This is a genomic window from Micromonospora sp. SYSU B005 (assembly GCF_055362685.1).
Genome location: NZ_JAXCFU010000023.1, coordinates 1 through 46383, shown reverse-complemented (window position 1 = coordinate 46383; position 46383 = coordinate 1). Strand labels below are relative to the sequence as shown.

At 72.0% G+C, this 46383-nt stretch carries 39 protein-coding genes, 2 tRNA genes, 1 other RNA gene and 3 pseudogenes; 19 read left to right on the top strand and 26 right to left on the bottom strand.

Features of this window, described 5'->3' with window-relative positions:
• Window positions 1-87: 87 nt before the first annotated feature.
• From SM452_RS28995 to ffs, 9 genes are all read right to left on the bottom strand, one after another.
• Window positions 88-1191 (bottom strand): ABC transporter ATP-binding protein, encoded by a 1104-nt coding sequence (locus tag SM452_RS28995; RefSeq protein ID WP_463841097.1) that lies wholly within the window; start codon window positions 1189-1191, stop codon window positions 88-90.
• On the bottom strand, window positions 1188-2303 hold the full coding sequence (locus SM452_RS28990; RefSeq protein WP_262013453.1) for an ABC transporter ATP-binding protein: 1116 nt from the start codon (window positions 2301-2303) through the stop codon (window positions 1188-1190). Before SM452_RS28990 ends, SM452_RS28995 begins: the two co-directional genes overlap by 4 nt.
• A gap of 11 nt (window positions 2304-2314) precedes the next feature.
• Entirely contained in the window at window positions 2315-3283 is a 969-nt protein-coding gene (locus SM452_RS28985) for an ABC transporter permease (protein ID WP_252448187.1), read from the bottom strand.
• Window positions 3280-4284, bottom strand: a complete 1005-nt coding sequence (locus SM452_RS28980; protein ID WP_194803309.1) for an ABC transporter permease — start codon at window positions 4282-4284, stop codon at window positions 3280-3282. Before SM452_RS28980 ends, SM452_RS28985 begins: the two co-directional genes overlap by 4 nt.
• Before the next feature lie 78 nt (window positions 4285-4362).
• Window positions 4363-6024 carry an ABC transporter substrate-binding protein gene (locus SM452_RS28975; RefSeq protein WP_262013454.1) on the bottom strand — a complete coding sequence of 554 codons (1662 nt, stop codon included), beginning with the start codon at window positions 6022-6024 and terminating at the stop codon, window positions 4363-4365.
• A gap of 322 nt (window positions 6025-6346) precedes the next feature.
• The gene (recR, locus tag SM452_RS28970; RefSeq protein ID WP_013289050.1) at window positions 6347-6940 is read right to left on the bottom strand and encodes a recombination mediator RecR; all 594 of its coding nucleotides are present in this window, start codon (window positions 6938-6940) and stop codon (window positions 6347-6349) included.
• 8 nt (window positions 6941-6948) lie between these two features.
• Window positions 6949-7257: a YbaB/EbfC family nucleoid-associated protein gene (locus SM452_RS28965; protein WP_228533033.1), complete on the bottom strand. Its 309-nt coding sequence runs from the start codon at window positions 7255-7257 to the stop codon at window positions 6949-6951.
• Between the two features lie 108 nt (window positions 7258-7365).
• Window positions 7366-10164 (bottom strand): DNA polymerase III subunit gamma and tau, encoded by a 2799-nt coding sequence (locus SM452_RS28960; RefSeq protein WP_463841096.1) that lies wholly within the window; start codon window positions 10162-10164, stop codon window positions 7366-7368.
• Window positions 10165-10272: 108 nt separating this feature from the next.
• An RNA gene (ffs, locus tag SM452_RS28955) (signal recognition particle sRNA small type) lies at window positions 10273-10362 on the bottom strand.
• A gap of 81 nt (window positions 10363-10443) precedes the next feature.
• On the opposite strand from ffs, the gene SM452_RS28950 reads away from it, so the two are divergent.
• From SM452_RS28950 to SM452_RS28940, 3 genes and pseudogenes are all read left to right on the top strand, one after another.
• Window positions 10444-10528 (top strand) — tRNA-Ser (locus SM452_RS28950).
• 313 nt (window positions 10529-10841) lie between these two features.
• A pseudogene (locus SM452_RS28945) lies at window positions 10842-11230 on the top strand (type II toxin-antitoxin system RelE/ParE family toxin).
• Window positions 11230-11535, top strand: coding sequence for a helix-turn-helix domain-containing protein (locus tag SM452_RS28940; protein ID WP_463841095.1), 306 nt, complete (start codon window positions 11230-11232; stop codon window positions 11533-11535). The pseudogene SM452_RS28945 and the gene SM452_RS28940 overlap by 1 nt, the downstream one beginning before the upstream one ends.
• A gap of 65 nt (window positions 11536-11600) precedes the next feature.
• On the opposite strand, the gene SM452_RS28935 is transcribed toward SM452_RS28940, so the two are convergent.
• Together SM452_RS28935 and SM452_RS28930 are read right to left on the bottom strand one after the other, a co-directional pair.
• Window positions 11601-12821, bottom strand: coding sequence for an RNA polymerase sigma factor (locus SM452_RS28935; protein WP_463841094.1), 1221 nt, complete (start codon window positions 12819-12821; stop codon window positions 11601-11603).
• Window positions 12818-13150 carry a YciI family protein gene (locus SM452_RS28930; RefSeq protein WP_463841093.1) on the bottom strand — a complete coding sequence of 111 codons (333 nt, stop codon included), beginning with the start codon at window positions 13148-13150 and terminating at the stop codon, window positions 12818-12820. The genes SM452_RS28935 and SM452_RS28930 overlap by 4 nt, the downstream gene beginning before the upstream one ends.
• A gap of 1244 nt (window positions 13151-14394) precedes the next feature.
• On the opposite strand from SM452_RS28930, the gene SM452_RS28925 reads away from it, so the two are divergent.
• Genes SM452_RS28925 through SM452_RS28910 form a run of 4 tightly spaced genes read left to right on the top strand, consistent with a single transcriptional unit; the run spans window position 14395 to window position 16397 of the window.
• A complete protein-coding gene (locus SM452_RS28925; RefSeq protein ID WP_463841092.1) occupies window positions 14395-14679 on the top strand; it encodes a hypothetical protein in 285 nt (94 codons plus the stop codon).
• Window positions 14680-14700: 21 nt separating this feature from the next.
• Window positions 14701-15213, top strand: a complete 513-nt coding sequence (locus SM452_RS28920) for an NUDIX hydrolase (protein ID WP_355510908.1) — start codon at window positions 14701-14703, stop codon at window positions 15211-15213.
• A 51-nt stretch (window positions 15214-15264) separates the two neighbouring features.
• The gene (locus SM452_RS28915) at window positions 15265-15879 is read left to right on the top strand and encodes a hypothetical protein (protein ID WP_402814713.1); all 615 of its coding nucleotides are present in this window, start codon (window positions 15265-15267) and stop codon (window positions 15877-15879) included.
• Window positions 15876-16397 carry a hypothetical protein gene (locus SM452_RS28910; RefSeq protein ID WP_463841091.1) on the top strand — a complete coding sequence of 174 codons (522 nt, stop codon included), beginning with the start codon at window positions 15876-15878 and terminating at the stop codon, window positions 16395-16397. Before SM452_RS28915 ends, SM452_RS28910 begins: the two co-directional genes overlap by 4 nt.
• Window positions 16398-16480: 83 nt before the next feature.
• Here the strand turns inward: SM452_RS28910 and SM452_RS28905 are convergent, their stop codons facing one another.
• Entirely contained in the window at window positions 16481-17128 is a 648-nt protein-coding gene (locus SM452_RS28905; RefSeq protein WP_463841090.1) for a response regulator, read from the bottom strand.
• Window positions 17129-17381: 253 nt separating this feature from the next.
• Between SM452_RS28905 and SM452_RS28900 the strand changes: the two genes are divergently transcribed.
• The gene (locus SM452_RS28900) at window positions 17382-17534 is read left to right on the top strand and encodes a hypothetical protein (protein ID WP_463841089.1); all 153 of its coding nucleotides are present in this window, start codon (window positions 17382-17384) and stop codon (window positions 17532-17534) included.
• A gap of 131 nt (window positions 17535-17665) precedes the next feature.
• On the opposite strand, the gene SM452_RS28895 is transcribed toward SM452_RS28900, so the two are convergent.
• Window positions 17666-17752 (bottom strand) — tRNA-Ser (locus SM452_RS28895).
• A 75-nt stretch (window positions 17753-17827) separates the two neighbouring features.
• On the opposite strand from SM452_RS28895, the gene deoD reads away from it, so the two are divergent.
• The 3 genes from deoD (at window position 17828) to SM452_RS28880 (ending at window position 19750) form a co-directional block, all read left to right on the top strand.
• A complete protein-coding gene (gene deoD / locus SM452_RS28890; protein WP_047891806.1) occupies window positions 17828-18535 on the top strand; it encodes a purine-nucleoside phosphorylase in 708 nt (235 codons plus the stop codon).
• Window positions 18536-18647: 112 nt separating this feature from the next.
• Window positions 18648-19286 carry a TetR/AcrR family transcriptional regulator gene (locus SM452_RS28885; protein WP_262013462.1) on the top strand — a complete coding sequence of 213 codons (639 nt, stop codon included), beginning with the start codon at window positions 18648-18650 and terminating at the stop codon, window positions 19284-19286.
• Window positions 19283-19750, top strand: coding sequence for an acyl-CoA thioesterase (locus tag SM452_RS28880; protein ID WP_402814720.1), 468 nt, complete (start codon window positions 19283-19285; stop codon window positions 19748-19750). The genes SM452_RS28885 and SM452_RS28880 overlap by 4 nt, the downstream gene beginning before the upstream one ends.
• Window positions 19751-19761: 11 nt before the next feature.
• On the opposite strand, the gene SM452_RS28875 is transcribed toward SM452_RS28880, so the two are convergent.
• From SM452_RS28875 to SM452_RS28860, 4 genes are all read right to left on the bottom strand, one after another.
• Complete coding sequence (locus SM452_RS28875) at window positions 19762-20247, bottom strand: nucleoside deaminase (RefSeq protein ID WP_355510982.1); 486 nt, start codon at window positions 20245-20247, stop codon at window positions 19762-19764.
• Window positions 20248-20377: 130 nt separating this feature from the next.
• Complete coding sequence (locus tag SM452_RS28870; RefSeq protein ID WP_463841088.1) at window positions 20378-20902, bottom strand: tRNA adenosine deaminase-associated protein; 525 nt, start codon at window positions 20900-20902, stop codon at window positions 20378-20380.
• A 122-nt stretch (window positions 20903-21024) separates the two neighbouring features.
• Window positions 21025-21195: a hypothetical protein gene (locus tag SM452_RS28865; protein ID WP_018786529.1), complete on the bottom strand. Its 171-nt coding sequence runs from the start codon at window positions 21193-21195 to the stop codon at window positions 21025-21027.
• A gap of 72 nt (window positions 21196-21267) precedes the next feature.
• The gene (locus SM452_RS28860; protein ID WP_262013486.1) at window positions 21268-21564 is read right to left on the bottom strand and encodes a hypothetical protein; all 297 of its coding nucleotides are present in this window, start codon (window positions 21562-21564) and stop codon (window positions 21268-21270) included.
• 172 nt (window positions 21565-21736) lie between these two features.
• Here SM452_RS28860 and SM452_RS28855 point away from each other — a divergent pair, with 172 nt between their 5' ends.
• Entirely contained in the window at window positions 21737-22468 is a 732-nt protein-coding gene (locus SM452_RS28855; protein ID WP_355510890.1) for a M23 family metallopeptidase, read from the top strand.
• A 71-nt stretch (window positions 22469-22539) separates the two neighbouring features.
• Window positions 22540-23610: a PHP domain-containing protein gene (locus SM452_RS28850; RefSeq protein ID WP_262013466.1), complete on the top strand. Its 1071-nt coding sequence runs from the start codon at window positions 22540-22542 to the stop codon at window positions 23608-23610.
• On the opposite strand, the pseudogene SM452_RS28845 reads toward SM452_RS28850, so the two are convergent.
• Window positions 23493-24589: pseudogene (locus SM452_RS28845) on the bottom strand (DMT family transporter); the annotation flags it as partial. The gene SM452_RS28850 and the pseudogene SM452_RS28845 sit on opposite strands and share 118 nt — an antisense overlap.
• Window positions 24590-24662: 73 nt before the next feature.
• Between SM452_RS28845 and SM452_RS28840 the strand changes: the two are divergent.
• Window positions 24663-26333: a DUF885 domain-containing protein gene (locus SM452_RS28840; RefSeq protein WP_355510884.1), complete on the top strand. Its 1671-nt coding sequence runs from the start codon at window positions 24663-24665 to the stop codon at window positions 26331-26333.
• A gap of 46 nt (window positions 26334-26379) precedes the next feature.
• On the opposite strand, the gene SM452_RS28835 is transcribed toward SM452_RS28840, so the two are convergent.
• The 3 genes from SM452_RS28835 to pgfA all read right to left on the bottom strand — a co-directional run bounded on the left by SM452_RS28835 (window position 26380) and on the right by pgfA (window position 30178).
• Window positions 26380-27927 (bottom strand): DUF6114 domain-containing protein, encoded by a 1548-nt coding sequence (locus SM452_RS28835; protein ID WP_463841087.1) that lies wholly within the window; start codon window positions 27925-27927, stop codon window positions 26380-26382.
• A gap of 77 nt (window positions 27928-28004) precedes the next feature.
• The gene (locus tag SM452_RS28830; protein WP_194803292.1) at window positions 28005-28628 is read right to left on the bottom strand and encodes a DUF6230 family protein; all 624 of its coding nucleotides are present in this window, start codon (window positions 28626-28628) and stop codon (window positions 28005-28007) included.
• Between the two features lie 392 nt (window positions 28629-29020).
• A complete protein-coding gene (gene pgfA / locus SM452_RS28825; protein WP_120572659.1) occupies window positions 29021-30178 on the bottom strand; it encodes a cell envelope lipid trafficking protein PgfA in 1158 nt (385 codons plus the stop codon).
• A 113-nt stretch (window positions 30179-30291) separates the two neighbouring features.
• Between pgfA and SM452_RS28820 the strand changes: the two genes are divergently transcribed.
• Window positions 30292-31515, top strand: coding sequence for an acyltransferase family protein (locus SM452_RS28820; RefSeq protein WP_463841086.1), 1224 nt, complete (start codon window positions 30292-30294; stop codon window positions 31513-31515).
• 152 nt (window positions 31516-31667) lie between these two features.
• Window positions 31668-32846 (top strand): glycosyltransferase family 4 protein, encoded by a 1179-nt coding sequence (locus tag SM452_RS28815; RefSeq protein ID WP_262013487.1) that lies wholly within the window; start codon window positions 31668-31670, stop codon window positions 32844-32846.
• Here SM452_RS28815 and SM452_RS28810 read toward each other — a convergent pair.
• Genes SM452_RS28810 through SM452_RS28800 form a run of 3 tightly spaced genes read right to left on the bottom strand, consistent with a single transcriptional unit; the run spans window position 32831 to window position 36647 of the window.
• Window positions 32831-33025: a hypothetical protein gene (locus tag SM452_RS28810; protein WP_091425994.1), complete on the bottom strand. Its 195-nt coding sequence runs from the start codon at window positions 33023-33025 to the stop codon at window positions 32831-32833. The genes SM452_RS28815 and SM452_RS28810 overlap by 16 nt on opposite strands.
• Before the next feature lie 35 nt (window positions 33026-33060).
• On the bottom strand, window positions 33061-34770 hold the full coding sequence (locus SM452_RS28805) for an MmpA family trehalose lipid delivery protein (protein ID WP_463841085.1): 1710 nt from the start codon (window positions 34768-34770) through the stop codon (window positions 33061-33063).
• Entirely contained in the window at window positions 34770-36647 is a 1878-nt protein-coding gene (locus SM452_RS28800) for a hypothetical protein (RefSeq protein ID WP_463841098.1), read from the bottom strand. Before SM452_RS28800 ends, SM452_RS28805 begins: the two co-directional genes overlap by 1 nt.
• A gap of 169 nt (window positions 36648-36816) precedes the next feature.
• Here SM452_RS28800 and SM452_RS28795 point away from each other — a divergent pair, with 169 nt between their 5' ends.
• Both SM452_RS28795 and SM452_RS28790 read left to right on the top strand, forming a co-directional pair.
• The gene (locus SM452_RS28795) at window positions 36817-41340 is read left to right on the top strand and encodes an alpha-(1->3)-arabinofuranosyltransferase domain-containing protein (protein ID WP_463841084.1); all 4524 of its coding nucleotides are present in this window, start codon (window positions 36817-36819) and stop codon (window positions 41338-41340) included.
• Window positions 41316-42587, top strand: a pseudogene (locus tag SM452_RS28790) (polysaccharide biosynthesis protein); the annotation flags it as partial. The gene SM452_RS28795 and the pseudogene SM452_RS28790, both read left to right, overlap by 25 nt.
• Here SM452_RS28790 and nudC read toward each other — a convergent pair.
• Window positions 42490-43434, bottom strand: coding sequence for an NAD(+) diphosphatase (gene nudC / locus SM452_RS28785; RefSeq protein WP_463841083.1), 945 nt, complete (start codon window positions 43432-43434; stop codon window positions 42490-42492). The pseudogene SM452_RS28790 and the gene nudC overlap by 98 nt on opposite strands.
• A 186-nt stretch (window positions 43435-43620) precedes the next feature.
• Here nudC and SM452_RS28780 point away from each other — a divergent pair, with 186 nt between their 5' ends.
• Window positions 43621-45444 carry a VanW family protein gene (locus tag SM452_RS28780; protein ID WP_355510975.1) on the top strand — a complete coding sequence of 608 codons (1824 nt, stop codon included), beginning with the start codon at window positions 43621-43623 and terminating at the stop codon, window positions 45442-45444.
• Between the two features lie 58 nt (window positions 45445-45502).
• Here the strand turns inward: SM452_RS28780 and SM452_RS28775 are convergent, their stop codons facing one another.
• Window positions 45503-46129 carry an NADPH-dependent F420 reductase gene (locus SM452_RS28775; RefSeq protein WP_318336070.1) on the bottom strand — a complete coding sequence of 209 codons (627 nt, stop codon included), beginning with the start codon at window positions 46127-46129 and terminating at the stop codon, window positions 45503-45505.
• Window positions 46130-46383: the final 254 nt, after the last annotated feature.

The window sequence follows — 46383 nt, the reverse complement described above, 5'->3', positions numbered from 1 at the left end:
GGGGGGGGGCAGCCTCACCCCCCCCGGGGGCTCACCGCCCCTGAGGCGCGACCCCCCCGGGGGGGGGGGGCCCCGCGCTTCGTCATGTCAGACGTACGAGCCGGGCTCGCTGGGCGCGGAGACCACGCCCGGCTCCTCACCCTCGCCCTCCGGGCGGGTGATCTTCGCGGTCACCTCGTGCGGGCGCAGCTCGCCGGCGGCGATCTGCTCGGCCCAGTGGCAGGCCACCCGGCTGGCACCGATCTGGCGCAGTTCCGGCCGCTCGTCGGCGCAGCGGGTCGGCTGCGCCCACGGGCATCGGGTGTGGAACCGGCAGCCCGACGGCGGGTTGGCCGGCGACGGCAGGTCACCGGCGAGCAGGATGCGCTCGCGGCGGTCCTCCACGTCCGGGTCCGGCACCGGCACCGCCGACATCAGCGCCCGGGTGTACGGGTGCAGCGGCTCGGTGTAGAGCCGGTCGCTCGGCGCCTCCTCCACCAGCGCGCCCAGGTACATCACACCGACGATGTCGGAGATGTGCCGCACCACGGCCAGGTCGTGCGCGATGACCAGGTAGGTCAGGCCGAGGCTGTCCTGGAGTTCGTCGAGCAGGTTCACCACCTGCGCCTGGATCGACACGTCCAGCGCGGAGACCGGCTCGTCGGCGACGATCAGCTCCGGGCCGAGCACCAGGGCGCGCGCGATACCGATGCGCTGGCGCTGGCCGCCGGAGAACTCGTGCGGGTAGCGGGACAGCGCCCACTTGGGCAGGCCGACCGCGTCGAGCGTCTCGCCGATGATCCGCCGCCGGTCGTCCCGGTTGGCGCCGATGCCGTGGGTCTGGAGGCCCTCGGTCAGGATCGACTCGACGTTCTGCCGGGGGTCCAGGCTGGACATCGGGTCCTGGAAGATCATCTGCATCCGGCGGCGCATCGCGCGCAGCTTGCCGGCCGGCAGCGTGGTCAGCTCGACGCCGTCGAACTTCGCCTCGCCGCTGGTCGGCGGGTTGAGCTGGAGCAGCGCCCGGCCCAGCGTGGACTTGCCGCAGCCCGACTCGCCCACCAGCCCGTACGTCTTGCCGCGCGGAATGCTCAGGTCGACCCCGTCGACCGCCTTGACGTGCCCGACGGTCCGGTCGAAGATCACGCCCCGGCGGATCGGGAAGTGCACCTTCAGGTCGCGGACCTCGACGAGGATGTCGTTGTCGCTCATGGGGTCTCCTCCTCGCGCGGAGCCGGTCCGAAGCCGGGCACGGCGGGCGGGTCGGCCGGCTCGGCCTGGGCCGGCACCGCACCCGGTTCGGTGGTCGTCGGCGCGGTCGCGCGGGCGTCCGCCTCCGGGGTCAGGCCGGGGATCGGCACCGGGTTGACGCAGCGGTAGCTGCGCGCGTCGTGGGTGAGCACCAGCTCCGGCGGTTCGCCCACGCACTCGTCGACGCGGCGCGCACAGCGCGGGGCGAACGCGCAGCCGTCCGGCCAGGGCAGGACGTCGCGCACCGAGCCGGGGATGGGGTTCAGCCGTTCGCCACGGCCGGCGTCCAGGCGCGGCACCGAGGCGAGCAACCCCTCGGTGTACGGGTGCCGGGGCTGGCGGAACAGCGGACGGCGGGTGGCCGTCTCCACCACCCGGCCGGCGTAGAGCACGTTGATGGTGTCGCACATGCCGGCCACCACACCGAGGTCGTGCGTGATCATGACCAGGGCGGTGCCGGAGTCCCGGACCAGGCCCTTGAGAAGTTCCAGGATCTGCGCCTGGATGGTGACGTCGAGCGCGGTGGTCGGCTCGTCGGCGATCAGCAGCCGGGGCTGGCAGGCGACCGCCATGGCGATCAGCGCCCGCTGCCGCATGCCGCCGGAGAGCTGGTGCGGGTACTCCTTGAGGCGCCGCCGCGGGTCCGGGATGCCCACCCGGTCGAGCAGGTCGGCCGCCTCCCTGGTGGCCGCCTCGCCCTTCATGCCCCGGTGCCGGGCGAGCACCTCGGTCACCTGGAGCCCGATCGGGATGACCGGGTTCAGCGAGGAGAGCGGGTCCTGGAAGATCATCGCGACGTCCCGCCCGCGGATGTCGCGGCGCGACCGGTCGTCGAGCTGGAGCAGGTCGGTGCCGTCGAAGACCGCCTTGCCGCCCACGCGCAGGCCCGGCTGCTTGGGCAGCAGGCCCATGATGGCCAGCGACGTGACGCTCTTGCCGCAGCCGGACTCGCCGACCAGGCCGACCACCTCGCCGGCGTCGACCGAGAAGGACACCCCGTCCACCGCGTGCACGGTGCGCTGCCCACGACGGGCGAACGTGACGGAGAGGTCGTCCACTTCGAGCAGTGCCATGGCTGACTGACCTACTTCCGCAGCTTCGGATCGAGAGCCTCGCGCATCGCCTCACCGAGCAGGGTGAACCCGAGCGCGGTGATGATGATGCCGAGCGCCGGATAGATCGCCAGGCCCGGCCGGATGCCCAGGTACGGCTGCGCGTCGGCGAGCATGACGCCCCACTCCGGGATGGCCGAGTCGGGGTTGCCGAGACCGAGGAAGGACAGCGCGGCCGCCTCGATGATCGCGGTCGCCAGCGTCAGCGTGGCCTGCACGATGACCGGAGCGATCGAGTTCGGCACCACGTGGGTAAGGGCGATCTTGGAGCGCTTCACGCCGAGCGACGTCGCGGCCAGCACGTAGTCGCTGTTTGCCTGCGCGATCATCGAGCCGCGCAGCAGCCGGGCGAAGATCGGCACGGACACCACACCGACGGCGATCATCACGGTGGTGAGGCTGGCGCCGAGCAGTGCCGCGATGCTCACCGCGAGCAGCAGGCTCGGCATGGCCAGCAGCATGTCGATGAAGCGCATCAGGGTGGTGTCGATCCAGCGGCCCCAGCGCCCGCCGAGACCGGCCGCGGCACCGGCGACGCCGCCGATCAGCGCGCCGACCGCGAGGCCGATCAGGGTGGAGACGACGCCGACGAGCAGCGTCTGCCGGGCCCCGACGATGAGCCGGCTGAACTCGTCCCGGCCCTGGTGGTCGAAGCCGAGCCAGTGGTCGGCGGAGACGCCCGGGATGATGCCCTGGCCGGACTTGACCAGTCCTTCGCGGATGCCGATGGAGTCCGTCGGGCTGTACGGGACGAGGAACGGCCCGATGACCGCGACCAGGACGAAGACCGCCAGGATGACCACGCCGATGACGGCGGCCGGGTTGCGGCGCAGCCGGCGGAACGCCTCCTTCCAGAGGCTCACCCCCTGCTCGTCGTCGCGGGCGGCCAGTTCGGCGAGCCGGTCGATCTTCTCGCGCTTCTTGCCAGTGGTGATGGTCATCGCACCCTCACCCTCGGGTCGATCACGCTGTAGGAGAGGTCGACCAGGAGATTCACCAGCACGTACACCACCGCAATGATCATGATGAAGCCCATCAGCACCGGGTAGTCGCGCTGACTGATCGACTCGGCGACGAACGCGCCGATGCCGCTGAACGCGAACACGGTCTCGGTGAGCACCGCGCCGGAGAGCAGGAGACCGGTCTGGAGACCGATCGAGGTGGCCACCGGAAGCATGGCGTTGCGCAGCACGTGCCGGCGGCGGACGGTCCGCTCGGTCAGGCCCTTGGCCTCGGCGGTGCGGACGAAGTCCTCGTTCAGCACCTCCAGCACGCTGGCCCGGGTGATCCGGACGATGATCGCGAGCGGGATGCTGGCGAGCGCGATACCAGGCAGCACGAGGTGCCAGAGCGCGTCGGCGGCGGCGTCCCACTCGCGGGTCATGAGCCCGTCGAGGACGAAGAAGTTGGTGACCCGGGTCGCCCCGATGGTCGGGTCCTGCCGGCCGCTGGAGGGGAACCAGCCCAGGTTCTCCGCGAAGATCGCCTTGAGCACGTACGCCAGGAAGAAGACCGGGATGCAGATGCCGATGAGCGATCCGCCGACCGAGGCGTGGTCGAGGAACCGGCCCCGGCGGCGGGCGGCCAGGTAGCCGAGCGGGATGCCGATGCCGACCGCGAGGATCATCGCCATGATCGTCAGCTCGACGGTGCCGGGGAACCGTTCCACGAACTCCGTGGTGACGGCCCGCTTCGTACCGGTCGAGGTGCCCAGGTCGAGCCGGATCATCCGCCGCAGGAAGCGGGCGTACTGGACCAGGATCGGCTCGTCGAGGCCGAGGTTGCGCCGGATGGCGGCGCGCGTCTCGGGCGTGCCCCGTTCACCGAGGATCGCGGTCTCGGGCCCGCCGGGAAGTCGGTGGAGCCAGATGAACAGCAGGACGGAGAGCCCGAACAGCGTGGGTATCAGCTGTAGCAGGCGTCTGATGATGAACCGGAACACGGGCGCCTCGGAAGGTGTGCGGAGGGGTGCGGGCGGGCGCTGTGGTCACAGCGCCCGCCCGCGTACGGTGCCTTCAGATCACTTGAACTCTGCGGTCGCGTACCGCTCGTCGGTGAGCGGGCTCGCCTTGATCCCGGTCACGTCCTTGCCGAACACGATCGCCGGCGGGGAGTGCGAGATCGGCACACCCGGCAGGAAGTCCATGATCGACTTGTTCAGTGCCTTGTACTTCTCCGTACGGGCCGCCGCGTCGGCGGTGGTGTCGGCGTCCTTGAACTGCGCGAAGAGCTGGGGGTTGTTGAAGCCCCACTCGTCCTTCGGGCGGTCGAAGAAGGTGCCGATGAAGTTGTACGCGTCGCCGTAGTCACCGGTCCAGCCGAGGAAGTGCAGGTCGTGCTTGTTGCCGGAGGTGGTGGCGTTGAGGTAGTCCGGGCTCCACTTCAGCGGGATGGCCTGGACGTTGATGCCGACCGCCTTGAGGTCCGCCGAGAGCAGCTCGAAGATGTCCTTCGGGTTCGGCATGTACGGCCGGGTGACCTCGGTCGGGTAGTGGAACTTCAGCGTCAGGTTCGACGCGCCGGCCTCGGCCAGCAGGGCCTTCGCCTTGGCGGGGTCGTAGTCGTACTTGGTGACGTCGCCGTTCCAGCCCTCGACGGTGTCCGGGAAGAAGTTCATCGCGACCTTGGCGCCCGGGGGCAGCTTCGAGTCGACCAGGGCCTGCCGGTTCAGCGCGTGCGCGATGGCCTGCCGGACCTTCAGGTCGGCCAGCTTCGGGTTCCCCTTCTGGTTGATCGCCAGGTAGAGGATGTTGAAGGCGGGCCGGGTGAGGACGTTGAAGCCCTCCTTCTTCAGCGGCTCGACGTCGGCCGGGCCGACCAGGTCGTAGCCCTGGATGTCACCCGAGCGGAGCGCCTGCTTGCGGGCGTTCTCGTCCGAGATCGTCTTGAAGATGATGGTCTTCAGCTTGGCCTTGTCGCCGTAGTAGTCGTCGTTGCGCTCGATGGTGAGCGACTTGTTCGCGATGTCCCACGCCTTGAACTTGAACGGGCCGGTGCCGGTCGGGTGCTCCATCGCGTACGCCGGGTACTTGATGTCCTCGGCGGTGCCGGTGACGTTGCTGGCGTCGTACTGCTCCATCGCCTTCGGGCTCTGGATCGAGAACGACGGCAGCATGAGCGCGGCCGGGATCTTGCTGGACACCCGGGTGAACGCCAGGTCCACAGTGGTGGCGTCCTTGGCGGTGCAGGACTTGAAGAGGCTCGGCGGCAGGTCCGGGTTCTCGTTCTTGGCGAACCCGCCCATGACGTCCTGCCAGTACGCGGTCACGTCCGGGCTCTGCATGAGGCCCTTGGCGTTGTACCAGCGGTTGAAGTTGACGCAGACGGCCTCGGCGTTGAAGTCGGTGCCGTCGTGGAACTTGACACCCGAGCGGAGCTTGAAGGTCCAGGTCGTGCCCGCCGCATCCGGCGTCCAGGACTCGGCGAGGCCCGGCGTCACCTTGGTGCCGCCCTCCTCCGGACGGACCAGGGTCTCGAAGACCTGGCGCGCCACGCGCAGCGACTCACCGTCGCTGGCGAAGCTGGGGTCGAGCACCTTCGGGTCTCCGGCGACGCCGAAGACGAGGGTGTCCTTCTTGCTATCTCCGGAGCCACTCTCACGGTCGCTCTCGGCGCAGCCTGCAACCGCGAGGGCCGCGACCGCGACGGCCGCGATTGCGACCTTCGGCCTGGATGCACGCATGGTGCTTCACCTCGTCCTTGGGGGTACGGACAACGTGGTGACAGGGTCACCGATGTGCGCAGACCTTAGCCCTCGGGTGGACGGCGCGGAAACCGGCGGGGGGCGGGTTGGTATCGAATCGTGTCTGTTCCGCAACGAGGCATACGAATCGAAGGATAATCACTTACGCTGCCGATGTTTCGTCGGCCAGAAGGCCGAATTTATTACGTCGATCCGGTCCCGGACGCACGTTCCTGTCAGATCGACGGACATGCCCGTCCGGCCCGGAGACACGTCCGGCGGGCACCCCGCAGGGCACCCGCCGGAGGCGGCACGACTTGATTCAGACGGCCCGTCGGCCCTCGAAGGCCCGGCCCAGCGTGATCTCGTCGGCGTACTCCAGGTCGCCGCCGACCGGCAGTCCACTCGCGAGCCGGGTCACCGCGATCCCCATCGGCTTGACCATCAGCGCCAGGTAGGTGGCTGTCGCCTCGCCCTCGGTGTTCGGGTCGGTGGCGAGGATCAGCTCGCGGACCTCGCCGCCGCCGAGGCGGGTCATCAGCTCACGGATCCGCAGGTTGTCCGGGCCGATGCCCTCCAGCGGATTGATCGCGCCGCCGAGCACGTGGTAGCGCCCGCGGAACTCGCCGGTCCGCTCGATCGCCACCACGTCCTTCGGCTCCTCGACCACACAGAGCACCTCGTCGGTGCGCCGTGGGTCGCGGCAGATCCGGCACTGCTCCGACTCGGCCACGTTGTAGCAGGTCGTGCAGAACCGGACCAGGTCCTTGACCTTGCGCAGCGCGCCGGCCAGCCGGTTCACGTCGGCCGGATCCGCCGACAGCACGTGGAACGCGATCCGCTGGGCGCTCTTCGGGCCCACGCCCGGCAGCCGGCCCAGCTCGTCGATCAGATCCTGGATGGCACCCTCGTACATCTGCCGGCTCAGAACCCGGGCAGGCTGAGGCCGCCCATGCCGCCCGCGACCGGGCCCATCTTCTTCTCGGTCAGCTCGCGGGCCGCCTCGGCGGCGTTGTGCACTGCGGCGACCACCAGGTCCTCAAGCGTCTCGACGTCCTCCGGGTCGACCGCCTTCGGGTCGATCTTGATCGCCTTCAGCTCACCGGTACCGGCGACCGTAGCGGTGACCAGGCCCCCGCCGGCGGTGCCGGTCAGCTCCGCCTCGGCCAGCTCGGCCTGGGCCTTGGCGATCTGCTGCTGCATCTTCTGCGCCTGCTTCAGCATCTGCTGCATGTTCGGCTGTCCACCTGGGCGCACGGACCGCTCCTTCTTCCACTCGTCTGCTCGGCCGCGCCCAGCCTAGTCGGGCCACGGCACCGCTGAATCGCGGTCGGCGCACGCTCAGCGCGCGTCCACCTCGTCGATCTTCTCCGCCCCGAACGTCTCGCGCAGCAGCTGCACCGCCTGCTCCTCACTCGACTGCCGGGCGGTCCGCTCGTCGATCACTTCGTCGAGCGGCTCGTCGCCCGGATCGAACCCCTCGTAGGCGGGCGCCGCCGCGGGCGCGCCCCCGCCCCGCACCGGGCCGTCGAAGTCCGGGTCGTAGGGCGGCTCGCCCGCCCACTCGGCATCGGCCGTCTTCCGCGCCGGCTGCGCCGCGCGCGGCCCCTTGCCGGCACCACCGCCCGCGGCAGCAGCCGCCGCGGCCGCACGCGCCGCCGCGATCGCGCTGTTCTTCGGCCCCGCCGGCCTCGCCCCAGCGGCAGGCGCCGCCGCAGGTGCCGCAGGCTTGGGTACGACGACAGGGGCGGTAGCGGTCGCCGTGCCCCCGCCCGGACGGGCCGCCGCCGGCCAGTCCTCCGCATCCCCGGTGCCCGCCGCCGAGGCGGTACCGGCGGCCACGCCACCGGGCCGAACGGGCTCCGGCCAGTCCTCCTCGCCGGCCGGCCCAGCCGCAGCGACCGGCGTGGTCGAGGATCGGGCCGTGCTGTCGGACTTCGTCGATTCCGGGCGCCCGGCAGCACCGGAGTCCGGACGGCCCGGTCCCGGGTCGGGTGCGGTCGAGTGGGAGAAGTCTGCTGCGCTGCCGGAAGCGGGGCGCACCTGAGCGGTGCCAGCCGCTCCGGGGTCCGGGCGACCGGGAGCGGCGTCGGACGCGGCACCTGTCGGGGCGGGGGCCGAGCGGGCCGGAGCGCTGTCGGGCGCGTTGCGGCCCGGTGCGGCGTCGGCCTGCGCGCGGCTCGCACCGGACGGGCGGGACGGGCCGCCGAGTGAGGCCGCACCGCGCTCACCGGCCACCTCGCAGCGGATCTGCCACCGACCGCCCAGCTCCTCGTAGAGCGCGTCGGTCAGCACGGCGGCGTGGTCGGCCATCATCTTCGCCAGCACCGTCGACTTCACGGTCAGCACCAGGGTGTCGCCGTCCAGGTCGCGTACCACCGCGTCCCGCATCAGCGCGGCGATCCGCTTGTTGCTCCGGTTGACCTTGCCGACCACCTCGGGCCAGACCCGGCGCACCGCTACTGCGTCGAGCGCGCCGGGATTCGCCGCGCCCGGGCGGGGCGGCTCGGGCGTGGCCGGGTCGCGCATCACCGCGGACGGCGGTACCGGGCGTCGGGCGGTGGCCGGACCGGACGTCGTCGAGCCGGAGGCGGCCGGTGCAGGGAACCCGGCGTCCGTGTCGGTGTGCACCCCGGCAGCCGCGGCCGCTTCGGTCGCCACCGGGGCGGGACGCGGGCCGGACTCGGCAGACGCCGGACCGGACTCGGCAACCGCACCGGCCGCGGGACGGGAATCCGTGGCCGCACCGTTCGGGGCCGGACGGGCACCGGGTGCGGCGTTCCGGGCACCCGCCGCAGCGGCTGCGGCGGCACGTGCGGCGGCCGCACCGGTCGGGGCACCGGCAGCCGCCGGCGTGCCGGCGGAATCCGGGTGGACCGCGGCGGCAGCCGCGCCCGGGGCGGGAGCTGCCGGGCGTACCCCAGGGGTCTGGGTGGGATGCGCGGAGTCGGCGGCGGCCGGCGGCAGCTCGGCGCCCCCGAGCGTCAGCCGGCGCTCCATCCGCTCCAGGCGCTGGAGCAGGCCGGCCGAGGAGTCGTCCGCGCCGGGCAGCAGCATGCGCGCGCAGATCAGCTCCAGCAGCAGCCGGGGCGCGGTGGTGCCGCGCATCTCGACCAGGCCGTTGTGCACGATGTCGGCGCAGCGGGACAGCGTGGCCGGGCCGAGGCGCTGCGCCTGGGCGGCCATCCGCTCGATCTGGTCGGCCGGGCCGTCGATGAGGCCCCTGGCGGCGGCATCGGGCACCTGCTGCAGGACGATCAGGTCGCGGAGGCGTTCCAGCAGGTCGGAGGCGAAGCGGCGCGAGTCGTGCCCGGCCTCGGCGACCCGGTCGACTGTGGCGTACGCGGCGGCGCCGTCACCGGCGGCGAGCGCGTCGCACATCTCGTCGATCAGCGCGGCGTCGGTGACCCCGAGCAGCGCGGCGGCCCGGGCGTAGTCGACGCCCTCCGGGCCGGCGCCCGCGATGAGCTGGTCGAGCACGGAGAGGCTGTCGCGCATGCTGCCCCCGCCGGCGCGCACCACCAGCGGGAAGACCGCCGGCTCGACAGTGACGCCCTCCGCCTCGCAGAGCTGTTCGAGGTAGGGGCGGACCACCTTCGGCGGGAACAGCCGGAACGGGTAGTGGTGGGTCCGCGACTTGATCGTGCCGAGGACCTTCTCCGGTTCGGTGGTGGCGAAGATGAACTTGACGTACTCCGGGGGCTCCTCGACCAGCTTGAGCAGGGCGTTGAAGCCGGCCGACGAGACCATGTGCGCCTCGTCGATGATGTAGATCTTGAAGCGGCTGCGGGCCGGGGCGAAGAACGCCTTCTCGCGCAGCTCACGGGCGTCGTCGACACCACCGTGGCTGGCCGCGTCGATCTCGATGACGTCGATCGAGCCGCCGCCGTCGGGCGCCAGCCCGCGACACGAGTCACACTGCCCGCACGGCTCGGGGGTGGGGCCCTGCTCGCAGTTGAGGGAGCGGGCCAGGATCCGGGCGCTGGAGGTCTTGCCGCAGCCCCGCGGACCGGAGAAGAGGTAGGCGTGGTTGAGCCGCCCGCTGCGCAGCGCCTGCGACAGCGGCTCGGTGACCTGCTCCTGGCCGATCATCTCGGCGAACGTCCGCGGCCGGTACTTGCGGTAAAGGGCCAGTGCCACCCGTCCCGCCTCCTCTCGAGGAGAGCCATTCTGCGCCGGTCGGCCCCGGGTGACCACCCACCACCCCGTGACCCGACCCGCAGGGACGTTACCCGGCCCGGGAGACAGAAAGGCCTCCCGTGCACCCGGCAGAGCTCGCTTATCCTTGCTGCCTTCCGGCCCTGGGGAGGTTCACGAGGTACCGCCGCACGGGAGGTGACGCCAAGCCTACCCGAAGGGTTGTGGATCTTCCGGGAGGGTGGGGTGGCCCGCCGTCGGGAGACCTGTATCCTGGCTCGCGGAGGATTCGCCTAGAGGCCTAGGGCGCACGCTTGGAAAGCGTGTTGGGTTCACACCCTCACGAGTTCGAATCTCGTATCCTCCGCTCGCTTGAGCAGGAAAAACGACAGGGCCGGCCCCCACGGGACCGGCCCTGAGTCGTCTCTACGCTCACCCTCGTCTCACTTGCCATGGTCCGGCCCGCCTGGTTGCTCGCGGCCGGCTGCTCGGCCAGATCGCTGGCGGCTGTCATGAATCGCAGAGATCAGCTCTCCCCGTCACTCGCGCGCAGACACAGGATGGTCTTGTCGTACTCCTGACGCTACGTAGTGCCGGATCTGTGCACGTTCTAGCACTGTGATGCCAAGAGTCCGATTTTTATTCCCAGAACCACAATCGTTATAACGCAGGAGTATTACGTGGTCTACAGTGGGGAAGCGAGCGGATGGGAAGTCAGCCTCACTGAGGAGGTCGAGGAGTGGTTCCTTCGCCTCAGTAAGGATGACCCGGATTCCGCAGGCCAGGTGGCCGCCGCCATTGACCTGCTCGCCGAGGAAGGCCCGGCCCTCGGGCGGCCCCTCGTTGACCATGTGAAGGGCTCCGACTACAAGAACATGAAGGAGCTCCGGCCGGGCTCGGCGGGGGATACGGAGATCAGGATCCTGTTCGCCTTCGACCCCCAGCGGGAGGCCATCCTCCTGGTCGCGGGTGACAAGGCCGGCAACTGGAGGGCTGGTACGAGACCAGCATCCTCGAAGCGGACCAGAAGTTCACCGAGCACCTGCGAGAGCTGAAGGGACAACGCTGATGGCACGTAGCTGGCGGGACGTTCGCTCCCGCGCCGACCTGAACGAGACCACCGTCGAGCAGCAAAAGGAGCGGATGCGCGGCGAGGTCCGCGCCGCGCGCCTGCGCGAGATGCGCGAGCGCCGGGGCCTGACCCAGCAGCAGGTCGCTGACCGCATGAAGGTGTCGCAGCCTCGCGTCGCGGCGATCGAGAACGGCGAGTTGCCGAAGGCCGAGGTCGGCACTGTTGTGCGTTACATCAGGGCCCTCGGCGGCAACGTGGAGATCGTCGCTGACTTCGAGGGCGAGCGGGTCACCCTCAGCTGAGTGGGCAAGAGATAGACACGAAGGGGCACCGCTTGCGGCGCCCCTTCGGCGCTCCATGGCACTCCTCACCCGGTGCCCAACTGGTCCCGCCGCCGCTTCAAGTACGCCGTCTCCGCGCTGTTCCCCGCCAGCTCGATCGCCCGGTCGTACGCCTCCCGCGCCTCCCCACCACGCCCCATCCGCCGCAACAACTCGGCTCGCGTGGCGTGGTACGCGTGATAGCCGTCCAGCGTCAACCCGTCCACCTCCGCAAGCGCGACCTGCGGCCCGTCCAGCTCGGCGACCGCCACGGCCCGGTTGAGCCGCACGATCGGCGACGGATCGACGCGTACCAGATGGTCGTAGAGCGCGGCGACCTGCGCCCAGTCGGTGTCCCGCGCGTCGCGGGCGTCGGTGTGGACGGCGTTGATCGCGGCGAGGATCTGGTAGCGGCCCGGCGGCCGGCCGGCGGCGATGCACGCGCGGACCAGGGCGTGCCCCTCCGCGATGAGTTCGCGGTCCCAGGCGCTGCGGTCCTGCTCGGCCAGGACGACGAGTTCGCCCGTCGCGGACACCCGGGCGGGCCGGCGGGCCTCGGTGAGCAGCATCAGCGCCAGGAGTCCGGTGGCCTCGTCGTCGTCGGGCAGCAGCGTACGGACCAGCCGGGTGAGCCGGATCGCCTCGGCGGTCAGGTCGGCACGCACCGCCTCCTTGGCCGGGTCGGAGGCGAGGTAGCCCTCGTTGAAGATCAGGTACAGGACGGCGAGCACGCCGCTGACCCGGGACGGCAGGTCGTCGCGGGCCGGCACCCGGTACGGGATCCCGGCCGCCTTGATCTTCGTCTTGGCCCTGGTGATCCGCCTGCTCATGGCGGCTTCCTGGACGAGATACGCCCGGGCGATCTCCGGCACGGTGAGCCCGCCGACCAGGCGCAGCGTCAGCGCCACCCGCGCCTCCATGGCCAGCGCCGGGTGGCAGCAGGTGAAGATCAGGCGGAGCCGGTCGTCGTCGATGACACCGAGCGGTTCGGGCACGTCGGCCAGCATCAGCGCCTCCCGGTGCTTGTCGTCCCGCCGGCTCTCGCGCCGGATCCGGTCGACAGCCCGGCGGTACGCGGTGGTGGTGAGCCACGCGCCGGGGTTCGGCGGTACGCCGTCGGCCGACCATCGTTCGACTGCTGCGGCGAACGCCTCGGCGGTCATCTCCTCGGCCACGTCGAGATCGCCGATGCGCCGGGCGAGCGTGGCGACGACCCGGGCCCACTCCTCGCGGTGGACCCGGGTGAGCGCCTCGCCGACGTCTGTCACGCGCCCAGGAACGGCCGCAGCTCGACCCGCCTGTTGCACCGCTGCGACGCCTGCGCGGCGAGCGGCAGCGCCACGTCGAAGTCCGGTGCCTCGATGATCCAGAACCCGCCGACGTACTCCTTCGTCTCCACGTAGGGTCCGTCGGTGAGCAGCGGACTTCCGCCCCGCGCGTCCACGACGGTGGCCGTCTCCGGTGCCGCGAGCCCACCGGCGAAGACCCAGTGGCCGCCGGCGCGCAACTGCTCGTTGAACTCACCGATCGCTGCCATCTCCGCCTCGGTGGCCGAGCCGGTCGTGTCGTCGAGTACGGAGATCAGGTACTGCGCCATCGGCTCCTCTTTCGCTCTCGCCGGCCGCCGGCCGGGCCGCTGTCACCCCGGCTACGAACGCCGCCACCCCGATCCGACAGCCTCCGACGAGGTCGATCAGGCGATTCTCGTACGTGGCACTCCAACCTTTTGGTCCTAGTCATGACCGGTTATGCGTTGCATGTATAACCGAAAGTCACTGAGCGGGTTGAATAAGTGAGTGATCGCGGCATCGAGGCCGAGCAGGTGTGCGCGTTGCGGCGCCAACCTGGCTGCCGACAACGACTCGGGACGGTGCGCTCCCTGTCAGCGAGCGGAGCGGGACCGCATCGTCGCTGCTCCCGACGTTCCACCCAGCTTCTGGTCCCATGAACCGCTTCGCCATGCGCTTGCGGATCGGCACCTCGGTCGCGTTGTCCGCGCCTACCGTCACCATCCCTATCACGGGCGACAGCCGCTGCCCCAGGCCACGGTCGCCGGCTGGTTCGGGATTACGCAGGCGCAACTGAGCCGCATCGAGAACGGACCGGCGGTGGTGCACCTCGACCGACTGGCGCACTGGGCCCGCGTGCTGCGGATACCCGCGCACACCTTGTGGTTCCGACTACCGGCCGCGCCAGGCGACACCCCCGTGCCAGCCGATGTCATGGAGGTGGGTCCTCAACTGATCCGCGCACTCCGGTCCGCAGATCGTCAGGTTGGCGGCAAGAACCTCTACAGCACTGTGCTGGCGCACCTCGCCACCTTCTCCAGGCCGACAGGTCGTCCTCCTGCCATGTCCTCGCAGGTGCTCATGGCGGTGGCGGCCTTGCACGAGATGGCCGGTTGGATGGCACACGATTCCGGGGACAGCACGACGAGTAGAGGGCACTTCCTTGACGCCTTGGCGCTCGCCGTCGACAGCAGAGACGCGCTGCTGGTGGCGCAGGTGCACGGAAGCCTGAGCCACCTCGCCTGCCACGGCGGAAACGCGGAGGCCGCGATCTCACATGCCAGCGACGGGCTCGGGGCCGTCGCTCAAGAGGAGGCTGGCGCTCTGATACGCGCCCGTCTTCTTGCCTTGCAGGCACGCGGCCTCGCCGCAGCGGGTCTCACCGCCGACTGCCACGCTTCCCTTCAGCGGGCTGAGTCCGCCTTCGCGGAGGCCGCACCTGCACCCACCGAATGGCTGAGTCCGTTCGACCGCACCTCGTTCGATATCGAGTCGGCGCGCTGCCTGCTTCGCCTCGGTGACGTCACGGCCGCTCTTCGCATCCTCAACGGCAATGTCGCCGAGCGGCCGGGTGCGGAGTCAGGCGCTCGCCCGGATGCTCCTGGCCACCGCGCTCGTCGGGCAGGCCCGGATCGAGGAGGCGTGCGACCTGACGCATCAGACCCTCGATCTCACCCATGGTCTGGGCTCGGCCGTCGTCCTCGACCAGCTCAGACATCTCGCACTGCTGCTGCGGTCGCATGCCGTCCGGTGCCCGGACGTGCCACAGCTTCTGGACCGGCTTCGCGACACCATCCGGGAGCGGAGATGGGTGGCGCTGCCGCTGCCGACGGGGTGAGGACAGCCGACAATCGTCGGTATGGCCGACGAGCGTCCCCTGTACGAGCGAGATCCGGCAGCCTGGCAGGCCCACCTCGCCGAGGGCAACGCGCGGCAGCCCCGGAAGCGGGTGGGAGCCGACGTACTGCTGCGCAACGGTGACGGCGACGTCCTGTTGGTGGATCCGCGCTACAAGCCGGACTGGGACCTGCCGGGCGGCATGGCGGAGGCGAACGAGCCGCCGCACCTGGCCGCCGAGCGGGAGGTACGCGAGGAGTTGGGTCTCGATCTGTGCGTCGGACCGTTGCTGGTGGTGGACTGGGTGGCACCGCACGGCCCGTGGGACGACAGCCTGATGTTCATCTTCGACGGCGGCGCACTGCCGCCCGCCGAGCCGTTGAAACCGGCTGACGGCGAACTGGCCGACGCTCGATTCGTTGCGCTCGCTGATGCGCAGGCGTTGCTTCGCCCGTACGTTTGGCATCGGCTGCGTCACGCGGTGGCCGCGCTGAGCGACGGACGCCCGAGGTACCTGACCAACGGAACCACCTGAAGCCGTCGTACACATGTTCCATCCACAGCCTGTGGACGCCGAGAGGACCGGATGAGTTACCAGCTCAGCGCCGTGGTCGCCGACGTCGAACTGCTTCGCGAGCAGACCGCCGACCTGGATCACGCGGTGCTCGCCGCGCTCCGCCAGGACTTCGCGCTGCTGCCGGTCACCCCGCAGTTGGTGCAGGAGCTGACCGGCGACCTGCCGGACTTCGCCACCGACGAGCCGCGCGCCGAGCGTCCGTTCCGGCTGGTGCTCTCGCCGCCGCTGGCGGAGGTGCTGGCCCGCTGGTCGAGGAGCGGCCCGGTGGCGTACCTGGAGGCGGAGTTCGCGGGCGGCCTGGGCCACCAGTCGGCGGTGGTGTGGCTCGGCGGCGAGGTGAGCTGGGGCCCGCGGTACGACGCCGCGCTGGACCGGCCGCGGACCGAGTGGCCGATCAACACGGCGCTGGCCCGGCTGGGCGCGGAGCCGGGCGCGTGGATCGACCCGTTCGCGGAACTGGGCCTGCACCTGGAACGCGACACGGACGGCTGGCTGGCGCACGGCCGGCGCGGACTGTCCGCCGACTACTGGGACGAACTGGCCGAGGAGTGGGAACTACGCCAATCCGACAAACAACAGCAACCTCATCGCCCCGGTCCCGTTGGTGACTGGGGGATTGCATGAAACTACGACAATTCGGCTTTATTGCCGCACTGCTTGCTGCCGCGTCCGCAGCCGGCAGCGGCGTTCATCCACAGTGGCCCGCCCGCCCGGTCGGCGCCGCTCAGGTGGTGAGTCTGGAGGGACTGCGCAACGCGGAGTTCGGCGACACCGAGGCGGACCTGACCCGGCGCGGCGTGCTGCGCGCCGACGAAGAGGCATGCGGGCCCGCGCTGGTCGGGCACGGTTCGGTCAGCCCGATCTTCGTCGACGACCGGCTCGTCCTGCTCTGGCTCGACGACCCGATGAGCACACCCGAGGGCATCAGCGCCGGCTCGCCCGTGGGCGAGGCCCGCGCCGCGTACCCGGGCGCCGTCGACCTGCCGGCACCGCCCGGCAGTCACCGCTTCGCCGGGCTGCTCGCCCGCGACGGCGACCGCGCGTACCTGTTCCTGCACGACGGGATCACCGTCCGCGAGATCATCGCCGGGTACGCGGACTGGGCCCGCCGCCTCTTCGACGAGGGCTACGGTCCCTGCTGATCGTCTAGCGGCACCAGCGGCGACAAGCGGCGAAATCAGGCTGGTGGCCTAAGCACTGCGGGCCTGATCAACTGGACAACGGGTCAGAAGGCGGTGCCGAACCTGACGCGTTCCATGATGTCGATGACGTAGTGAACGATGTCGTCAACGGCGTTGGTGTAGGCGAAGATTCCAGGGTGGACGCCGATCTGAGGATCGAAGTTCGCTGCGGCGATGATCACAGGGCTTCGGTCTCCTTGACGCTCAAGGGCGTCGAGCAGAGTGATACCCGCACTCTGCGCCGGCTGTTCCGTGTCTCGCCGCATATCGCTGATGATCAAATCATAGCGGCGACTCCGGAGGTTGGAGATCGCCTCGTCCGTGGAACGCGATGTATCTACGGTCATGCCGAGTTGCCGAAAAAGCTGTATCAGAGGCAGGTTCCATTCTGGGTTGTCATCCACCCAGAGAATTCGTCCACCTCTTAGCATCTCGGCTGCGTGTTGCAGCCGGGAAACGGCGGCGCGCTGCTCGCCGACGGAAGGTGGCGCGCTCGCCTCGGACCGGGCCGCCGCTTCGACCAGCAACTGCTCGGCAAAGCCGAACTCGATCATTGGCGTCCTCACGCTGTGGAGGCGGCCGATCTGCGGGATGATCGCGCTCCGAAGAGAGAGGTAGACCAGCGCGGCGAAGGCAACCCAGAGAATCGCTGGTGCAGCCTTGATCAACTCAACAGTGATGGTCTGGGACATCCACCCTCCGTCCACCCCTGAACAAACCCATCGAAGGATACCGTTCGCTGCCGAGTTCCGTCGATGCCCTCTAGCCCTTATCAGAAACACAGGCGTCGCGGATTGCCGACTCATTCCGACCGTCCACAGGTCGTACCCGGATGGCGCTTTTGTGCCCGCTACATCCGGCGGTTACCCGGAGCTACCCCTATTGCCTTCCTGGTGCCAAAGAGGCAGGCTTTCGGCCATGACTCCGGAGGAGCGACTCCAGCAGATGATTGAGGATCTTCGGCGGATGCGGCTGCAGTGCGAGCCCAAGTCAAACCAGAACCCTCGCTACCTGCGGTACTCCACCGCCGTCTCGGCGCTGCGATGGATCATCGACGACCTAGCCATGGACACGACCACCCGGCGGCGGGGCGACTGACGAGCGTCACCGAACCGCCACGCACACCGCCTACAAGCGGCATCAGTCAGACGGCGACTCGATAAAGCCGGAAACGACGAAGCGCCCGGATCAGTCCTCCTGGACTGCCGGGCGCTACGCCTCTTCAAAGGCGGTGGCGGCGGGATTTGAACCCGCGGAGGGCGTAAACCCTCACACGCTTTCGAGGCGTGCTCCTTAGGCCACTCGGACACGCCACCGCCGACGAGGGTACAGGACCGCCGGCTTGGACGCCGAACCGGTATCCCTCGGCCCGGCCTGGCAGGATCTTTGCCATGAGTACGCACATCGGCGCTGAGCCGGGAGAGATCGCCGAGCGGGTCCTGATGCCGGGCGACCCGCTGCGGGCCAAGTGGATCGCGGAGACCTACCTGGAGGGGGCCCGCTGCTACACGACGGTGCGCGGCATGCTGGGCTTCACCGGGAAGTGGAACGGTGTCGACGTGTCCGTCCAGGGTTCCGGCATGGGCATGCCGTCCGCCTCGATCTACGCCCACGAGCTGGTAAACGAGTACGGCGTGAAGTCGCTGATCCGGGTCGGCTCCTGTGGCGCCCTGACCGAGGATCTGCAGCTGCGGGACGTGGTGGCGGCGATCGGTTCGTCCACCGACTCGAACATGAACCGGATGCGCTTCGACGGGCTGATCGACTACGCCCCGGTGGCCGACTTCGGGCTGCTGCGTACCTCGGTCGAGGTGGCCGAGCGGCGCGGCATCAGCATGCGGGTCGGACCGATCCTGGCGGCGGACGCCTTCTACACGGACCGGCCGGACCTGTACGACCGGCTCGCCGACTACGGCGTGCTGGCGGTGGAGATGGAGTCGGCGGCGCTCTACACGATCGCGGCGCGTTTCAAGGCCCGCGCGCTGACCATCCTGACCGTCAGCGACCACATCAAGACCGGCGAGAAGACCACGTCGCAGGAGCGCGAGCAGACGTTCGGCCAGATGGTCGAGATCGCGCTGGACACCATCATCGCCTGACCTGATCGATCCTGGACCGCCCCGTCACCGCTCGGTGGCGGGGCGGTTGCGCGTTACCGGCGTCACAAAAATAAATACGACCGGTCGTGCTTGTTTCCCTTACGCTGACCGCATGACCTCCGACGGCCGCGTAGCCCGTGGCGACCGCACCCGCACCGCGGTTTTGGACACCGCAGTGGCGCTTGCGACCGAGGTCGGCCTGCACGGCCTGTCGCTGGCCCAGCTCGCCGACCGGCTGGAGGTGAGCAAGTCCGGCCTCTTCGCGCACTGGCGCTCCAAGGAGGCACTGCAACTCGCCACCGTCGACCGGGCCGTGGCGCAGTGGCAGGAGATGATCGTCGCCCCCGCCCTGCACGCACCCCGGGGCGTACGCCGGCTGCGCGCGCTGCACGAGGCCCGGATCGACTTCTACGCCGCCCGGGTACTGCCCGGCGGCTGCTTCTTCGCCAACACCGAGTTCGAGTACAACGCCCGTCCCGGCCCGGTCCGGGACCGGCTCGCCGAGGCATTCGGCAGGTGGACCGCGCTGCTGGAGCGCCTCGTCCAGGATGCGGTCGACCTCGGCGAACTCCCCGCCGACCTGGACGTGCCGCTGCTGGCGTACGAGATCGACGCGCTGGGGATCAGCGCGGTGATGCGGTCCCGTCTGCTCGACCCCGACGCCTCCTACCGGCACGCCCGCCAGGGCCTGCTGAACCGGCTGCGGGCGCTCTGCCCGGATCCGGCCCTGCTACCGGAAGGCCAGTCATGAGCCACGCCACCACCGACCGTCCGGTCGCCGAGTTCGGGCACGTCGAGCACGTGCCTGTGCACTTCGACGACCTGGACGCGATGGGCATCCTGCACAACGCCCGGTACGCCGTGCTGCTGGAACGCGCGCTGACGCCCTACTGGGCCGAGCGCGGCGTCGCCTTCCGCGGCGACGTGCACGCCACCCCCGACGTGTTCCACGCGGTCCGCGAGTTCACCATCACCTACCAGGCGCCGGTCGTCGGCGTCGGCACTGTGGCTGTGCACTTCTGGCTGGAGCACTTCGGCACCAGCAGCGCCCGCTACGCCTTCGAGTTCCGCTCGACCGACGGCGCCACCGTGCACGCCACCGGCACCCGGTCGATCGTCCGGCTCGACCCGGCCACGCTGCGCCCGACCGCGTGGACCGAGGTCGGCCGCGCGATCGCCGCGACGCTGCTCCGCCCCGCACCGGCAGGCGCCTGAGACAGAACCCCTCAGCGGAAGAAGGCGCGCAGCACCGCCGCGCTCTCGCGTTCCAGCACACCGCCGTACACCTCGGGGCGGTGCGTGACGCGGCGGTCGCGCAGCACGTCCCAGAGCGACCCGACGGCGCCGGTCTTCGGTTCCCAGGCGCCGAAGACGACTGTCGAGACGCGCGCCAGCGCGATCGCCCCGGCGCACATGGTGCAGGGTTCCAGCGTCACCACGAGCGTGCAGTCGTCCAGCCGCCACCGGCCCAGCCGCTGCGCGGCCCGCCGCAGCGCCAGCACCTCGGCGTGCGCGGTCGGGTCGCCGGTCAGCTCCCGCTCGTTGCGCCCGATCGCGAGTTCGGCGCCGTCGGGGCCGTAGAGCACCGCGCCGACCGGCACGTCGTCGGCGTCGGGGGGCGCACCGTCCGGGCCGGTCACCGCGACCTCAAGGGCCCGGCGCATCCACAGCTCGTGCCGCTGCCGGCGGCCGACCGCGCCCGGGTCGGCCAGCGCCTCGTCGGCGCCGGGACCGACGCGTGCGGCCCGGCCGGGGGTGGGCTGCCCCGGGCGTACGGTCTCCAGCGACGGGTCGGTCGCGTCTGCCGGTTCGGCGGCGCCGGGCGTCACAGACTCCCCGGGCTCAGACCTCACGCAGCTCCTCGACCTCGTCCACACAGCCGAGCACCTGGCAGATCTCGGCTGTCACGTCGGCCGGCATGGAGCCCTCGTGCGCGCAGAGCGCCAGCAGCTTCTGCGCCGGGATGCCCAGGTCGGCCAGCAGATCCGCGTCGCCGACCGGGTCGGCCTCCGGGTCAACGGCGGGCTGCTCGGTGTCGTCGTCGCCGGCGGAGGCGCGCGGCTCGTCTACGTCCTCCAGCCCGGTCACCGAGGTCTTCAGGTCGCCGACCAGCAGCGCGCCCAGCCGGGACTCCTCCGCGTACGCCGAGTCCGAGCCGAAGACCCGCAGGTCCTCCCCCTCGTCCAGGCGCAGGATGACCAGGTACGTGTCGTCGGCCTCGACGAACAGCAGCGAGAGGTCGGCGTCCGGCTCGACGTCGCGCAGCCGGTCGGCCACCTCCTCGATGTCGGTGACACCGCGCAGGCTCACCTCACCGGCGGTCCAGCCGCCGTCGAGGCGCGCCACGGCAGCAGCGAAGTACGACACGGTCCCCCCAAATCAGCCTCGGCAGCACGCCGACACGTCACGCGATGCACGTTAACCGGTCGGGTCGGCAGGCGAGCGGTCAACGCCCCGTATGGGCCGGCCGTTCCTGAAGAGAAAGCCGGTCAGCCGACGACGCGCCGGCGGGTGGCGATGAGTTGGCGCAGCCGCTCGGTGCGGGCCCGCTGCGGTCGCTGGCGCTGCTGTACCGCACGGGCACCGGCCAACTCGGCGAGGAGTTGCAGGCGACGGCGGCTCCGATCGGGGTCGAGCCGCGGCGGTGTGGTCCAGGCCATACCGCGAGCGTGGACCGTCCTCAGGCGTACGTCAAGGTGGCCTTCGCTACGCAGCGAAACCGGCACCGAAGGTCACCAGAGCGGCCAGTCTCCGGTCTGCGCCCAGCGCATCGCGACGATCGCGGCGGCGATGCTCCAACCACCGGCGGTGACGATCGCGACGCCCGTCGCCACTCCCCGGTCGCCGTGACGGACCAGCACCGCGGCGGCCACCCACGCCAGGCCGCCGGCCAGCAACGTCCACCAGGCGTATCCGGCCACGCCGCCGCCGAGCAGCCCGAACAACAGCAACCAGGCGAACGCGACGAGCGCGCCGGCTGCGACGCCGGCGCCGGTGATCGGGTACGGCTCGCGGTAGCTGGGCCGCATCGACGTGCTCGACGGGAACAGCCCGGAGGGCGTACGCGGTGGCGGGAACGCCCCCGGACCGGTCCCCTCGGGTCCGCCGTGCCATCCGTGCGTCACCGCCGCCCCCTTCCCGGATCACCCGTCCCGCGTTCGGCATTCGGTACCTACGGTAGTGGTCTGTCAGGATGACCGGATGCGCTCGCCATCGATCGGACGCCGGACGCGGCCGGCGTACCCGGTCCTGCTGCTCGTCGCGGCGCTCGCCGCCGGGGGGTGCGCCGCCTCCACCGGGCGCGCCGACAGGTGGCAGGAACCGAGCCCGGTGGCGACCGCCGCGCAGCCCGCCGATCCGGCCCCGCCGTCGGCCGCTGCCTCCTCGTCCGCGCCGTCGCCGGCGCGCGCCGACGTGAAGCGGGTCTTCCCGGTACGGGCCGGCAACGTCGACTACCACCCGACGCACGGCGGCTACCCGGGCACCGACGTGTTCGCCGACTGCGGGGAACCGGTGGTGGCGGTCACCGACGGCGTGGTGCTGGAGGTGAGCCGCGTCGACAGGTTCGACAAGCGCGGACCGCTGGGCCCGAACAACGGCGGGCTCTCCGTCGCGCTGCTCGGCGACGACGGGGTGCGCTACTACGGCTCGCACCTGAGCGCGATCGCCGCCGGTGTCGACGCCGGGGTACGCGTGCGGGCCGGGCAGCAGCTCGGGAAGGTGGGCCGTACGGGCAACGCCAACAACGTCTGCCACCTGCACTTCGGGCTCTCCCCGAAGTGCACGGGCGCTGACGACTGGTGGATCCGCCGGGGCGTGGTGTGGCCGGCGCCGTACCTGAACTCGTGGCGCAAGGGCGGCAACCGCTCGCCGGCCGCCGAGGTCACCGCCTGGCAGCGCAAGCACGGCTGTCCGGCCGCGCCCGGCCGGTAGGCGCGCGGCGGCTGACCGGCTCGCGGTGCGGGGTCACCCGGCGGGCGGCGAATGCGCGTAGGTTCCAGGACATGACTGCCCGGGATCCCATCGCCGACCTGCGCCGGATCGCGTTCCTGCTGGAACGGGCCAACGAGGCCACGTACCGGGTCCGGGCGTTCCGGTCGGCGGCGAAGACGCTCGGCGCACTGCCTGCCGCCGAGGTGGCCGAGCGGGCCCGCACCGGCAAGCTGACCGAGCTGTCCGGCGTCGGTGACGTGACCGCCCGCTGCGTGGCCGAGTCGCTGGCCGGCGAGGAGCCGGTCTACCTGCGCCGGTTGCTGGCGACGGAGGGCACCGACCTGGACGAGGCGGCGGCGAAGCTGCGGGACGCGCTGCGCGGCGACTGCCACACCCACTCGGACTGGTCCGACGGTGGCTCACCGATCGAGGAGATGGCGCTGGCCGCGGTCGAGCTGGGTCACGAATACCTCGTGCTCACCGACCACTCGCCCCGGCTGACTGTGGCCCGCGGCCTGACCGCGGAGCGGCTGCGCAAGCAGCTCGACCACGTCGCCGCCGTCAACGAGGCGCTGCCGAAGGGCTTCCGGATCCTCACCGGCATCGAGGTGGACATCCTCGCCGACGGCTCACTCGACCAGGACGAGAAGCTGCTGGCCCGCCTGGACGTGGTGGTCGGCTCGGTGCACAGCGGCCTGAACGACGACCGGGCGAAGATGACGCGCCGGATGCTGACCGCGATCGCGAACCCGCACCTGGACATCCTCGGCCACTGCACCGGCCGGATGGTCTCCTCCCGGCCCGCCGGGGTGACCGGGCCCGGCGACAAGGGGCACCGGGCGCGTACCCGCAAGGAGAGCGAGTTCGACGCGGACGCCGTCTTCGCCGCCTGCGCGGAGCACGACGTGGCCGTCGAGATCAACTCCCGGCCGGAGCGGCAGGACCCGCCGAAGCGGCTGATCCGCCTCGCGCTGGAGGCCGGGTGCCGGTTCGCCATCGACACCGACGCGCACGCACCAGGCCAGCTCGACTGGCAGCGGTTCGGCTGCGAGCGGGCCGCGCTCTGCGGCGTACCGGCGAAGCGGGTGGTGAACACCTGGACGGCCGACCGTCTGGTGAAGTGGACGGCCGGCCGCGGCTGACGCGTCAGCCCTAGGTGACGGGTTCGGCCGCGCGGGCGGCGGGCGCCAGCGCGTCCGGGCGTGGCCGGCACCGCCCGAACAGGCCCTGGGCGACCGCGACGCCGACGAGCACCACGAACGCGCCGACCGGCTGGTGCCAGTTCATCCGCTCGCCCAGCACCACCGCGCCGACGAGCACCGCGAACACCGGGATCAGGTAGGTCACTGTGGACGCCGTGCTGGCCCCGGCCAGCCGGATGTTGCGCATGTTGATGACGAAGGCGAGCCCGGTGCCGAGCGCACCGAGCGCCAGCACGCTCGCCGCCACGCGCGGGGAGAGGCCGATCGGTGACTGCGGCGTGCCGACGAACGGCGCGACCAGCGCGAGCTGCGCGGTCGCCACCAGCAGCTGCGCCGCCGACAGCGACAGACCGGAGTACGCGCTGCCCGCGACGAACCTCTTCTGGTACGGAATGGCCAGCCCGTAGCAGGCCGCCGCGCCGAAGCACATGAGCTGGCCGACGAAGTGGGCGCCACCGACGCCCTCCCAGACGCCGAGCACCACCAGCACACCGACGAAGCCCAGCCCCAGCCCGACCGCACGCCGGGCGGTCAGCCGCTCGGTGCGGAACACCAGCACCGCCAGCGGCAGCACGATCAGTGGCGTGGTGGCGTTCCAGATGCCGGCGAGCATCGACTCGACCCGCTGCTCGCCGTAGCCGAACAGGGTGAACGGCACCGCCACGCCGAACGCGGCCACCACGAGCATGTGCGCCCAGACCCGGGGCTCGCGGGGCAGCCGGTCGCGCAGCACGGCGAGCACCACGAGCAGCGTCAGCGCGCCGGTGGCCACCCGGTAGAGGGTGAGGTGCACGGGGTGCAGCTCGGCCACGCCGACCTTGATGAACAGGAAGCTGGAACCCCAGATGGCGGCGAGTGCGACGAACCCGGGCAGCCAGCTGCGTACCGGGGCCCGGTCAGGAGTGATCTCGACGGTCACCCATGACACTCTGCCGCAGAGGTACGACGAAGTCGCGCGGTATTCCGGATGCGGGGTCACGTAGGGTCGCCTCGTGGGACGAATCGATGACCTCGCCAACCGGTACGTGGCCGAGTGGGCCCCGCTGAGCCCGACCGGCGCCACCTACGTCGGCATCAACGGCTACGACGACCAGCTCGACGACCTGTCGCCCGAGGGTTACGCGGCCCGCGCCGACCTGGCCCGCCGCACGCTCGGCGAACTCGACGTGACCGAACCGGAGACCGAGGCGGAGCGGACCGCCCAGGAGGCCATGCAGGAGCGCCTCGGCCTGGAGCTGGCCCGCTACGACGCGGGCGAGACCGGCAGCGAGGTCAACGTGATCTCCAGCGGGCTGCACGAGATCCGGATGGTCTTCGACCTCATGCCGACCGACGGCGAACAGGCCCGGGCGAACGTGGCCGCCCGGCTCAACCGCTTCGCGTCCGCGCTGGACGGCTACAAGCGGACGCTGCGCGAGGCCGCCGCCGCGGGACGGGTCAGCTCGCGGGTGCAGCTCGTCGAGGTCGCCAAGCAGTGCGACGTGTGGGTCGACCCGGAGGGCGACAACTTCTTCCACGGGCTGGTCGAGCGGATCGACGCCGACGGCGCGCTCGGCGCGGAGCTGCGCAAGGGCGCCGCCGCCGCGACCGCCGCCACCGCCGAGTTCGGGCAGTTCCTGCGCACCGAGCTGGCCCCGGTGGGCCGGGAGAAGCAGGCCGCCGGGCGGGAGCGCTACGAGCTGGCCTCGCAGTACTTCCTCGGCGCGACCGTCGATCTGGACGAGACGTACGCCTGGGGTTTCGCGGAGCTGGCCCGGCTGGAGGCCGACATGCGGACGGTGTCCGCGCGCATCGCCGGGCCTGGCGCGTCGATCGACGACGCGGTACGCGCGCTCGACGCCGACCCGGCGCGGACGGTACGCGGCAAGGAGGCGTTCCGGGACTGGATGCAGGCGCTCGCCGACAGGGCGATCACCGAGCTGAACGGCACCCACTTCGACATCCCGGAGCAGGTACGCCGGATCGAGTGCTGCCTCGCGCCGACGAGCGACGGCGCGATCTACTACACCGGCCCGAGCGAGGACTTCTCCCGGCCGGGACGGATGTGGTGGGCGGTGCCGCAGGGCATCACCGACTTCTCCACCTGGCGCGAGGTGACCACCGTCTACCACGAGGGCGTGCCGGGTCACCACCTCCAGGTCGCCCAGACCGCCGTCCGGGCCGACCTGCTCAACCGCTGGCAGCGGCTGCTGTGCTGGGTCTCCGGGCACGGCGAGGGCTGGGCGCTCTACTCGGAGCGGCTGATGGACGAGCTGGGCTACCTCGACGACCCGGGTGACCGGCTGGGCATGCTCGACGGGCAGGCGCTGCGCGCGGCCCGGGTCATCGTGGACATCGGCATGCACCTGGAGCTGGAGATCCCGAAGGACAACCCGTTCGGCTTCCACCCGGGCGAGCGGTGGACGCCGGAACTGGGCTGGGAGTTCATGCGGGCGCACTGCCGGGTGCCGGACGAGAACCTGCGCTTCGAGCTGAACCGCTACCTAGGCTGGCCCGGGCAGGCCCCGTCGTACAAGGTGGGCGAGCGGATCTGGTTGCAGGCCCGGGAGGACGCGAAGGCCCGCAAGGGCGCCGACTTCGACCTCAAGGAGTTCCACCGCCAGGCGCTCGACCTGGGCTCGCTGGGGCTGGACCCGCTGCGCAAGGCGCTGGCCCGGCTGTGAGCCGGTGCCGGGTGCCGGCGGTGAGTCCCGCCGGCACCCGCACGCGTCAGGCGCCGAGCGTCAGGCGCAGCGTCGGCCGGCCGGTGAGCGTGTTGCTGGTGACGTACGCCAGGTCGATGACCGGGTCGGTGAACGTCACCGGGATGGGCAGCGTGACCGGCAGGCCGTCCGGGAACGGCAGGTCCGGGGTCAGCGTCAGTTTGATGCCGGCGAGCTTGCCGACGAACCGGGTGCAGTAGAACGCGACGTCGTCGCGGACGGTGAGGCGGTCGGTCGCGTACCGCTGGGTGCGACCGCTGGGACCGTCGGCGACCAGCAGGAAGTCGTCGGTCACCGCCTCCTTCATGCTGAACTTCAGCACCTTGAGCACGCCCTGCTCGGTCTGGAGGTCGGTGATCCCCTCGAACCGGAGCCCGGTCATGGTGACCTTGGAGCCGGTGAGCTTCGACGGCTGCTGGCCCACCTTCGGCAGGCTCGGGTCGGCGGCGATACGCGGCAGCGGCTTGCCCGGTTCCACATTGCCGGGCTTCGCCGGGTCCACCTTGCCCGGCTTGTCCGGCGCCGGGCACCCGGTCGACCCGGGACGGGCCGTCGGCTTGCTCGTCGGAGCCGCCGATCCGCTAGCGGTCGGCGTGGGCGAGGGCGTCTCGCTCTTCTTGCTGCTGCCCTTGAACAGGTCACCGATCCCCTCGAAGAAGTCGGTGATGATGTTGCCCGCCCGCGTCGGGCTCGCGCTCGGCGACGGGGTGGGCGTCGCCGTGGGCGCGCTCGCGCCGGGTGTCGGCGTGGCGGGCTTCGACGGGCAGGCACTGGCGGCGGGCTTGCTCGGGGCGGCCTGCACCGCGCGCGGCTGCACGGCGAGGCCGGCGGTGGCGAGGCCGAGCACCACGAGGACGATGCCGAAGGCGCGCGGGTCCGCCGAACGGCCCGCCCACTCCGGCGGCCCGCCGTCGGATCCGGCCGCCTGCCCGTTCACCGACTGCCGAGGGACCGGCCGCTCCCCGCCCGGCCGCTCGGCAGTCGGCTGCTCGACGGCCGGCCGTACGCCGGCCGGCACCTCGACGGTCGGCCGCTCGTCCGCGGGTTGCGTGTCCACGGGCTGCGCGTCCACGACGGTGTCGGCCTCGGCGTCCGCGGCGGTGCCGGGTTCGTCGTCCGCCTCGGTGTCGGGTTCGTCGGCGGCCGGACCGGCGGGACCAGCCGGAGGGGTCGGCACCCAGGCGAACGCGAGCGCGCTGCCCACGATGCCGAGCAGCAGGCCGAGGAAGAAGCCGCCGAGGTTGAGCCCGATCAGGGAGTAGACGGCGGTGATCGCCGCGACGATCGAGTAGAACAGCCGCTGCGGCGGGCTGAGCCAGAGCAGCACCCCGCAGGTCACCAGGATGCCCGGGATCAGCAGCGAGAGCAGGCCGGTGGCGCCGCTGCTGAAGCTCAGGCCGTTGAGGGTCAACCGGGTGGAGGCGAGCATCTCCACCCCGGCCAGGATGATCAACAGGCCACCCCAGAACGGCCGGCTCCGCTGCCAGCGGCGGAAGGTCCGCCATGCCCGGGCCGCGGTGCCGGGCCGGGCGTGGGACGGGTCGACGGTTGTCACGTACTCCTCCTGGCGGAGCGGGGACGGGGACGGTCGGGCGGGCCCGCGGTGGTCGGCCACCGCGGGCCGTGCTCAGCTCAGAAGCACTCCTTGCCCTTGGCGTCGTCGCCCACGTTGACCTTGAGCCGCAGCCCGACCAGGTTGAACGTCGAGGAGGTGGTGTAGCGGGAGACCTGCTTCAGGTCACGGATGGTCACCCGGTCGGAGTTCTGGCCGAACGAGCCGCGCTGCGCCGTCGGGTTGAGGTCGCTGGCGTCGCGTCCGATCTTGATGTTGGTGAAGGTCGCGTTGCCCTCGAGCGAGTCCATCGCGATCACGAGGTCCTTGGCGCGGGCGGGCTCCTTGCCCTCGCCGGCGTTGATGGTGAGCACCACCGGCAGGCCGGGCAGGTCGGCGCGGACGGACTGGCAGAGCTTGTACAGCTCGGCGCTGCTGATCTCGGCCATCGCGACCGGGCGGGTCGCGCCGGCCTTGCCGTCCTCGCCCTTTTCGCGGACGATGCCGCCGTACTGCTTGAAGCCCTCACCCTCCAGGCGGTCGGCGCCGATCTTGAACGTCTGCCCGGACACGGTGATGTCGGAGGCGATGGCGCCGGTCGACATGCCGAACAGGATGGCACCGGCGGCGGCCGTGGTGGGCACGATCATGGCGGCGAACCGCCGCCACCGGGTACGACCCTGGTTGTCGAGCCGATTCTGCACGGGTTCCTCCTCGAACGAATGTGCGCGGCGGCCGGTGGGGAACCGGCGGCCCGCGCCGGGCCCGTCCTCTGTTACCGACGGGTAACGATCGAGCCTGATCGTGCACCCGATGCGGTGCAGCTCACAACCCCCCGATTACCCGGCGGTAACACCGGGGTGAGACGGGGACGTGACCACGCGTCACGAAATCCCAGGCCAGGGGCGGCCCGGAGGGCGAAATGTCGCGGCAAACCGGGCATAGATGACGGTGAGCGCGACGGAAAGTCACCGGATATCTTGCCGTTACAATCGAGTAACGAATGTAAAGTAGGTTCGCCCGCATGGGAGATCTTCACGACGGAGGGGTGGACCGCGATGCGGCCCACCCCTCCGTCGTGCTTACGGCTCACCGGTCAGCGGCGCTCCACCTCACCGGCACCCGAACGCTGGGCCGGCACCGACGGATCGTCGGACCGCCAGTTCGTCGACGCCGGCGGGATCTCGTCGTCGAGCGGGCCACCCACGGGCTCCTGGTCGACGCGGGTGGGCGTCGGGTCGGAGGTCGGCGCGTCCGCGCGGTGCCGGGCGTTGCCGTCGCCCTTGGGCCGGGTCACCAGCCACACGCCCGCGATCAGTGCGATCAGGCCGAGCACGCCGGCGATGATCGGGCCCCAGACACTGATCATGCCGATCTTGAAACGGTTGTCCTTCACCGTCTCGACGCTGCGGCTGATCGTGTCGTCGTTGTAGTTGAAGTCCGCGTCCAGCAGCACGGTCGGGGCGCCGGTGTCCGGACGCAGCTCCTTGTACTGCTGCTCGCGCACCTTGATGTAGGCGCCGGTCACCGGGTCGACCCAGAGCGTACGGGTGTTGCTGTAGACGACCTGGCCGCTGGTCGCGGTCGGGGCGAACTTGCCCAGCAGCGTCTTGACGCTGTCCGCCGGGGTGTTCAGCGGCTCGTTCTCGATCCGCTGCTCGAAGCGGTACGTCTCGACGCCCTTGATCTTCTCGGTGCCGGTGAACCGCGCCGGGAACGTCTTCTTCAGGTCGCGGTCGAACACCTGGTAGTCACGCTTGCCGGTGCCGAACGGGAACTTGTAGATCTGGCCCGAGTAGCGCACGTTGCCGACCGGGGTCTGCTCCGCGCCGGACTCGTTGAGCCACTGCTCGTCCCACGGCGCCGCTGCGCCGGAGATCCGGTAGAGCGCCAGCTCGGTGCTGTACTGGCTGATCACATCCTGGTTGTCGCTGCGCTTGACCGTCTGGAAGACGTTCCAGATGACCGCGTCGCCCTTCAGCTCCTTGGGCACGCGGTCCTTGGTGTCCTCCGGCTGCGGGATGACCTCGATGCTTGATACGAGATCGGCCTGCGGCACCTCGATGCTCACCGCGCCGGCTTCGGACTTGATCTGTAGGAACTTCGCGCCCTTCGCCTCCGCGACGGACGTCGTTGGTTCCAGGTCATAGGGCAGCTTGGTCACGGCGGGGGCCACGTAGAACGGCAGCCCGGCCGCGAAGACCAGCAACAAGACACCTAGCCCGAAGAGCGCGGCGCCCACGCGAAGCTTCACTCATCCTCCTGTAACCTGCCGCCCTGCGGTCTGTCGTCCGGGGCACCCGATCCTTAGCATTGGCGGGAGGTTACTCCCCAGTCACCTGCAAAAGCGACCCCCTGGATGTCCAGATGTCCACAGCCACCACGCCAACAATCCCGGAGCCATCGGTAACGGGCCGTCTTCCCGCCCTCGACGCGCTGCGAGCGATCGGCGCGGTGGCGGTCGTCGGTCACCACGTCGGCTTCCAGACCGCCGTCACCATGAACACCACGTGGGGCGGCTGGTTGGCGCGCCTGGACGTGGGCGTGGCGATCTTCTTCGTGCTCTCCGGCTTCCTGCTGTTCCGCCCGTGGGCGCTCGGCGTCGCGACCGGACGGCCCCGGCCCCGCACCAAGCGCTACTTCTGGCGCCGGGCGCTGCGGATCCTGCCCGCGTACTGGTTGGCGGTGGTGGTCTGTTTCGTCGTCCTGCCCGGCAACCACCCGGTGTCGGCCGGTGACTGGCTGCGCCACCTCACGCTCACCCAGATCTACGAAGCCGGGCAGCTCGGGCACGGGCTCAGCCAGACCTGGAGCCTCGCCACCGAGGTCGTCTTCTACCTGCTCCTGCCACTGCTCGCCGTGCTCGCCGTGGGCCGGACGTGGCGTCCCGTCCGCACCGTCCTGCTCGCCTCGTCCGGGGCGCTGCTGACCCTCGCGTGGGTCGCCATGATGGGTGCCGGCTGGCTCGACGGCGCGCTGCACACGATGTGGTTCCCGTCGTACGGCGCCTGGTTCGGCGGCGGCATGGCGCTGGCCGCGGCGCACGTGGCCCTGCGTACCGGCACCGCGCCGGCCGCCTTCCGGGTGCTCGACGACCTCGCCTCGGCGCCGCTCGCCTGCTGGGGCGCGGCGATCGCGGTGATGGCGATCGCGACGACGCCGATCGCCGGCCCGCGTGACCTGACCAGCCCGACCGCCACCGAGTTCGGCACCAAGCTGGCGCTCTACCTCCTGATCGCCGTCCTGATCACGGTCCCGGTGGCGTTCGGCGGCCCGACCCGGGCGAAGGAGGTCTTCAGCACCGGGCCGGCGCGGTGGATGGGCCACGTGTCGTACGGGCTGTTCCTGTGGCACCCGCTGGTCATCGAGCTGATCTACCTGCTCGAGGACCGGCCGCTGTTCACCGGCGACTTCGTCGACGTCTTCGCCCTGACCATGATCTTCGGGCTGATGTACGCGGCGGCCAGCTACTACGGCGTCGAGCGCCCGCTCCAGATGCTCGGCACGCAGCGCCGCCGCCGGCCGACCGGACGCGGACCGGCGCCGGAGACACCGGCCGCCACCACGCCGGACGTCGCGGCGCCCGCCTGAGGGTAACCGACCGAACACCGATCGTCGTACCGCGACGCCCGGCGGCTCAACGCCGCCACTCGGAGCATTGCCGGGCGCAAGCCCCAGCCCTTAATGTGACGCGCACCGCTAAATTACTTGAGAGTAGGGTTCGCGTGGAGCGTCGCTTCGGCATGCCCGGACACGTGCTGTTCCTCAACTGGCGAGACACTCGCAACCCCGAGGGCGGCGGTTCCGAGGTGTACGTGGAACGGATCGCCGCCGAGCTGGTGGCGCGCGGGTTCCGCGCCACCCTGTTCTGCGCCGCGCACCGCGAGGCTCCCGCCGACGAGGTGAACGACGAGGGCATCCGGTTCGTCCGGCGCGGTGGCCGGCACACCGTCTACCTGTGGGCCGCGCTCTGCTACCTGGCCGGGGCGTTCGGCCTCGGCCCGCTCGCCGCGCGCCGGGGCGGCCGGCCGGACATCCTCGTCGACGTCTGCAACGGCCTGCCGTTCCTCTCCCCGCTCTGGGCCCGGCGCCCGGTGGTCAAGCTGATCCACCACGTGCACCGCGAGCAGTGGCCGGTGGTCCTGCCGCAGTGGGCCGCCCGGTTCGGCTGGTGGGTCGAGTCGTCGCTTGCGGTACGCGTCTACCGGCGCTGCCGGTACGTCACCGTGTCCGAGGCGACCCGGCGCGAACTCGCCACCCTCGGCGTACCACCGGAGCAGGTCTCGGTGGTCTACAACGGCACGCCGGAGCTGCCCCGCACCGACGCCGAGCGCGCCCCGTTCCCCCTGCTCGTGACGCTGAACCGGCTGGTGCCGCACAAGCGGGTGGAGGTGGCGCTGCGTGCGGTCGCGGCGCTCGCCGACGAGCTGCCCCAGCTCCGGCTGGTGGTCGCCGGGCAGGGCTGGTGGGAGTCGCACCTGCGCGAGGTCGCCGACGAGCTGGACATCGCCGACCGGGTGGACTTCCGGGGCTTCGTGACGGAGGAGGAGAAGGCCGCGCTGCTCGCCTCGGCCTGGGTCGCCCTGACGCCGTCACTGAAGGAGGGCTGGGGGCTGACGATCGTGGAGGCCGGCGCGGCGGGTACGCCGACGGTGGCGTTCCGGGAGGCGGGCGGCGTCGCGGAGGCGGTGGTCGACGGGCGTACCGGCCTGCTGGCCGACGACATCGACGACTACCTGGCGAAGGTGCGCGCGCTGCTGCACGACGACGAGATGCGTCAGGAGATGGGCGCCCAGGCCCGGCGGCACGCGGCGAACTTCACCTGGCCGGTGGCGGGGGAACGCTTCGCGACCCTGCTGGAGACTGCGGACTCGCCCCGCCCGGTCCAGCGGCGGGGCGACCCGTCCTACCTGTTGCCGTAGACCTCGGGGGCGTACGGGTCCTGCTTCCCGGCCCGCTTGGCCGCCTCCGTGGCGTTGCGCGCCTCGGTCGCGGCCTCCTCGGCCGTGGCGGTCGCGGCGGCCGAGAGCCCGCCGAGGGCCAGGACCCCGAGCAACGCCGCCACCAGGCCGGACACGACAAGGGTCAAAGCTCTACGCATGCCATTCCTCCGATGGTGAGACGTGCGAGCGGACGTTACCACGCAGTAGCTCGCCGGCGTAGGGTCGAAAAGGCGGCAGCCATGACCGCCAGAACGGCAGTTCCGCACGCCAGCACGACCAGCCAGCGGCTCGCTCCGGTCCGCGGCGGCGAACCCGAGGCGGCCGGGTTCCGGTAGAGGCTCAGCGACTCCCCCTCGTACCGGAGGTCGAGACCGGTCAGAACGGCCGGGTCCACTGTGCTCGGCGTACCGTGCTGCACCACCACCCAGCCCACCCCGGTGGCCGAGACGGGCCGCCCCTCGGCGAGCACCCGGCGCACCTCGCGCAGGCGCGGATTCTCCCCGGCCACCGCGACGTCGTCGACCACCAGCGTGTCGTCGGTGAGCACGGTTCCCGGCAGATAGCGGGGCGCCGGGTCGAGCACCACCCGCCCCGGGTTCCACGGATAGGCCCGGTAGGTGGTCAGCGGCAGGGCGAGCACCTCCCCCGGGTCGTCGGGCAGGCGCTCGGCGACCGCCCGCCAGTCCGCCGGGTAGCGCACCGGGCTGATCCGGCCGGCGCCGCCGAACGCCAGGTCCGGCATCGCGGCCACCGGCAGGAGCAGCAGCCCGGCCAGCACGATCCCGCCGACCTCCCGGTCGATCCGGGCCACCAGCCGCTCGGCGCCCAGCGCCGCGCACACCACCAGCACGAGGGCGTACGGCGCGAGGAACTTCTGCCCGTCGCGGAGCAGTCCCACGCCCGGCACGTGCGCCACCGCCCAGCTCAGCGCCGCGTTCCCGCCGGGCAGCACGGCGAGGGCGGCCAGCAGGTACCCGCCGCCGGCCAGCACACCCAGCCGTACCGCCGCGCCCGCCGGCAGCCGGCGCCGCAGCAGGCCCGCGCCGACCAGGGCCAGGACCACGAGCACCACAGTCGCCAGCGGGGCCAGCGTGGCGGACCGGCTGGACGGGGTGGCCTGCACGTTCCAGATGCCGCCGGTGCCCGCGAGCGCCACCAGCGGGCCGGCCCAGTTCTCGGCGCGCGCCGCGAACGCCGCCACACCCGCCGGGTCGGACGTGCCGCCCGCGCCGGTGACCAGGGCCGCCACGATCCACGGGGCGTTCAGCAGCGCGACACCGCCCACCGCGACCGCCGACAGGCGGAGCCGGGCCCGGTCCGCCGCCAGCACCAGCACCGTCGCCAGCGCGATCAGGCCGCCGGTCGGGGTGATCGCGGCGGGCGCGGCGAGCAGCACCACCCGGGCGAGCGCGCCGTCGCGGCCCGCCCGCAGGTCCAGCGCCGCCCGCACCAGCCACGGCAGTGCGGCGTACGCCAGCAGCAGCCCCCACTGCCCGATCAGCAGCCGCTCGGCCAGGTACGGCGTCCACGCGTACGCCACGGCGGCCACGAGTTGCACCGCACGCCGCTGCGTCGGCACCAGCCGTCCGGCGCCCACGGCGGCGAACAGGACCGCACCGGCCAGCGCCACCCGCTGCACCACCCAGCCCGGCACCAGCTGGGTCACCAGCGAGACCAGCGCGTCCATCGGCACCGCCCGGGGCAGGCTCTGCGCCGGGGCCACCAGATCCCAGCTCAGCGGCTGCCGGGGGACGAACACCATGTCGTACCGCAGCGCGTAGCCCGGCGCCACCAGCGGCGCCAGGATCAACGCGGTGACGACGACCGCCACGAGGTACAGCGGCAGCGTCTCCCGCCACCGCCGGAGCGCGGGGCCGCCGGCCTCGGCGGGACGTCCGGTCATTACGGCTTCGGCACCGCCCGGCCGATGGTGATCAGGTTGGTGCACAGCCGGACGCCCGGCGTGTTCACGGTCAGCTCGACGGCCGAGCCGGCGCCCTCGAGCATGAAGAACACGTCGTTCAGCCCTTCCTTCAGCGTGATCTCGCGGGTGGCGTCGCCGAGCTTGAACACCGCCGTCGAGTCACCGGAGCTGACGTAGCCGAAGTGCACCACGTACGGCCACTCCACCAGGTAGCCGTCCATCGGGATCCGGGCGGTCCGGCCGCCCTCGGCCAGGTGCCCGCAGCCCTCCACGGTGCCGGGCGCGACCTTGCGCCCCTCGACCACCACCGGACGGATCCGGCCGTTCTCGTCGAACGTCGACGGCTTCTCACTCATCGTCACGAACGTCGGCCGGCGCTCGGCCGGACGGAAGAAGTGGGACTGGAGGTTGTCCGGCCAGAAGTACCCGGCCACCACCCGGTCCGGCACGGTCGTGTCGAAGAAGACGGTGCCCGGCGGCGCGGCGGCCAGCTCGGCCTGCGTCGTGGCCAGGTAGTCCCGGCCGTGTTTGGTGCTCCAGTTGTCACCGAACCGCGCGGTGCTCCACAGCGTGCCCACGCCGATGGTGGCCAGCAGCACCACCATCGAGACCAGGCCGACGGCGAAGGCGCCCGGCTCCCGCAGCACAGTCGGCAGCGGCCACGCGGAGACGTCGTCCTCGTCGTGGTCCTTCATCCCGAGCAGCGCCACCCCGACGCAGATCGCGGCCACCAGCACCACGTCCGCGACGTAGCGGGGCACGACGCCGACCAGCGGGCCGAGCGGCCCGCCGAGGCGGGTCACCGCGAACAGCGCGGCCACCAGACCGAGGTAGCAGGCGAGCAGCAGCCAGGCCCGCCCGGCGGACGGCCGCCGCCGCACGGTGACCACGATCAGCGCCGCGAGCACCGCCCAGGACAGCCACTTCGCGATGTCGTACGGGTCGGACAGCGGCGGCCCGTCACCGGCGTACGTCCAGCGCCACGGCCCGCCGAGCAGACCCGGCACCACCGTGTCGCCGATCAGGTCGCCGAGGAACGAGAAGACCTGCCCGACCGAGGTGGGCTCGTCCAGCCCCCGGGCCGGGCGGGTCAGGTAGTACGCCAGGTACGCACCGGACAGCACGGTGAGCATCAGCCACGCCGGCCAGAACCGCACGACAGTGGTCACCAGGCTGCGCCACGCGCGGCCCTTGGTGAACAGGAACGCGGTCAGCAGGAACAGCAGCGGCACGATCAGCAGCGCCTTGGTGTCGAAGAGCAGGCCGAACACCAGCCAGAACGCGACCAGGACGAGGTGCCGCTTCCGGCCGGTGCGCACGTACCGGACCTGGGCCGCCACCGCGAGGACCAGGGCGAGCTGCGGCGGCAGCACGAGCAGCCCGACCAGCCACAGCGACGACACCTCGAGCGTCAGCGGGCTGAACAGGAACAGGCTCAGCGGGACCAGCAGCCCCCAGCCGGGCCGCAGCAGGTCACGCAGCAGCCGGTAGAGGGCGATCCCCACCGCCGCCTGCCCGGCCGCCAGCAGCAGGATCCACGGCCAGCCGGCGAAACCGGCCGCCCGGACCATCAGCCACGCGACCGCCAGCCCGGCCGGCATGAGGTGGTTGTTGAACGTGCCCAGCAGGTAGTCCGGGTCCAGGCGGGTGTCGAGCACCTGCGCGGCGATGACGAACTCGTCCTGTGAGAACCAGCCACGGGCGGCCAGCCCGGCGCGCGACGCGACGGACACGATGATGAGGGCGATCGCGACCGCGCGGACGCGGTCGGCGGCGATCCAGCGACCGATCGGTCCGGGTCCGTCGTCCTCCGCGCCGACGGCTGCCGGATGCGTCTCGGCCGCTGCTTGTGGCATTGACATGGTCGGCAGCCTGCCACACGCTTACACGCCGTGGGGACGGCCGTTCTCCTGATAACGCCTCGCCGCGCCCCCAGGTCGCCACTGCGCGTCCGGTCCGGATAACGTCGCGCGACACGCGTCATGTTGCAGGTGCGCGTACGGCCGGCGGAGACGGGAGCCGAAAATGCGTGCGGACGGGACGACAACGTCGCCGACGGGGACGGACACCCCCGCCCGGGAGACCGGCCGTGCCCGGCAGACGGCGCGGCGGTTCCGGCACCTGACGATCTGCCTCGCGCTCACCGCACTCGCCTTCCAGCAGGCACCCGGGCAGGTCGTACCGGACACGAAGGTCGACCTGAACGTCAATCCGGCGGGGTGGCTGCTGCGCTCGCTGCACCTGTGGGATCCCACCGGCACGTTCGGCCAGCTCCAGAACCAGGCGTACGGATATCTCTGGCCGATGGGCCCGTTCTTCCTGCTCGGGACGGAACTGGGGATCGCGCCGTGGATCGTCCAGCGGCTCTGGTGGGCGCTGCTGTTCTGCGTCGCGTACCTCGGTGTGGTGCGGCTGGCCGGCCGGCTCGGCATCGGCAGCCCCGCCGGGCGGATGATCGCCGGTGTCGCGTTCGCGCTGTCCCCGCGCATCCTGACCCAGCTCGGCTGGTCGTCGGTGGAGTCCTGGCCCAGCGCCGTCGCGCCGTGGGTGCTCATCCCGCTCGTGGGACTCGCCCGGGGTGCCCGGCTGCGCCGTGCGGTCGCCGGGTCGGCGGTCGCCGTCGCCTGCGCGGGCGGCGTCAACGCCACAGCCGTCGCGGCGGTGGTGCCGCTCGCCCTGCTCTGGCTCGCCACGCTCCGGCCGCTGCGCCGCCGCGTCACCGCCCTCGCGGCCTGGTGCGGCGCGGTCGCCCTTGCCACCGCGTGGTGGCTGATCCCGCTGCTGGTCCTCGGCCGGTACAGCCCGCCGTTCCTGGACTACATCGAGACCGCCCGCAACACCACCAGTGTCACCGACGCGGTGACGACGCTGCGCGGCGCCTCCTACTGGGTCGCGTACCTGGCGTCCCCGTTCGGCGCGAACATCCCGGCCGGCGCCCGGCTGGCGAACGACACGCTGCTCGTGGTGGCCACCCTGGCGGTGGCCGCGCTCGGAGTGCTCGGCCTGTCCCGGCGCGGCATGCCGCACCGCCGGTTCCTCATCACCGGTCTGCTGGCCGGCGTCGCGCTCGTCGGGCTCGGGCACACCGGCGACCTGCCGAACATCCTCGCCGGGCCGCAGCAGCAGTTCCTCGACGGCATCGGCGCCCCGCTGCGCAACGTGCACAAGTTCGACGTGCTGCTCCGCCTGCCGCTGGCGCTCGGCCTGGCGCACCTGGTCAGCCTCGCCGTACGCGCCGCCCGGACCGCGCCCGAGCAGCGTCGTGGCCGCGCCACGGCCCGGGCCTGGCTCACCGCCGGCACAGCGATGGTCGCGGTCGCGGGCGTCGCCTCGCCGGCGCTCGCCGGTGGCCTCGCCACCCCGGGAGCGGTCAAGGACGTGCCGGGCTACTGGCACGAGGCCACCGACTGGCTGGACGCGAACACCGGACGCGGACGCGTGCTCGTCGTCCCCGGCGCGCGCTTCCCCGCGTACGACTGGGGCAGCACCACCGACGAGATCGCCCAGCCGCTGCTGGACAGCCGGTGGGCGGTCCGCAACGCCATCCCGTTCACCCCGCCCGCCACGATCCGGCTGCTCGACGCGATCGAGTCGACGCTCGCCACCGGCGCCGGTTCGACCGGCCTGGCCGACCTGCTCGCCCGCTCCGGGATCAGCCACGTCCTGTTCCGCGCCGACCTCGACCACGGCCGCTCGGACACGGCCCGCCCGGCGGTCGTCCGGCAGGCGCTGGAACGCTCGCCCGGCCTGACCCGCGTGGTGTCCTTCGGCCCGGTACGCGGCGGCTCCGACACCCCTGACGAGTTCCGCGACCAGGGCCTGGACGTACCCGGACGGGCACTCGAGGTGTACCGGGTGGACCGGCCCGTCGAGCCGGTGGTCGCGTACGACCGCGACGACGTGACCACAGTCGTCGGCGGTCCCGAGTCGCTGCTCGACCTGGCCGCCTCGGGCCGGCTCGGCGCCGCGCCCACGGTCCTGGCCGGCGACGTGAAGGCCGGCGAGACCACCGGGCCGGTCGTGCTGACCGACGGGCTGCGCCGGCGCGACGTCTCGTTCGGCCGGCTGCGCGACAACTCCTCCCAGACGCTCACCGCCGACGACACCTTCGCGGTGTCCGCGCCCGCGCACGACTACCTGCCCGACTGGGGGCCGGAGTGGTCGACTGTCGCGCGCTTCGAGGGCATCAGCGGGATCCGCGCCTCGTCCGCCCGCTCCCAGATCGACGCCGCCGGCGGCGCCCGGCCCGAGTACCAGCCGTACGCGGCGATGGACGGGAACACCGCCACGTCCTGGCGGTCGGCGCCGCACTCGGAAAGCGACAGGCAGTGGATCGAGGTGAACCTGGCGAACCCGACCCGGGTCACCCGGGTGGAGGTGTGGTTCGACCTGAAGGCCGACGCCCTGCCCACCACGGTCACCGTGACCGCCGGGTACGAGAGTCGCACCGTCGAGCAGTTCGGTGACCACATGGTCTTCGAGCTGCCCGGCGTGCACGCCACCCGCAAGGTCGAGGTCTCCGTCGACGCCGCGTTCGACCTGCGCCCGTTCGGCGACAAGTCGGTCGGCATCACCGAGATCAAGATCCCCGGTGTCCAGACCGGCCGGACGCTCCAACTGCCCGCCGCCCCCGCCACCGACCAGCCCGCCGGCGTGGTCGTGTCGGCGGCCCCGTCCACGCCCGCCTGCTTCACCGTCGACGGCCGCCCGCGCTGCTCCACCGACGCGATCCGCGGCTCGGAGGACGCCTCCGCCATCGACCGCACCTTCACGCTGCCGGTCGCCGGGACGTACGACGCGAAGCTGTGGGCGCGGCCGACCCCCGGCCCGGAGCTGAACGCGGCCCTGGACAAGCTGGTCGCCGACGCCCAGCCGTTGCGCCTCGCGCCGCAGGTCACCGCGTCCTCGACGGCGGTGCCCGACCCGGCCGGCCGGCCCGGCGCGGTCCTCGACGGGGACCCGGCCACGAGCTGGTCACCGGCGCTGAACGACGAGGCCCCGATCCTGCGCCTCACCTGGCTCGAACCGCAGGTCATCAGCAAGATCCGGTTCACCGTCGAGGAGGAGACCGCCGCCACCCGGCTCGGCAGCGTCCGGGTGGTCGGCAACGACGGGTTCCGCAGCAACCTGCTCACCAACGACGGTTTGCTCACGCTCGACCCGCCGATGCGGACCGACTCGATCACCATCCAGTTCCTCGACAAACCGTCCGCCACCAGCACCGACCCGTACGGCCTGCGTCTGCCCGAGCCGCTGCCCATCGCTGTCGGCGAGGTGACGGTGCTGCCCCTCGGGACCACTGTCGCACCCCGCCCGGAGACGCCGCTGAAGCTGGCCTGCGGCTCCGGCCCGACGCTTCAGATCGGCTCGTCCCGGATCACCACCACGCTCACCGGTACCGTCCGCGACCTGCTGGAACTGCGCGAGATGCCGGTCGCCGCCTGCGGCCGGACCACGCCCGAGCAGCTCGACCTGGGCAGCGGCGAGCACCGCCTCGTCACCACCGCGAGCACGCTCGCCACCGCCACCCGCGTCGCGCTGACGCCACGGACCCCGACGCCCGCCGCGGCGGCCACCGCCGGCGACATCGAGGTGGGTTCCTGGTCGGCCACCGAGCGGCGGGTACGGGTGTCCGAGCACCCCGTCGACCGGGTGCTCGCGGTCCGGGAGAACACAAACACCGGCTGGCAGGCGACCATCGGCGGCACGACGCTCACCCCGCTCGTGGTGGACGGCTGGCAGCAGGGCTGGATCCTCCCCGCCGGTGTCTCCGGGGACGTGGTGCTGCGCTTCACGCCGGACACCCCGTACCGGATGGGTCTGCTGCTCGGCGGCGTCCTGCTGGCGGTGGTGGTCCTGCTCGCGGTGCTGCCCGACCGCCGGCCCGCCGGGGATCGCGCGGTCGTCGTCGCACCGGCGGCCCGGCGACGGCTCACCCGCTCGCTGCCGCTGCTGGCAGTCGGCGCCGCCGCGCTCGTGCTCCACAGCGGTCTCATCGGTGCCCTGCTGGTCGCGGCGGGCTTCATGCTCGCCGTACCCGGGCCGCGCCGCCTGCCCTGGACCGGTGACCCCCGGCGGGTCAGGAGAATCGCCCGGGCCGTCGAGACGTGGCTCCCCGGCGCGCTCGTGGTGCTCGCCGGATGGATCTACCTGGAATCGGCCGACCGGCACACCGACGCACTGCCGCAACTCGTGACTGTCGCCGCGCTGGGCGCGCTCTGGCTCTCCACGACCGCCCGCCGACGGCCGGTACGCCGGATCAGCCCGGCCTCGGCGGCAGCCGTGACCGTGCCGGCTCCCCGGGTGCCGGAGCCGGCCGGACAGCCGACGCCCGTCCCCGCCCTCGCCGGGGCCGTCGCGGCTCCCACCGCCCACATCGACCCGGGCGCGGGTCCTGATCGAGCGCCGGACCGCGACGCCGAGCCGGAGCCGGACCGGGATGCGGATCCGGACGGTCGTGCCGAGCGCGACTCGGACGGGCGGCCGGGGCCGGACGCCGCTCCGGGGCCGGACGGCGGTCCGGCATCCCGCGTCTCGGAGATCACGTGAGCGAGGGCCGGCCGGGCCCCGAGCCGGCGGGCGGCCGGAGGACCGGGCTGGGTGCGGCGGGCGTCGCCGTCACGCTCGCCGGGGTCCTGGTGAACGGCCTGGCCTACCTGGTGCCGGTGCTCGCCGCCCGGAAGCTCGACGCGGACGACCTCGGCGCGCTCGCCACCGCCCTCGGCCTGGTCGCCATCGCCGGTGTGCCGGGGCTCGGCCTGCAACTCGCGGTCGCGGTGCACCACGCCCGGCACGGCCCGTCCGACACCCGGCGGCTCACCGTGCTGACCGCCGCCCTCTGCGCGGGGGCGCTGCTGCTGGCGACGCCGGTGCTGGTCGCCGCGCTGGACCTGCCGACTGTGGTACCGGCGCTGCTGGCGGTCACCACCGCCTCGGTGGTGCTCTCGTCGCGTTCGCTCGGCGAACTGCAGGGCGGTCAGCGCTTCCTGCGGCTCGCCACCGCGATGGCGCTGCTGGCCGCCGCCCGCTACGGCGGGGTGATCGTGGGGCTGCTGCTCGGCGCGGGCCTGACCGGCGCACTCGGGGTCGGTGCGCTCACCGCCGCGCTGGCGCCACCGGTGCTGGCCTGGCTCACCGGTACGCCCCGGCGTTCCTCGGCCGCCCCGCGCCTGACCGTCGCCCTGGTGACCGCCGGATGCGGCGCGACGCTGGCGATGCTCGTCGTCTCCTACGCCGACCTGCTGCTGGCCCGGCAACTGCTGCCGCCCTCGGGCTCCGGGGCGTACTCGGTGGGGACGGTCCTGACCAAGGGCGCGCTCTGGGCGCCGCAGGTCGCCGCCGTTCTGGCGCTGCCGCGCCTGGCCCGCGGGGACCGCCGCAGCCGCACCGTCGCGCTCGCGGTGACCGGTGCGTGCGGTCTGGTCCTGGTGGGCGCGTCGGCTGTCGCCGGCGGGCTGGCCTTCCAGCTCGTCGGCGGACCCGACTACACGGCGCTCGGCCGGTACGCGCCGCTGTTCGCCGCCGTCGGCGCGCTCTACGCGGTGACGTTCGTGCTGCTCAACGACCGCCTCGCCGGAGGCGTCAGGTGGGCGGCGGCGCCACTGTGGTTCGGCACCGCCGCGCTGGTGACCGTCGCCGTGATCGTGCGCCCGCGTACCGTCGGCGGTCTCGTCGCCGCGGCCCTCGCCACCGCCGTGGTCACGACACTGCTGATGGCCGTGCCGGCGCGTCGGCGGACAGCCAGTCACCCAGCAACAGGTGATCGATCGAGTCCACCCGGCCCAGCGACCGACCGGACGCGATCCGCTCCCGCAGCTCCGCCCGGCTGAACCAGCGCGCCTCCAGCAGCTCCACGCCGTCGACGCGGACGTGCTCGGAGGTGGCGACGGCCCGGAACGCCACCATCAGACCGGCCGGGAACGGCCACGCCTGCGACCCCTGGTAGGTCACGTCGGTGACTGTCACCCCCGCCTCCTCCGCCAGCTCCCGGCGGACCGCGTCCTCCAGGCTCTCACCGACCTCGACGAACCCGGCGAGCGTCGAATAGGCCCCCTCGGCCGCGCCCGCGTGCCGGGCCAGCAGGCAGCGCCCCGGCGGGCCGGGCGCCTCGACGAGCACGATGACGGCCGGCTCGATCCGGGGGAACAGCAGCCGCCCGCACTCCGCGTCCGCGCAGGTCCGGACGTGCCCGCCACCACCGGCCACCGCCGCCGCCCCGCACGCGCCGCAGTACCGCTGCTGCCGGTGCCACGACAGCAACCCCCGGGCGTACGCCTGAACGGCCGCACCGGCCGGGTCGAGCCGGCCGGCCAGCGCCCGCAGGTCGACGGCACGCGTCGCGGCGGCCGCCTCCACGGCGGCCCGCTCGCCCAGCGCGGACAGGTCCGCGGCGAACACGGCGGCGTCCCCGTCGAGCCCGAGGAAGACGGTCTCGCCCGCGGCGGCCCGGACGGCCGACGCGCGCTCCCCGGTGAGCCGGACCGGGCCGTCCCCGTCGGCCAGGCAGCGGTCCCGCCACAGCGGCAGCACCACGCTCGCCGGATCGGTCAGCCGCTCGGCCAGCCAGTCCGCGTCCGTGCGCCGCGCCGCCGCCCGGTCCAGCCATCCGCCGCCGTACGCCGGCACCCGATCCTGTGTCCGCACCAGCTCACCGTGCCACGATCCGCACCGCGGCACGGCCCCGAAACGGGTGATCGGTGCGACACCGGCGGTCACCCGACACGACCGCCGGGCCGGACCCTCCCGGCGGGCCCGAGCGTTGGTTACCGTAGGTGTCTCCCGCGGGGGAAGCGGTCCCCGCGTGTACTTCCGATCGAGGTTGCAGTGACGATGTACGGCGAGAAGATGCCGGCTGCCGACGACCGTCCCACCATCAAGGTGGCGGCGGTGAGCTGGCCCGGCGTCGAGATGGAGCCGGTCGCCACACCACCCGGAGGCGGCGCGGCCAAGCCCACACGCTCGCGACGGGCCCGGCTGCTGCTGGCCGGGGGGATCGTCGCGGCCGTGCTCGCCGGCGGTGTCGGCCTGGGCGCCTACGCGTACGCCGGCGACGTGCCCCGCGGCACCACGGTGCTCGGCACCGAGCTGGGCGGGCGGAGCAAGGCGGAGGCGGCCCAGGCGCTCCGCGCCGAGCTGGAACGCCGGGCCGACACGCTCAACGCCCCGCTCGCTGTCACAGTCGGTGAGAACAAGGCCGAGCTGAACCCGTCCGAGGTGGGGCTCACCATCGACGTGGACGCCACGGTGGCGGCCGCCGCCGAGGCCGACGCGCACGCGGTGAGCCGGCTCGTCGGCTCCCGGGCGGTCGAGCCGGTGGTCACCGTCGACCAGGCCAAGCTGGGCGCGGCCCTCCGCAAGGTGATGGGCACGCAGGGTCGCGAGATGACCATGCCGGCGATCATCTGGACCGGTACCACACCGAAGCCGGTCTACCCGAAGCCGGCGCTGACGATCGACACCGACGGCGCCACCGCAGTGGTGAAGGCCGGGTGGCTGGCCGCCGAGCCGGTCACCGTGCCGCTCGTCGAGAAGTGGCCGGCGACCACCCGCGAGGAGGTGGACCGCCTCGTCGCCGAGCTGGCCCGGCCCGCGGTGGCCGCGCCGGTCACGCTCACCACCGACGGCGGCTCGGTCACCATCCCGCCCGCCGCCATCGCCCGCTCGCTGCGCTTCTCCGCCGACGACGCCGGCACGCTCACCCCGAAGGTCGACGTCAAGCGGCTGCGTACCGCGCTCGGGGACCAGCTGACCAAGCTCGAGGTCGAGCCGCGGGACGCCGGGCTGACCATCAGCGGCGGCAAGCCGAAGGTGCTGCCCAGCAAGGCCGGACGCCAGGTCGACGCCGCCGCGCTCGGCCCGGCGCTGCTCGCGGTGCTCCCGAAGACCGAGGGCCGTACGGTGACCGCCGAGCTGAAGCCGGCCGCCCCCGAGCTGACCGAGGCGGAGCTGGCGAAGCTCGGCATCAAGGAGCGGGTGTCGAGCTTCACCACCCACTTCACCGGCGGTCTCTCGTCGCCGCGCAGCCAGAACATCGTCCGCGCCGCGAAGGACGTGGACGGCGCGCTGGTGAAACCGGGTGAGACGTTCTCCCTGAACGGGCACACCGGCGAACGCGGCTACGACCAGGGCTACAAGGACGCGCCGACGATCGTCGGCGGCAAGCTGGTGCCGGGCGTCGGCGGTGGCGTCTCCCAGTTCACCACCACGCTGTTCAACGCCACCTACTACGCCGGGCTGGAGGACGTCGAGCACAAGCCGCACTCGTTCTACTTCAGCCGCTACCCGGCGGTGATCGAGTCGACCATCTACTGGCCGCAGCTCGACTTCAAGTTCCGCAACAACACGCCCTACGGCGTCCTGATCGACACGTCGTACACGTCCAGCTCGATCACCGTCTCGATCTGGAGCACCAAGATCTACGACAGCGTGAAGACCGAGTACGGCCCGCGCCGCAACATCACCCAGCCGAAGACGGTCTACCTGACGCCGGGGCCCAGCTGCATCGCCGCGACCGGCAGCGTCGGGTTCGCCCAGGACGCGTACCGGGTCATCAAGAAGGACGGCAAGGTGTTCAAGCGGGAGAAGTTCAGCTGGCGCTACGACGCCGAGCCACGCTTCATCTGCGCCCCGAAGCCGGGCGGCGGCGACGACTGATCCACCGAACGCCGAAAGGCCCCGCCGGACGCATCCGGCGGGGCCTCTTCCATGCTTGTCACGGCCGCGCCGCGGCCAGCCCTTCGCGTACGCCGTCGGCGTCCCGGTCGGTGCCGTAGACGGGCGTGTCCGGCTGCTGCCGCCAGCTCTCGTCCAGCGTGCCCGCGTCGACCGGGTCGAAGCCCAGCTCGTCCACGAGGCCCATCACGATCCGCTTGGCGTCCGCGTCGTCGCCGGCCACCGGCAGCGCGATCCGGCCCGCCGTACCCGCCGGCTTGCCCTCGTCCATCAGGTGCGCGGCCTGGATGTTGTTGAAGACCTTCACCACGCGGGCGCCCTTGAGGTGGTCGGCGGTCCAGCGGCTGGAGCTGAGGCTGCGGTCGAGCAGCTCGGCGATGTCGCCGTCCCGCTGGGGGTAGTAGTTGTTGGCGTCGACCACGAGCTTGCCGTCGAACAGCGCCGCGGGGAGCTGCGGCACCGCCTTCAGCGGGATCGCGATGACCACCAGCTCGGCGCCCTGCACGGCCTCCTCCACCGACACCGCCCGGGCGCCGGTCTCGGCGGCCAGGTCGGACAGGCTCTGTGGCCCGCGGGAGTTGGCCACCGCGACGTCGTGGCCGAGTGAACGCAGACGACGGGTGAGGGTGCCCCCGATGTGCCCCGACCCGATGATTCCGATCTCCATGCCCACTCCTGTACCCCGTGCGGTCGGACCCGATCACGGTCCCGGCGTACGGCACGTCACGTTTCGCGCCACCGAGCCGGCGGGCGGACGTGCGTCGACGTCCCGGCTCGACGGTACGAGACGGAGGCGGCCCGGCGTGGTGATTCCGGGGGAGAACGCAATTCAGGGCCACCCCGGTGGGGGTGGCCCTGAATTTGAAAGATTGTCCGGCGGTGTCCTACTCTCCCACACCCTCCCGAGTGCAGTACCATCGG

What these genes read in the sequence shown, in the direction of transcription:
- SM452_RS28820 (WP_463841086.1), top strand. Translation starts at nt 30,292, where the DNA reads ATGTCCACAGCCACCACGCCAACAATCCCGGAGCCATCGGTAACGGGC.
- SM452_RS28910 (WP_463841091.1), top strand. Translation starts at nt 15,876, where the DNA reads ATGAAACTACGACAATTCGGCTTTATTGCCGCACTGCTTGCTGCCGCG.
- SM452_RS28795 (WP_463841084.1), top strand. Translation starts at nt 36,817, where the DNA reads ATGCGTGCGGACGGGACGACAACGTCGCCGACGGGGACGGACACCCCC.
- SM452_RS28805 (WP_463841085.1), bottom strand. Translation starts at nt 34,770, where the DNA reads ATGACCGGACGTCCCGCCGAGGCCGGCGGCCCCGCGCTCCGGCGGTGG.
- SM452_RS28930 (WP_463841093.1), bottom strand. Translation starts at nt 13,150, where the DNA reads ATGGCGCAGTACCTGATCTCCGTACTCGACGACACGACCGGCTCGGCC.
- SM452_RS28990 (WP_262013453.1), bottom strand. Translation starts at nt 2,303, where the DNA reads ATGGCACTGCTCGAAGTGGACGACCTCTCCGTCACGTTCGCCCGTCGT.
- SM452_RS28800 (WP_463841098.1), bottom strand. Translation starts at nt 36,647, where the DNA reads ATGCCACAAGCAGCGGCCGAGACGCATCCGGCAGCCGTCGGCGCGGAG.
- SM452_RS28915 (WP_402814713.1), top strand. Translation starts at nt 15,265, where the DNA reads ATGAGTTACCAGCTCAGCGCCGTGGTCGCCGACGTCGAACTGCTTCGC.
- SM452_RS28775 (WP_318336070.1), bottom strand. Translation starts at nt 46,129, where the DNA reads ATGGAGATCGGAATCATCGGGTCGGGGCACATCGGGGGCACCCTCACC.
- SM452_RS28880 (WP_402814720.1), top strand. Translation starts at nt 19,283, where the DNA reads ATGAGCCACGCCACCACCGACCGTCCGGTCGCCGAGTTCGGGCACGTC.
- SM452_RS28850 (WP_262013466.1), top strand. Translation starts at nt 22,540, where the DNA reads ATGACTGCCCGGGATCCCATCGCCGACCTGCGCCGGATCGCGTTCCTG.
- SM452_RS28925 (WP_463841092.1), top strand. Translation starts at nt 14,395, where the DNA reads ATGTCGCCGAGCGGCCGGGTGCGGAGTCAGGCGCTCGCCCGGATGCTC.
- SM452_RS28905 (WP_463841090.1), bottom strand. Translation starts at nt 17,128, where the DNA reads ATGTCCCAGACCATCACTGTTGAGTTGATCAAGGCTGCACCAGCGATT.
- recR (WP_013289050.1), bottom strand. Translation starts at nt 6,940, where the DNA reads ATGTACGAGGGTGCCATCCAGGATCTGATCGACGAGCTGGGCCGGCTG.
- SM452_RS28780 (WP_355510975.1), top strand. Translation starts at nt 43,621, where the DNA reads ATGTACGGCGAGAAGATGCCGGCTGCCGACGACCGTCCCACCATCAAG.
- SM452_RS28920 (WP_355510908.1), top strand. Translation starts at nt 14,701, where the DNA reads ATGGCCGACGAGCGTCCCCTGTACGAGCGAGATCCGGCAGCCTGGCAG.
- SM452_RS28900 (WP_463841089.1), top strand. Translation starts at nt 17,382, where the DNA reads ATGATTGAGGATCTTCGGCGGATGCGGCTGCAGTGCGAGCCCAAGTCA.
- SM452_RS28855 (WP_355510890.1), top strand. Translation starts at nt 21,737, where the DNA reads ATGCGCTCGCCATCGATCGGACGCCGGACGCGGCCGGCGTACCCGGTC.
- SM452_RS28965 (WP_228533033.1), bottom strand. Translation starts at nt 7,257, where the DNA reads ATGCAGCAGATGCTGAAGCAGGCGCAGAAGATGCAGCAGCAGATCGCC.
- SM452_RS28975 (WP_262013454.1), bottom strand. Translation starts at nt 6,024, where the DNA reads ATGCGTGCATCCAGGCCGAAGGTCGCAATCGCGGCCGTCGCGGTCGCG.
- SM452_RS28815 (WP_262013487.1), top strand. Translation starts at nt 31,668, where the DNA reads ATGCCCGGACACGTGCTGTTCCTCAACTGGCGAGACACTCGCAACCCC.
- SM452_RS28985 (WP_252448187.1), bottom strand. Translation starts at nt 3,283, where the DNA reads ATGACCATCACCACTGGCAAGAAGCGCGAGAAGATCGACCGGCTCGCC.
- SM452_RS28810 (WP_091425994.1), bottom strand. Translation starts at nt 33,025, where the DNA reads ATGCGTAGAGCTTTGACCCTTGTCGTGTCCGGCCTGGTGGCGGCGTTG.
- SM452_RS28995 (WP_463841097.1), bottom strand. Translation starts at nt 1,191, where the DNA reads ATGAGCGACAACGACATCCTCGTCGAGGTCCGCGACCTGAAGGTGCAC.
- SM452_RS28940 (WP_463841095.1), top strand. Translation starts at nt 11,230, where the DNA reads ATGGCACGTAGCTGGCGGGACGTTCGCTCCCGCGCCGACCTGAACGAG.
- SM452_RS28885 (WP_262013462.1), top strand. Translation starts at nt 18,648, where the DNA reads ATGACCTCCGACGGCCGCGTAGCCCGTGGCGACCGCACCCGCACCGCG.
- deoD (WP_047891806.1), top strand. Translation starts at nt 17,828, where the DNA reads ATGAGTACGCACATCGGCGCTGAGCCGGGAGAGATCGCCGAGCGGGTC.
- SM452_RS28860 (WP_262013486.1), bottom strand. Translation starts at nt 21,564, where the DNA reads ATGCGGCCCAGCTACCGCGAGCCGTACCCGATCACCGGCGCCGGCGTC.
- SM452_RS28865 (WP_018786529.1), bottom strand. Translation starts at nt 21,195, where the DNA reads ATGGCCTGGACCACACCGCCGCGGCTCGACCCCGATCGGAGCCGCCGT.